The 57,671-nt window shown below is 63.8% G+C and carries 46 protein-coding genes and 2 pseudogenes (3 of these 48 cut by a window edge); 23 read left to right on the forward strand and 25 right to left on the reverse strand.

What is annotated here, in order from left to right; translation table 11 throughout:
* The 4 genes from MasN3_RS19995 to MasN3_RS20010 all read right to left on the reverse strand — a co-directional run.
* On the reverse strand, positions 1 to 1,105 hold the 5' portion of the coding sequence (locus MasN3_RS19995) for an ATP-binding protein (RefSeq protein WP_281909609.1). 284 nt of this gene lie to the left of the window's left edge; only the first 1,105 of its 1,389 coding nucleotides appear in the window; the start codon lies at positions 1,103 to 1,105; its stop codon lies beyond the left edge, outside the window.
* A complete protein-coding gene (locus MasN3_RS20000; RefSeq protein ID WP_281909610.1) occupies positions 1,102 to 1,764 on the reverse strand; it encodes a response regulator in 663 nt (220 codons plus the stop codon). The genes MasN3_RS19995 and MasN3_RS20000 overlap by 4 nt, the downstream gene beginning before the upstream one ends.
* Positions 1,765 to 1,810: 46 nt before the next feature.
* The gene (locus MasN3_RS20005; protein ID WP_281909612.1) at positions 1,811 to 3,334 is read right to left on the reverse strand and encodes a Do family serine endopeptidase; all 1,524 of its coding nucleotides are present in this window, start codon (positions 3,332 to 3,334) and stop codon (positions 1,811 to 1,813) included.
* Positions 3,335 to 3,525: 191 nt separating this feature from the next.
* Positions 3,526 to 3,984, reverse strand: coding sequence for an Hsp20 family protein (locus MasN3_RS20010; RefSeq protein WP_281909614.1), 459 nt, complete (start codon positions 3,982 to 3,984; stop codon positions 3,526 to 3,528).
* Between the two features lie 258 nt (positions 3,985 to 4,242).
* On the opposite strand from MasN3_RS20010, the gene MasN3_RS20015 reads away from it, so the two are divergent.
* Together MasN3_RS20015 and MasN3_RS20020 are read left to right on the forward strand one after the other, a co-directional pair.
* Positions 4,243 to 5,352: a metallophosphoesterase gene (locus tag MasN3_RS20015; protein WP_281909616.1), complete on the forward strand. Its 1,110-nt coding sequence runs from the start codon at positions 4,243 to 4,245 to the stop codon at positions 5,350 to 5,352.
* Between the two features lie 10 nt (positions 5,353 to 5,362).
* Positions 5,363 to 7,909 (forward strand): ATP-binding protein, encoded by a 2,547-nt coding sequence (locus MasN3_RS20020; RefSeq protein WP_281909618.1) that lies wholly within the window; start codon positions 5,363 to 5,365, stop codon positions 7,907 to 7,909.
* An 18-nt stretch (positions 7,910 to 7,927) separates the two neighbouring features.
* On the opposite strand, the gene MasN3_RS20025 is transcribed toward MasN3_RS20020, so the two are convergent.
* Entirely contained in the window at positions 7,928 to 10,312 is a 2,385-nt protein-coding gene (locus tag MasN3_RS20025; protein ID WP_281909620.1) for a sensor domain-containing protein, read from the reverse strand.
* Between the two features lie 195 nt (positions 10,313 to 10,507).
* Between MasN3_RS20025 and arfB the strand changes: the two genes are divergently transcribed.
* Positions 10,508 to 10,903, forward strand: a complete 396-nt coding sequence (gene arfB / locus MasN3_RS20030; protein WP_281909622.1) for an alternative ribosome rescue aminoacyl-tRNA hydrolase ArfB — start codon at positions 10,508 to 10,510, stop codon at positions 10,901 to 10,903.
* Between the two features lie 49 nt (positions 10,904 to 10,952).
* On the opposite strand, the gene MasN3_RS20035 is transcribed toward arfB, so the two are convergent.
* From MasN3_RS20035 to MasN3_RS20045, 3 genes and pseudogenes are all read right to left on the reverse strand, one after another.
* Positions 10,953 to 11,405 carry a response regulator gene (locus tag MasN3_RS20035; RefSeq protein ID WP_281909623.1) on the reverse strand — a complete coding sequence of 151 codons (453 nt, stop codon included), beginning with the start codon at positions 11,403 to 11,405 and terminating at the stop codon, positions 10,953 to 10,955.
* A 148-nt stretch (positions 11,406 to 11,553) separates the two neighbouring features.
* Positions 11,554 to 12,201, reverse strand: a pseudogene (locus tag MasN3_RS20040) (DNA polymerase Y family protein); the annotation flags it as partial.
* 268 nt (positions 12,202 to 12,469) lie between these two features.
* The gene (locus MasN3_RS20045) at positions 12,470 to 13,951 is read right to left on the reverse strand and encodes a Y-family DNA polymerase (RefSeq protein WP_281909626.1); all 1,482 of its coding nucleotides are present in this window, start codon (positions 13,949 to 13,951) and stop codon (positions 12,470 to 12,472) included.
* A 476-nt stretch (positions 13,952 to 14,427) separates the two neighbouring features.
* Here MasN3_RS20045 and MasN3_RS20050 point away from each other — a divergent pair, with 476 nt between their 5' ends.
* From MasN3_RS20050 to MasN3_RS20065, 4 genes are all read left to right on the forward strand, one after another.
* Positions 14,428 to 14,688, forward strand: coding sequence for a hypothetical protein (locus tag MasN3_RS20050; protein ID WP_281909627.1), 261 nt, complete (start codon positions 14,428 to 14,430; stop codon positions 14,686 to 14,688).
* Positions 14,689 to 15,354: 666 nt separating this feature from the next.
* Entirely contained in the window at positions 15,355 to 15,780 is a 426-nt protein-coding gene (locus tag MasN3_RS20055) for a hypothetical protein (protein ID WP_281909629.1), read from the forward strand.
* Positions 15,781 to 16,013: 233 nt separating this feature from the next.
* Positions 16,014 to 16,547 carry a hypothetical protein gene (locus MasN3_RS20060; protein WP_281909630.1) on the forward strand — a complete coding sequence of 178 codons (534 nt, stop codon included), beginning with the start codon at positions 16,014 to 16,016 and terminating at the stop codon, positions 16,545 to 16,547.
* Positions 16,548 to 16,564: 17 nt separating this feature from the next.
* Positions 16,565 to 16,831: a hypothetical protein gene (locus MasN3_RS20065; RefSeq protein ID WP_281909632.1), complete on the forward strand. Its 267-nt coding sequence runs from the start codon at positions 16,565 to 16,567 to the stop codon at positions 16,829 to 16,831.
* Between the two features lie 744 nt (positions 16,832 to 17,575).
* On the opposite strand, the gene MasN3_RS20070 is transcribed toward MasN3_RS20065, so the two are convergent.
* From MasN3_RS20070 to imuA, 10 genes are all read right to left on the reverse strand, one after another.
* A complete protein-coding gene (locus MasN3_RS20070) occupies positions 17,576 to 19,327 on the reverse strand; it encodes a T6SS immunity protein Tli4 family protein (RefSeq protein ID WP_281909633.1) in 1,752 nt (583 codons plus the stop codon).
* Positions 19,327 to 20,646, reverse strand: a complete 1,320-nt coding sequence (locus MasN3_RS20075) for a PGAP1-like alpha/beta domain-containing protein (protein WP_281909634.1) — start codon at positions 20,644 to 20,646, stop codon at positions 19,327 to 19,329. The genes MasN3_RS20070 and MasN3_RS20075 overlap by 1 nt, the downstream gene beginning before the upstream one ends.
* Before the next feature lie 387 nt (positions 20,647 to 21,033).
* Positions 21,034 to 23,838 (reverse strand): type VI secretion system Vgr family protein, encoded by a 2,805-nt coding sequence (locus MasN3_RS20080; protein WP_281909635.1) that lies wholly within the window; start codon positions 23,836 to 23,838, stop codon positions 21,034 to 21,036.
* Positions 23,838 to 24,122 carry a PAAR domain-containing protein gene (locus MasN3_RS20085; protein ID WP_281909636.1) on the reverse strand — a complete coding sequence of 95 codons (285 nt, stop codon included), beginning with the start codon at positions 24,120 to 24,122 and terminating at the stop codon, positions 23,838 to 23,840. Before MasN3_RS20085 ends, MasN3_RS20080 begins: the two co-directional genes overlap by 1 nt.
* A gap of 229 nt (positions 24,123 to 24,351) precedes the next feature.
* Positions 24,352 to 24,732: a hypothetical protein gene (locus MasN3_RS20090; protein ID WP_281909638.1), complete on the reverse strand. Its 381-nt coding sequence runs from the start codon at positions 24,730 to 24,732 to the stop codon at positions 24,352 to 24,354.
* Positions 24,729 to 26,738 (reverse strand): hypothetical protein, encoded by a 2,010-nt coding sequence (locus tag MasN3_RS20095; RefSeq protein WP_281909639.1) that lies wholly within the window; start codon positions 26,736 to 26,738, stop codon positions 24,729 to 24,731. The genes MasN3_RS20090 and MasN3_RS20095 overlap by 4 nt, the downstream gene beginning before the upstream one ends.
* On the reverse strand, positions 26,735 to 28,336 hold the full coding sequence (locus MasN3_RS20100) for a hypothetical protein (protein ID WP_281909642.1): 1,602 nt from the start codon (positions 28,334 to 28,336) through the stop codon (positions 26,735 to 26,737). Before MasN3_RS20100 ends, MasN3_RS20095 begins: the two co-directional genes overlap by 4 nt.
* Positions 28,337 to 28,608: 272 nt before the next feature.
* On the reverse strand, positions 28,609 to 30,078 hold the full coding sequence (locus tag MasN3_RS20105; RefSeq protein ID WP_281909644.1) for a site-specific integrase: 1,470 nt from the start codon (positions 30,076 to 30,078) through the stop codon (positions 28,609 to 28,611).
* A 152-nt stretch (positions 30,079 to 30,230) separates the two neighbouring features.
* On the reverse strand, positions 30,231 to 31,151 hold the full coding sequence (locus tag MasN3_RS20110) for a Y-family DNA polymerase (protein ID WP_307730381.1): 921 nt from the start codon (positions 31,149 to 31,151) through the stop codon (positions 30,231 to 30,233).
* Positions 31,081 to 31,839 (reverse strand): translesion DNA synthesis-associated protein ImuA, encoded by a 759-nt coding sequence (gene imuA, locus MasN3_RS20115; RefSeq protein WP_281909646.1) that lies wholly within the window; start codon positions 31,837 to 31,839, stop codon positions 31,081 to 31,083. Before imuA ends, MasN3_RS20110 begins: the two co-directional genes overlap by 71 nt.
* A 237-nt stretch (positions 31,840 to 32,076) precedes the next feature.
* Between imuA and MasN3_RS20120 the strand changes: the two genes are divergently transcribed.
* Both MasN3_RS20120 and hepT read left to right on the forward strand, forming a co-directional pair.
* Positions 32,077 to 33,315, forward strand: a complete 1,239-nt coding sequence (locus tag MasN3_RS20120; RefSeq protein WP_281909647.1) for a putative Na+/H+ antiporter — start codon at positions 32,077 to 32,079, stop codon at positions 33,313 to 33,315.
* 13 nt (positions 33,316 to 33,328) lie between these two features.
* Positions 33,329 to 33,745, forward strand: coding sequence for a type VII toxin-antitoxin system HepT family RNase toxin (gene hepT / locus MasN3_RS20125; RefSeq protein ID WP_281909648.1), 417 nt, complete (start codon positions 33,329 to 33,331; stop codon positions 33,743 to 33,745).
* Here hepT and MasN3_RS20130 read toward each other — a convergent pair whose 3' ends face one another.
* Positions 33,746 to 34,834, reverse strand: coding sequence for an endonuclease/exonuclease/phosphatase family protein (locus MasN3_RS20130; RefSeq protein WP_281909649.1), 1,089 nt, complete (start codon positions 34,832 to 34,834; stop codon positions 33,746 to 33,748).
* 223 nt (positions 34,835 to 35,057) lie between these two features.
* On the opposite strand from MasN3_RS20130, the gene MasN3_RS20135 reads away from it, so the two are divergent.
* Complete coding sequence (locus tag MasN3_RS20135) at positions 35,058 to 35,210, forward strand: hypothetical protein (protein ID WP_281909650.1); 153 nt, start codon at positions 35,058 to 35,060, stop codon at positions 35,208 to 35,210.
* Here the strand turns inward: MasN3_RS20135 and MasN3_RS20140 are convergent.
* The gene (locus MasN3_RS20140; protein ID WP_281909652.1) at positions 35,207 to 36,235 is read right to left on the reverse strand and encodes an NADP-dependent oxidoreductase; all 1,029 of its coding nucleotides are present in this window, start codon (positions 36,233 to 36,235) and stop codon (positions 35,207 to 35,209) included. The genes MasN3_RS20135 and MasN3_RS20140 overlap by 4 nt on opposite strands.
* Positions 36,236 to 36,443: 208 nt before the next feature.
* On the opposite strand from MasN3_RS20140, the gene MasN3_RS20145 reads away from it, so the two are divergent.
* Both MasN3_RS20145 and MasN3_RS20150 read left to right on the forward strand, forming a co-directional pair.
* On the forward strand, positions 36,444 to 36,908 hold the full coding sequence (locus tag MasN3_RS20145) for a hypothetical protein (RefSeq protein WP_281909656.1): 465 nt from the start codon (positions 36,444 to 36,446) through the stop codon (positions 36,906 to 36,908).
* 3 nt (positions 36,909 to 36,911) lie between these two features.
* Positions 36,912 to 37,823, forward strand: a complete 912-nt coding sequence (locus MasN3_RS20150; RefSeq protein WP_281909659.1) for a DUF2145 domain-containing protein — start codon at positions 36,912 to 36,914, stop codon at positions 37,821 to 37,823.
* Positions 37,824 to 37,998: 175 nt separating this feature from the next.
* On the opposite strand, the gene MasN3_RS20155 is transcribed toward MasN3_RS20150, so the two are convergent.
* Positions 37,999 to 38,247, reverse strand: coding sequence for a hypothetical protein (locus MasN3_RS20155; RefSeq protein ID WP_281909661.1), 249 nt, complete (start codon positions 38,245 to 38,247; stop codon positions 37,999 to 38,001).
* A 312-nt stretch (positions 38,248 to 38,559) separates the two neighbouring features.
* Here MasN3_RS20155 and MasN3_RS20160 point away from each other — a divergent pair, with 312 nt between their 5' ends.
* The 4 genes from MasN3_RS20160 (at position 38,560) to MasN3_RS20175 (ending at position 45,471) form a co-directional block, all read left to right on the forward strand.
* Complete coding sequence (locus MasN3_RS20160; RefSeq protein WP_281909664.1) at positions 38,560 to 40,077, forward strand: BCCT family transporter; 1,518 nt, start codon at positions 38,560 to 38,562, stop codon at positions 40,075 to 40,077.
* A gap of 132 nt (positions 40,078 to 40,209) precedes the next feature.
* Positions 40,210 to 40,818: a DUF2760 domain-containing protein gene (locus MasN3_RS20165; protein WP_281909667.1), complete on the forward strand. Its 609-nt coding sequence runs from the start codon at positions 40,210 to 40,212 to the stop codon at positions 40,816 to 40,818.
* Complete coding sequence (locus MasN3_RS20170) at positions 40,815 to 42,659, forward strand: Hsp70 family protein (protein WP_281909670.1); 1,845 nt, start codon at positions 40,815 to 40,817, stop codon at positions 42,657 to 42,659. Before MasN3_RS20165 ends, MasN3_RS20170 begins: the two co-directional genes overlap by 4 nt.
* Before the next feature lie 7 nt (positions 42,660 to 42,666).
* The gene (locus MasN3_RS20175) at positions 42,667 to 45,471 is read left to right on the forward strand and encodes an Hsp70 family protein (RefSeq protein WP_281909672.1); all 2,805 of its coding nucleotides are present in this window, start codon (positions 42,667 to 42,669) and stop codon (positions 45,469 to 45,471) included.
* 217 nt (positions 45,472 to 45,688) lie between these two features.
* On the opposite strand, the gene MasN3_RS20180 is transcribed toward MasN3_RS20175, so the two are convergent.
* The gene (locus MasN3_RS20180; protein ID WP_281909673.1) at positions 45,689 to 46,303 is read right to left on the reverse strand and encodes a TetR/AcrR family transcriptional regulator; all 615 of its coding nucleotides are present in this window, start codon (positions 46,301 to 46,303) and stop codon (positions 45,689 to 45,691) included.
* 161 nt (positions 46,304 to 46,464) lie between these two features.
* Between MasN3_RS20180 and MasN3_RS20185 the strand changes: the two are divergent.
* Together MasN3_RS20185 and MasN3_RS20190 are read left to right on the forward strand one after the other, a co-directional pair.
* Positions 46,465 to 47,346 (forward strand): annotated as a pseudogene (locus MasN3_RS20185) (SDR family oxidoreductase); the annotation flags it as partial.
* Positions 47,347 to 47,713: 367 nt separating this feature from the next.
* The gene (locus MasN3_RS20190) at positions 47,714 to 48,388 is read left to right on the forward strand and encodes a PRC-barrel domain-containing protein (protein WP_281909674.1); all 675 of its coding nucleotides are present in this window, start codon (positions 47,714 to 47,716) and stop codon (positions 48,386 to 48,388) included.
* Between the two features lie 128 nt (positions 48,389 to 48,516).
* Here MasN3_RS20190 and hrpA read toward each other — a convergent pair whose 3' ends face one another.
* Positions 48,517 to 52,677, reverse strand: a complete 4,161-nt coding sequence (gene hrpA, locus MasN3_RS20195) for an ATP-dependent RNA helicase HrpA (RefSeq protein WP_370662309.1) — start codon at positions 52,675 to 52,677, stop codon at positions 48,517 to 48,519.
* Between the two features lie 55 nt (positions 52,678 to 52,732).
* Here hrpA and argA point away from each other — a divergent pair, with 55 nt between their 5' ends.
* Both argA and MasN3_RS20205 read left to right on the forward strand, forming a co-directional pair.
* Positions 52,733 to 54,046 carry an amino-acid N-acetyltransferase gene (argA, locus tag MasN3_RS20200; protein WP_281909677.1) on the forward strand — a complete coding sequence of 438 codons (1,314 nt, stop codon included), beginning with the start codon at positions 52,733 to 52,735 and terminating at the stop codon, positions 54,044 to 54,046.
* Between the two features lie 51 nt (positions 54,047 to 54,097).
* Positions 54,098 to 54,373 carry an oxidative damage protection protein gene (locus MasN3_RS20205; RefSeq protein ID WP_281909678.1) on the forward strand — a complete coding sequence of 92 codons (276 nt, stop codon included), beginning with the start codon at positions 54,098 to 54,100 and terminating at the stop codon, positions 54,371 to 54,373.
* A 114-nt stretch (positions 54,374 to 54,487) separates the two neighbouring features.
* Here the strand turns inward: MasN3_RS20205 and MasN3_RS20210 are convergent, their stop codons facing one another.
* A complete protein-coding gene (locus MasN3_RS20210; protein ID WP_281909680.1) occupies positions 54,488 to 54,832 on the reverse strand; it encodes a hypothetical protein in 345 nt (114 codons plus the stop codon).
* Positions 54,833 to 54,844: 12 nt separating this feature from the next.
* On the reverse strand, positions 54,845 to 55,522 hold the full coding sequence (rpiA, locus tag MasN3_RS20215) for a ribose-5-phosphate isomerase RpiA (protein ID WP_281909682.1): 678 nt from the start codon (positions 55,520 to 55,522) through the stop codon (positions 54,845 to 54,847).
* Between the two features lie 165 nt (positions 55,523 to 55,687).
* Here rpiA and MasN3_RS20220 point away from each other — a divergent pair, with 165 nt between their 5' ends.
* Complete coding sequence (locus tag MasN3_RS20220) at positions 55,688 to 56,917, forward strand: efflux RND transporter periplasmic adaptor subunit (RefSeq protein WP_281909683.1); 1,230 nt, start codon at positions 55,688 to 55,690, stop codon at positions 56,915 to 56,917.
* A gap of 20 nt (positions 56,918 to 56,937) precedes the next feature.
* Positions 56,938 to 57,671, forward strand: the 5' portion of a protein-coding gene (locus MasN3_RS20225; RefSeq protein WP_281909684.1) for an ABC transporter ATP-binding protein. It continues 1 nt past the right edge of the window; only the first 734 of its 735 coding nucleotides appear in the window; the start codon lies at positions 56,938 to 56,940; its stop codon straddles the right edge of the window (only 2 of its three bases are visible, at positions 57,670 to 57,671).
* Positions 57,669 to 57,671 carry the 5' end (the start) of an ABC transporter permease gene (locus MasN3_RS20230; protein WP_281909685.1) on the forward strand. 1,221 nt of this gene lie beyond the right edge of the window, so 3 of the gene's 1,224 nt are visible here — the first part of the coding sequence; its start codon is at positions 57,669 to 57,671; the stop codon falls past the right edge of the window. The genes MasN3_RS20225 and MasN3_RS20230 overlap by 4 nt, the downstream gene beginning before the upstream one ends.

The following is a 57,671-nucleotide window of genomic DNA, read 5'->3' on the forward strand; positions in this document are numbered from 1 at the left end:
CGGCGGTGCCGCCGGCCGGGGTGTACTTGATGGCGTTGTCCACCAGGTTGCGCAGCAGGATGTGCAGGGCGTCCGGCTGCCCTTCCACCGTGGCCGGGTCGGCGTGGTGCACGCCCACGTCCACGCCCTTGGCGGCAGCCACGCCGGCCAGCTCGGCCACGGTGCGGCGCGCCAGGTCGGCCAGGTCCACGGGCCGCGCGACGGCGCCGGCGGCGGCGGTGGCTTCCTGGCGCGCCAGCACCAGGAGTTGCTCGACCAGGCGGGTGGCGCGGTCGATGCCGGCGGTCAGGCGCGACACCGCGAGCTTGCGCGCTTCGAGCGTGTCGGCGCGGTCCAGGCTCTGGGCCTGCAGGCGCAGCGCCGCCAGCGGCGTGCGCAGCTCGTGCGCGGCATCGGCCACGAACGACTGCTGGGCGTCGAAGGCGGTCTGCACGCGCCCGAACAGCAGGTTCAGTTCCTGCACCAGCGGCCGCACCTCGTCCGGCAGGCCGGCTTCCGACACCGGCGACAGGTCGTCGGCCTGGCGCGAGGCCACCTGGGAACGCACCCGCGCCACCGGCTCGAGCGAGCCGCTCACCACCCACCACACCACCAGCATCAGGATCGGCATCATGACGGCGATCGGCCCCAGGGTGCGCAGCGCCAGGTTGCCGGCCATGTTGCGGCGCACCGCCAGGTCCTGGGCCACCTGCACAGTCTGGTTCTCGCTCTGGATCGAGAACACGCGGTAGACGGTGCCGTTGGCCTTGACGTTGGAAAAGCCCAGCACCGCGCGCTGCGGCAGGCGGGCGCGCGAGACGCTGTGGAAGACCTGCACCCCGTCGGGCGACCACATCTGCACCACCATGTCGTCGTTGCCGGCGCCCGGGTTGGCCTCGTTCTTGGCCTGCAGCCGCTGCTGCGCCTCGCTGTTCGACAAAGGCGTGCTCGAACGCAGCGACAGCGCCATCTGCTGCATGTGGTAGTCGAAGATCTGGTCGGCGTCGTGCAGCGAGGTGCGGTAGGCGATCGAGGCTTGCGCCAGGGCCGCGATGGTGATCGCCGCCAGCAGGTACCACAACAGGCGCCCACGCAGCGAATGCGTGACCTTGGCCCCGAATTTCATGCCTTCGGCACCATGTAGCCGACGCCGCGCACGTTCTGGATCAGGTCGCTGCCCAGCTTCTTGCGCAGGCCGTGGATGTAGACTTCCACCGCGTTGCTGGAGACTTCGTCGCGCCAGCTGTACAGCTTTTCTTCGAGCTGGGCGCGCGACAGCACGGCGCCGGGGCGCGCCACCAGGGCTTCCAGCACCGCCCATTCGCGCGCCGACAGGGCCACCTGGGTGCCGTCGACCAGCACTTCGCGGGTGGCCGGATTGACGGTGATGTTCTTGTACTCGAAGATCGGTTCGGCGCGTCCGGCGGCGCGGCGCAGCAGCGCGCGGATGCGCGCCAGCAGTTCGTCGAGGTCGTAGGGCTTGAGGACGTAGTCGTCGGCGCCGGCGTCCAGGCCGGCGATGCGCTGGGCCACCGAGTCGCGCGCGGTAGCGACCAGCACCGGGGTGCGGTCCTTGCGGGTACGCATCGAGCGCAGCACGTCCAGCCCGTCCTTGCGCGGCAGGCCAAGGTCGAGCAGGACCAGGTCGTAGTTCTGGTTCTGCATCAGGGCCGTGTCGGCCATTTCGCCGTCCTTGACCCAGTCGACGGCGTAGTGCTCGGCCCGCAACAGGTCGAGCACCACTTCGCCGATCATCGTATCGTCTTCTACCAGCAGTAAGCGCATGAGTGTTCCATTGTTGATACCAGCCGGTAGAGGACGCTACGCTTCCTTACCCGATCCGCACTGGAATGAAGATTCTTTCACTTCCGCGCTGAATCAGCAAGGCCACCGACTTGCTGGCCTTCGACACCACCTCGCGGACCTGGTCGAGCGAGTTGACGGTGCGGCCGTTGACCGAGACCAGCACGTCGCCCGGCTCGATGCCGGCGATCGCCGCCGCGCCTTGCGCATCCTCGATCAGCAGGCCCGAGGCGATGCCGCTCTGGCGGCGCTCGATCGGCTCGAGCGGACGCAGGACCAGGCCCAGCTTGGCGCCCTTGTCGGGGCCACTGGATGCCAGTTCTTCCGGCAGGCCGCGCTTGCCCTTTTCGCTGGCGTCGCCCAGGGTGGCGTCGATGCGCACCAGCTTGCCGTCGCGCCAGACGTCGAGCGCCACGCGCTCGCCCGGCTTGGACAGCGAGACGGTGCTGGACAGGTCGCCCGACGAGACGATGGCCTGGCCGTTGATGCTGCGGATCACGTCGCCCGACTTCAGGCCGGCGCGTTCGGCCGGGCCGCCGCGCTCGACGCTCGAGACCAGGGCGCCGCCCGGCGTATCGAGGCGGAAGGAGTCGGCGAATTCCTGGCCGACCTCCTGCACCGCCACGCCCAGCTTGGCGTGCTGCACCTTGCCGGTGGCCAGGATCTGGTCCTTGATCTTGACCGCGACGTCGATCGGGATCGAGAAGGACAGGCCCTGGTAGCCGCCGGTCTGGCTGTAGATCTGCGAGTTGATGCCCACCACCTCGCCGCGGGTGTTGAACAGCGGGCCGCCCGAGTTGCCCGGGTTGACCGCCACGTCGGTCTGGATGAAAGGCACCTGGCCGTCCGGGAGGTTGCGGCCGGTGGCGCTCACCACGCCGGCGGTGACGGTGCTTTCCAGGCCATACGGCGAGCCGATGGCCAGCACCCATTCGCCCGGGGCGAGGTTGCGCGATTTACCGATCGGCACCACCGGCAGGTTCTTGGCGTCGATCTTCAGCACGGCCACGTCGGTGCGCGGGTCGGAGCCCACGACCTTGGCGCGGAATTCGCGGCGGTCCTGCAGCTTGACGGTGACTTCGTCGGCGCCTTGCACGACGTGGGCGTTGGTCAGGATGACGCCGTCCGGGCTTACGATGAAGCCCGATCCGGCGCCGAAAACGGGCGCTCCACGGCCGCTGCCGCGCGGGTCCTGGAACTGTCGGAAGAATTCGTAGAACGGGTGGCGCGGGTCGAGCTGGGGCACGCCGCCGCGGTTCGCGGTCTTGGTGCTGCCCACGACCTGGATGTTCACCACCGCCTTGCCGTTCTGGGCGGCGATGCGGGTGAAATCGGGCAGGGTCACGCCGGCGGCAGGCAGGGGGGCCGCGGCCGGCGCAGGGGCAGCCACGGCCGCAGGTGCCGCCGCTGCTGCGGCGGCCGCGGTTTGGGCTGCCACGTTGTTATGGTTGACGGCAAGCGCACCGACCGCTCCGCCAATGACGCCCGCGGCACCCAGGGCCAGCGTGAGGCGTTTGGCAGTGATGGCAGTGACGGCACCTTGGTTAGGCATGGTTGTGCTCCTGATGAAAAATGGTTGACCGATGATGTTGTCTTATCGATGGGCTTATCTTCCCAAAGATGGCTTAGACCATGCTTAAGCAAGCAATTTTTGGCCTTAGGCCGCTCTTAAACCGAAGCCGGGCCTCATCGTCAAAAAGGGCGCCCCGCGGGACGCCCTTCTTTCAAACGACTACCTTGTACTCAGGCGGCGCTGCGCTGTTCCAGCTGCTGCACGTTGCCGGTATTGCCGTTGGCGTCGCCGATGGCGATCTTGCGCGGCTTGAACGCTTCCGGCACTTCGCGCACCAGTTCGATGGTGAGCATGCCGTTGTCGAAGGACGCGCTGGTGACCTTCACGTGGTTCGCCAGCTGGAAGCGCTGCTCGAAATCGCGGGCGGCGATGCCGCGGTGCAGGAAGGTGCGCTGGGTCTCGTCCTTCTGCTTGCGGCCGGTGACGTGCAGGGTGTCGCGCTCGGTGACGATTTCCACTTCGTCGCGGGTGAAGCCGGCCAGGGCCATCACGATGCGGTAGTTGTCTTCGCTCACCAGTTCGATGTTGTACGGCGGGTAGCTCGGCTCGGCGCGCTGCTCGAGCAGGCTGGCCAGGCGATCGAAACCGATGGCGGAACGGTACAGGGGAGTCAGGTCGAAAGTACGCATGGTAAATATCCTCGTAAAGTTTAAGCGATATATGTTGCCGGACCTCATCGTGAGCATCCGGTGACTCCAATCTAGTGTCAGGTGCTCGCGGTTTCAAGACATACGAAATACGGATTTTAAGCCATTTTTGCAAATATTATTTGCATATGATTTTTCATGTGAAACCTTATCTCGTATACAAGACCAAGCCGCCGCGCGTGTCGGCAAGGCTGCCGGATTTGCGTTAAGGTAAGCGCCTTTGGCCACCAGCAGCTGCACATGTTTTCCATCGTTCTCAATGTCGTCGGTACCCTCCTCCACCTGTACCTCGCCGTCCGCCTGTACTCGCTCGATGCGGTCCGTTCGCGCGTGTCGCGGCGCGTCTGGTGGACCGGCGCCTTCCTGGTCTGGCTGCTGTATTTTGCCGGCGTGCGCATCGGCGACCAGGCCCTCGACTGGCGCTGGTGGCCGGGCCAGTTCGCGCTGACCTGGCTGGGTATCACCTTCGTCATGTCGCTGTGCCTGCTGGCGACGGATATCCTGGGCGGCTTCGGCCTGTGGTGGCGGGCGCATACGCAGAAGCTGCGCGTGCTGGGCGCCGCCGCCGGCGTGCTGCTGGCAAGCTTCGCCATCTTCCAGGGCATGCGCGCGCCTGTCATCGTCGACCAGGAAGTCGTGATGAAGGACTTGCCGAAGGCGCTGGACGGCACCGTCATCGTGGCCGTCAGCGACATCCACCTCGGTGCCCAGCGCCGCTCGGCATGGCTGGCGGCGCGCGTCGCGCAGATCAACGCATTGAAGCCGGCCGCGGTCCTGCTGCTGGGCGACCAGGTCGAGGACGATCCGATCGGCGAGCCGCAGCTGGCCCCTACCCTGCGCGCCTTGAGCGCGCCGTGGGGCGTGTGGGCGGTGACGGGCAACCACGAGTTCTACGGCGATCTTGACACCACCGTGCGCGAGTTCGAGGAAGGCGGCGTGCGCTGGCTGCGCGACCGCCAGGTGGAGCTGGCGCCGGGCCTGGTGTTGGCCGGGATCGAGGACATCGGCCGCGCCATGCGCAAAGAAGGAAACGTCACCGCAGGCCTGGCGCGCACCATTGCGGCGCCGACCGGCGCCGCCACCATCCTGATGTCGCACATCCCGGCCGCCGCGATCATCGAGGAAGCCAGCGCGCGCGGCGTCGGCCTGATGCTGTCCGGGCACACCCACGGCGGCCAGATCTGGCCCTTCAGCTATGCGGTAAGGAAACGCTTCGCGAAATACATCGGCGCCTACGACGTCGATGGCATGATGCTGTACGTGACCCGCGGCGCCGGCAGCTGGGGCCCGCGCATGCGCCTGTGGCAGCCGGGCGAGATCATCAAGCTGACGCTGCGCGCGCCGTCCTGAAGGAGCATCCATGCACGAATCATCCACCCTGAACGCGCGCTGGCGCGCCTTCCAGCTCCGGCTTGCAGACCAGCTCAAGGCCCTGTCCTCGCCCACCGCCATTGTCGAGACCGCGACTGGGCTGCTGGCCGGGTATCTCGGCGCCTCGCACTGCTGGTACACCGAAGTCGGCGCGAACGGCGATACCTTTTTCTCGCGCGCCGGATGGTTCGATGCCGATGTTCCGCCGATGCCCACCTCCGGACGCATCGACGACTTCGGACCGGCCCTGATCGCGACGCTGGGCACGGGAAACGATCTGGTGGTCGGCGACATGGCAGCGGATGACAGGACCGCCGCCTTCGCCGGCGCTTACCAGGCCCTCATGATCGGCACCCTGCTGGCGGTGCCGATCTTCAAGGACGGGCGCTGGGCCGCCAACCTGAACGTCGCCAAGCCGGATGCCTATGCCTGGACCGGGGACGACATCCTGGTCACGCGCGACGTGGCCGAGCGGACCTGGGCGGCGGTCGAGAATGCCCTGGCACAGGCCGCGCTGCGCCAGGAACGCGACCGCAGCCAGTACATCTTCGATACGCTGAGCGAGGGCCTGGTGCTGCTGGCGGCGGACGACACCCTGACCTATGCGAACGACGCGGCGCTGCGCTTGTGCGCGCTGCCGCGCGCGGCGATCGTCGGCAAATCCTACCGCGAGGCCTTCCCGGCGCTGGCCGGCCCCGACCTGCTGGCCCTGCTCGCGCGCGTGCGCGCCAGCCGCCGGGCCGAGTCGGCCGAACACGCCTGCCCCCTGCCGGACGGCGGCCGCGCCTGGCTCGACGTGCGCGCCAATCCCGCCCTGGAGGACGGCCTGGCCGTGTTCTTCGATGACGTCAGCGCACGCAAGCTGGCGGTGCTGGCGGCGCAGAAGGCCGAGGCGCACAAGAGCATGCTGCTCGACCTCGACGAACAGCTGCGCGGCGTCGCCGACGATCCGGCGACGATGATGGACGTGGCCACCCGCGAACTGGCGCGCATCCTCGGCGTGCCGCGGGTCGGCTACGTCAGCATGGACGAAGCGGTCGAATACGGCGTGGTCGGGCACAACTACAACGACGTGCGCCGGGTGCCGGAACTGCCGGCGCGGGTCGAGCGGCTCGACGACTATGGCCTGTCCCTGGCGGCCGACATCCGCGCGGGACGCGTCATGCGCGTCAGCGACCTGGCCAGCGATCCGCGCACCGCCGGCGCGGCTGCCGACGCCCACGCGCAGATCGGCGCCCGCGCTTCGGTGGCAGCCCCGATCCAGCGCGACGGCAAAACGGTCGCCTTCATGTTCGCCCACCACGACCAGCCGCGCGCGTGGAGCGACGAGGACGTCGAACTGATGCGCCAGACCGCGGCCCGCACCTGGGACGCGGTGGCGCGCGCACGCGCGGTGCTGGCGCTGCGCGAGGCCGACCGGCGCAAGGACGAGTTCCTTGCCATGCTGGCGCATGAATTGCGCAATCCGCTGGCCCCGATCGGTTCGGCCGCCGACCTGCTGCGCCTCGGACGGCTCGACGAAGCGCGTATCCGCCAGACCAGCGGCATCATCTCGCGCCAGGTCAGGCACATGACCGGGCTCATCGACGACCTGCTGGACGTGTCGCGCGTCACCCGCGGCCTGGTGAGCCTGGAACGCAGCGAGGTCGACGCCCGCAGCGTCGTCAGCGAAGCCGTCGAGCAGGTCAAGCCGCTGATCGAACTGCGCGGCCACCGCCTGGAAGTCCACGTGGCGCCGGGCCCGGCATACGTATGGGGCGACCTGAAACGCCTGGTCCAGTGCGTCGCCAACGTCCTGAACAACGCGGCCAAGTACACGCCCGAGGGCGGCAGCATCGTGCTGCACCTGGATAGCGAAGAAGGACAGGTCGTGATCAGGGTGGCGGACGACGGCATCGGCATGACGCCGGACATGGTGAGCCATGCCTTCGAGCTGTTCGCCCAGGCCGAGCGCACGCCGGACCGTGCCCAGGGCGGGCTGGGCATCGGCCTGGCGCTGGTCAAGAGCCTGGTCGAGCTGCATGGCGGCCGGGCCGCGCTGCACAGTGCGGGATTGGGCCAGGGCAGCAAGTTCAGCATTTACCTGCCGCGCCACCAGCGCGCGCCGGCGCCCGGCGCCGCGCCCGTGGAAGCGCATGGGGCGGCGCCGGCGGCGCGCGCGGGACAGGTGCGCGTGATGGTGGTCGACGACAACGTCGACGCCGCCGACGTGCTGGCGGCGCTGTGCGAACTGCTGGGTCACCCGGTCACGGTCGAGCATTCTTCCCTGCGCGCCATCGAGCGGGCCAGGCAGGAGCGGCCGGAAATCTGCCTGATCGACATCGGCCTGCCCGACATGGACGGCAACGAGCTGGCCAGCCGCCTGCGCCGCCTGCCCGAGACCGCGGGATCGATGCTGGTGGCGGTGACCGGCTACGGCCAGGAAAAGGACCGGGCCAGCGCCAAGGCGTCCGGTTTCGATCACTACCTGGTCAAGCCGGTCGACGCGGAGAAAATCTGGGCACTGCTGGCGACCCGGGGCGGCAGCGGCGCCTGAGGTGCCTGCGCTCGCGGCTCAGTCCGGCAGGCGCGCGTCCCTGGCGACCATCTCCTGCAGCAACTCGCGCGGCAGCCCGGGGCTGAAGTAAAAGCCCTGCATCTGGTCGCATTCGTGCTCGCGCAGGAAGGCGATCTGCTCGCGCGTCTCGACGCCTTCGGCCACCACCTTGAGCTTGAGGTTGTGGCCGAGCGCGATGATGGCGCGCGTGATCACGAGGTGGCCGTTGTTGCCGACGTCGCCCAGGAAGGAGCGGTCGATCTTGATGACGTCGACCGGGAATTTCTGCAGGTGGCTCAGGCTCGAATACCCGGTGCCGAAATCGTCGATCGACAGGCGCACCCCCAGGGCCTTGAGCTGGTTCAGCGCATCCAGCGCTTCGTCGGGCTGGTCCATCAGCTGGCTTTCGGTCACCTCGAGTTCGAGGCAGCGCGGGTCGACCCCATGGCGGCGCAGGGTCGCGCCGAGGCGCTCGGCGAACTGGCGCTGGCGCAGCTGGCGCGCCGACAGGTTGACCGCGATGACAAAGTCCTTCACGCCGAGCGCTTCCATGGCCTTGAGCGCGCCGCAGGCCTCGTCGATGACCCAATCGCCCAGCGGCACGATCAGGCCGGTTTCCTCGGCCACCGGGATGAAGCGCTCGGGCGGAATCACCCCATCGACCGGGTGGCGCCAGCGCACCAGGGCCTCGGCGCCCACCACCTTGCCGCTGCGCAGGTCGACCTTCGGCTGGTAATCGAGCACCATCTCGTTCTCGCGGATCGCGCGGCTCAGGTTCGCTTCCAGCATCAGGTGCTCGTGCACGATCTGGTTCAGGTCGGCGGAATAGAACTGGAAGTTGTTCTTGCCGAGGGTCTTGGCGTGGTACATGGCGGCGTCGGCCGCCCGCATGATCTTGTCGAGGCTGTCGCCGTCGTCGGGGAAGACGCTGACGCCGATGCTGGTGGCCGGCAGGATCTCCTGGCCCTTCACTTCCACCTTCGCCATGAGGCTGCGGCGGATCCGTTCGATCAGTTCCGCGATGTGTTCGTGGCTGTCCGGGTTGCAGATGACGAGGACGAATTCGTCGCCGCCCATGCGGGCGATGGTGTCCTCCTCGCGCACGTTCTCGCGCAGGCGCTGGGCGACTTCGCGCAGCACCGCATCGCCGGCGGCATGGCCGAAGTTGTCGTTGATGTGCTTGAAGTTGTCGAGGTCGAGGAAGGCCAGCGCCACCATGAAGCCGCCGCGCTGCGCTGCGTCGATGGCCTGGCGCAGGCGCTCCTGCAGCAGCGTGCGGTTGGCCAGGCCGGTGAGCGGGTCGTGGTGGGCCAGGTGATGCAGGCGGCGCTCGTAGTGGCGGGCCTCGGTGATGTCGTTGATGACGCCGACGAAGTGCGTGATCTCGCCGTCGCCGCCCGCCACCGGGTCGATGCGCAGGTCGTTCCAGAATACCTCGCCGTTCTTGCGCTTGTTGCGCAGCACCACGCGCACGCTTTTCTTGTGTGCGAGCGCTTCGCGGATGCGCTCGCGCTCGTCCTCGTCGCAGCCCGGAATGGCCATGAAGCGCGGATCCTGGCCGCGGATCTCGGCAAGCGGGTAGCCGGTGATGCGCTCGAAGGCCGGGTTGACGTAGTCGATGCGGTGTTCGTGCGCTTCGCAGCGGGTGATGACGATGGCGTTCAGGCTCGAGTAGATGGCGCGCTCGCGCACCCGCAGGCCGATCTCGGCCTGCTTGCGCGCCGTGATGTCCATGCCGGTGCCGAACACGACCGGCAACGTGCCCAGGTGGGCCAGGGAACAGCGGAACAGGTAGGGCGTGCGCTTGCCGTGCTTGCCGACCAGTTCCGCCTCGTGCGTGGAACCGCCGCCATCGAAGGCGGCAAGGATCTTGGCGACCACGAGGGGCCGTTCTTTTTCGTCGAAGAAGTGTTGGACGTTGGAAGTGGGCAGTTCTTCGGCATCCATCTCCAGCGCTTCTTCGAGCTGGTGGTTCCACAGCAGCAGGTGACCGCTCTGGTCGATCACGTAGAACACGCAGGGCAGCGACTCGAGGATGTCGGCCACCGGCAGGTCCTGGATCAGGGCATAGCGCGCCGGGAACTGCCCGGTGCGCGGGATGAGGATGATGCTGTAGGTACCGGATGTCGCGCTGTCGAAGGACTGCGGCGCCACCGTGATGCGCACCGGCAGGCGGCGGCCGTCGGCCGTCTTCAGCACGCCCGCGTGCTCGGCGTCGGCGCGCGCGGCCATGCACGGCGTGGGGCCAGGCGGGTCGTCGAACTCGACCATGCGGTCCAGGGGCATGCCCTGGATCTCGCCGGCGCCGTAGCCGGCCAGTTTTTCGCAAGCCTTGTTCCAGCTGGTGACGGTGCCGACCGCATCGACAACGAACACGGCAAGGGGCAGGGGCGACAGGTTCAAGACTCCTCCGGGATGGCCGCGCAGCCGTGCGCGCGCCATGCAGCGAACACGTAAATACATGATAGCGCAGCGCAGCAAGGGGTGCCCTGCCAGATCAAATGTATGTCGTGCGGCAAGATCGCCGTGGAAGCAGGCGCTCTGCCCTTACAATGTGGCGTGGCCGTTGCGGCCGCGGCAAGCTTTGACAGGTGGGAGATGGCGGTCATCGATCCGGCGGAAGTCGAATTCAGCGCGATCCGGGCCCAGGGGCCGGGCGGACAGAACGTGAACAAGGTGTCGTGTGCGGTGCACGCGCGCTTCGACGTGGCCGCTTCGTCCTTGCCGGCAGGGATCAAGGAGCGCCTGCTGGCCCTGCGCGACGCCCGCATCACGCAGGAAGGCGTGATCGTCCTCAAGGCGCAGGCCTCGCGCAGCCTGGAACAGAACAAGCTGGACGCGCTGCAGCGCCTGCAGGCCCTGGTCGACCAGGCTGCCATCGTGCCCCAGGTGCGCCGCCCGACCCGGCCGACGCACGGATCGCAGCTGCGCCGGCTCGATGCCAAGACGCGCAGCGGGCGGGTCAAGGCCTTGCGCGGCAAGGTCAGCGAGTAGGACGGTAGCCAGTTATTCCTGACACGCGCCGCGCTGGCTTGACGCGCTTTTAAGTATGCAGCAGCCGCAGCAGCTGGTCGATCCGGTAGGGTTTGGCAATGAACAGCTGCTTGACCGCCTGTCCATCGAACATGGACGGCGCCATATACCCGGACGCCAGGATGATCTTGACCGCCGGATAGCTCCTGGCGATGCGATCGGCCAGTTCGAGCCCGTTCATGCCGGGCATCATGACGTCGGAAATGACGGCGTCGATGTCGGAATGGGTCGCCAGCATCTCGAGGGCCGCGGCGCCCGAATAGGCGACCATGGCGTCCATGCCATGGGCTGACAGCAACATCTCGGCCAGGTCGGCGACGTCGGCCTCGTCATCGACCACCAGCACCCTGCGCACCGCTCCCACCTGTGCTCGCGCATCCTGTTCATCCGCCTGCATGCTGCCGGGCGGGAATCCGGGCCGCCTCTTGTCACTGCACCAGCGGCTGTTCATCAAACCGGACACTCGGTCCTCCATGGAGTGAGATTGTTGGTAACCAGCGCAGCCCCGGGGGGCCGCATGCGCCAGTATCGCGCAAGCGCGCCGAAGGAAGCGCCCGGTTAACGCTCTGCACGACCTTCAATCTGCCGGAAATTCCTCCGGCCTTCCAGGCCTATCCGAACAGCCCGTGCAGGTACCAGCGCGGCTCGGCATCCTCGCCGGCGCCGACGATGCGCTCGCGGTAGATCCAGTATAAGGTATGGTCCTGCCCTTCGGCGATGAAGTAGTCGCGGGTCTGGGTCTCGCTCCACCAGCCGGCCTCGATGCGCTCTGGCGTCGAGGCCACCTTCAGCGGCGAGCCGTAGAAGGGCCGGTGGTTGCGCATGAGCAGTGCGATCGGCTTGGCCAGCAGCCAGCTCGGGCGCGGCAGGCTGGTGACAACCGGCGGCAGCCGCGCCGCACCGAGCGCCGCGCGCTCGGTCTTTTGCTGCACCGGCACCCATTCGTTGGCCACCTCGGGCCGGTAATCGGCTTGCGGCAGCGCTTGCAGCACGTTCTCCGGCCCCAGCCGCGCCACCAGCAGCTCGAGCATGCGCATGCGGTCTTCCTCGCTGCCGCCCGGCTCGGGGAACAGCGATTCGGTGGGCGGCGCCATCGCCCTCACCTGCCGCGTTTCCAGCCCGAGCCCGATCACCGGGGCCGGCAGCTCCTGCCGGGCCAGGCGTTCCTTGAGCAGGCGCACCAGGTGCTCGTCGCGCCATGCGGGCTCGGCCAGAACGATCTCGAGCGCCGTGGGCGGCATCGCCACCCGCCCGCGCTCACCTTAAAGTGATGGAAAAATGGACGTCGTAAGGTATTGATTTCGCACGCAATTCGTTTTTCTGCGTGTCCATTAAATTTTTTGTGATGGTGGACGGATATCTAGTTGTTTGTCCATTTTTTACAGGGGTCAGCTACCGAACGCCTGGCGATGCATAGCCCGACTACAGGATGTTCTTTGGCTCACCTGCATGGCAAGATGAAGTGGCGCGGGAGGGGAGATTTCCTTGCCTACGTTGGAGCCCTCTTGCACAGTAAGGCGGGCCGCCCTAGCCGAACAGCCCATGCAAAAACCATCTTGGATCACTGCCTTCGCCGTCGCCGCTGAACCGCTCCCTGTAAACATGGTACAGGACGTGGTCTCGCCCCTCAGCGATGAAATAGTCGCGTGACGCGGTATTGCCCCACCATCCAGCTTCAACCCGCTCAGGTCCAGAGATCATCCGAAGAGGCGATGTATAAAAAGGCCTGTGATCCCGAATTAACAGCGCGATCGGCTTAGCTAGCAACCATGTCGGTCGCATGGACATATCGAGATCCGGCGACAGTTGTGCTATCACGGCGGTCTCTTTGACATTTTGCTGAATTGACACCCATGCGTTGGCTACCTCAGGGCGGTAGTCTGCGACAGGCAAAGGCTGCAGCACATTGTCAGCCCCCAAACGAGCCACCAGTAGCTCCAACATTCGGACTTGGTCTTCTTGTGTACCTCCTGGTTCTACAAAAAGAGACTCACTCGGCGGTGCCATCGGCTGCAGCTGCGCCACGTCCAGAGCCAATCCAATAACAGGAGCGACTAGCTCGACTCGCCCAAGTCGTTCTTTCATCAGACGAAGGATGTGGTCGCTCTGCCACGTGGGCTCGGCAAGTGCAATATCGATGGCGGTGTCAGGACGGGCCTCTCTCCCCCGCTCGTGCACTAATCGCAGTGTGACCCGTTCTGCTGCCAACTGTTTACCGGACAGCCAACCAGTGAGCTGCAACACCAGGCGCTGTGCACCCACCATTAGTAAGTCGACGTTCTCAATGCGATCGAACAGTTCGATCTTGGCCTCGAAGGTCGATGGTGGCGTAATCCATTCAAACAACTCGGGAGCCGAACCGAACGCACTGTCGAGGGTGTCGAGCAGATGCCGACCGCATCGACGTTGCAGGCCTGGGCGTGGAAGTTGTCGAAGTTCTGCAATGCTCGAACAACCGATACCCTCAAACCAACTAGCAAACGGCCTAGCCGCCGGCACGATCATGGCGGGTAGGCGGTCCAGATGACGTGCCATGGTCTCAGGCTTGAGTACGCGTTCACCGCGAAATCGAGCAAGCAACCATGCTCCACGCGCGGTCGGTGCACAGCTCATACGACCGGAAAAGCCCAAGGCGCGCAAGTCAGTGCGGACGAGCTTGCATAACGCACGAACACCGCCAAACAAGCGCAAACTAGCCCCGATGTCGATAAGCAGCGTTGATTCTTCAGCCAGAGTGACCAAGGGAGTGTACTTGAGCAATGCAATTGCGACTGCCTGCAGTGCAGCTTCTTCGCCGGCAGTCGAGCGCTCATAAATTCGGGCATGCGGAACGAGCATGAGTACACCGCCACGGCGCATGCCCACTTTGATTCCAGCGGCGCGTGCAGCACACGACATCCCCAGCACCTTTTCGCGCTCGAGCACTACTCCTACGCTGTCATCCGACCGGTTTGGTTCGAATATTTCAAGCGAAATCTGCGGTAGATGCAGGCCGATCCAAAGACGCATGACAGTAGGCAAGCTAAGACGCCAGCAACAGGGAGGGAGGAATTACTTGCTGCATTGAATAATTGCTGCTGGGTATGCACGCCAAAATAACTGTACATCCATACAGTACATTACGGTGCATTATTTGGCAAGTTGTCATGCGCCCAAAACATAGATGTAGCCTTTGCAAGACCCGTGTGACATTCGGCCGACCAGCGCGGCAGTGCTGTGGGTACCGCCCTTTGCGCCGTGGTCGCGACACTGGACCAGCACCCGATGGTGTAGAAGATGAAAGGCGTCACAACAAGGCCCTAGTTTTAATCGCACGGGGGCCGATGGCGGGCGAACCAAAAATCGTCACGGACGATGATGATGGTCACGGTTCATCCCAAACCTTAGAAGAAAAAGCTTTCACTAGTTGCCGAATTTTAGTTCCTTCAATGCGCTAGCTGGCATAGAATGTTGCTCACATAAAAACACTAACCAAGGGTTCTGATATGAGCGAGTTGAGCAACATCGAAGAACTGAAAAAGCGTAAAGAGCAGCTGTTGCTTGAGCAGGAAGTGGCCCGCCTTGAGCGCAAACAAAATCTTGGCAAGTCCGCCAACTGGTCGTGGAAGTGGGTCGCTCCCATGACCGCAGTAGGTGCATACGCATTCATCGGCGGCATGGCTGAAGGGAACAGCGCGGCTATCGTTATTGGGTTGGTCGCTCTGACTCCCGTGGCCATGAAGCTCTACTTCAAGCGCGCCAGCTGAAGCATTAAGGCTCAACGTTATCGTCTAACCAATATCACACACTGTCGTGCTTTCCCAACAAAATCAGCCATCTAGGATTATGGAATCTGCCTCAGAACTTATCAAAGAAGAGTCAAACCGGAACAAATGGGCAGCAAAGTTCTTCGGCAACGTTGCCGCTGCAATTGTCATCCTGGGAGGTATTTTCACAGGACAGGGCTTTATCGGCACCGTAATGCTCATTCTCCAACTAATGGCCGTGATGTTTGTACTTGTGCTTTGCGCTGCCGTTGTCCCGGGCGCACGCAATCGCAGGCGACAGGAACAGGCTTCAGCCGTAATCAGCGTAATCATGTGCTTGGCGGCAGTTCCACTGGTCCTATTCCGCTGGGCGACGACCTGAAGGAGAACGGTATAAATCATATGAAGATTGTTGCATCGATTGTATTCGCTGGCGTAGTGATAGCAATAGCCGTGTACGCCGGTCTAACCGATGACCGTAGAACTTACATGAAAGGCTGCATAGCTACCGCAGCGGAGTTCGGGCAATCGGCAGAGGAAGCGGAGAACAACTGCGCGCTCCGCTACAAAGGATAGGAAAACGCGGCGTTGGTCTCGCGGCCGCGAAACTGAACGAACTGCGCCCTGGTGGCGCCCGCAGCTGACCGGTGCCAGCGCAAGGAAACCATGAAGATTCATCACTTCCATCTTGCCCTCGGCGCGCTAGCAGTCGTCGCCAGTACGTTGGCTCAGGCGTCTTCGGCCGTTGATATCCCGAAGATTGCAGGTCAGAGCATGAAACAGGTCGGTGAGCAGCTGAAGGCCACGCCGACATGCGCGAAGAACAAGCGCGGTACGAAGTGCGACTACCAAGATGGCCGTTTCGAGATTGTCTACATCGGCGGGAAAGCAGACTGGATCACGGTCAACAGTCTGGAGCAAGTTCCTTTTACCGAGACGGCGATTACAAAGCTGGGGTTTAGCCAGAAGGCGCCTTCATTCCGCTCACCGATGGTGATACGCTGGAATGACTTGCCTGGTGTGGTTGAGGTATCGGTGTTCAAAGGTCAGACTGGATCTGACTACGCATACATCAAGGTTAAGACTCGCTAGGAAAATAATGCTAAAGACAGAGTTTCAAGCCGCACTGCGTGTCAAACTTCGGGCGATCCCACTCGCAACAAGAAAGACGTGGAACGACACAGCTTTGTACATCTGGTGGCTGGAAGCGAAGAAGGACGATCCTTATCTTACTTGGGACCGATGCCCGGGCGATTCTTGGCAATGGGTTCCTGGCATGTGCCGAGACCTTATCGGCGAAAGTGCATATTGAAGCGAAAAAGCACATGCCATTCGATTTTGAATCAGCAAAAGTTGCGTTAGGTGTGGCAACCGCCGCTCTCGGCGTCCTTGGAACGATATTCGGATGGTTTGGAAAGACATGGCGTTGGCTCACATCCCATCTCGCGCCAAAGCCCGTCAAAGGTGTCATAGATGTACCATCGAAAACGTTAATCTGTATGCCTGTCTCCCGCCCTAACGCCCTGTGGTGGCACATGGGATCAAGCGGAAGCGAACCTGCGATGCAAATAGTTGGCGACCTGAACGTAACCAACATTGCGAAGCGCGGCGTGTATGTTATGGAGGTCAAACTGCGGCGTCCGAGGGCTGTCGGCCACGCTGTAGTTCGTGCGCAAAACTCGAATCTGTACGATACAAAGCACATCATTCCACAAGGTGGTATCAGCGACCTTCGCTTCGATTTCTTTGTGCAGCCGCCAGTACGAACGGCGGGGCAAAAATTCACGGCTGATGTTGCGATCGTGGACCAGTTCGGCAACGAACATTGGTTGAAGGACTTGGAATTTCGGTACCACTGAACAGTAAGGAAAACGACATGCTGATTACCATGAGCAAGAAGTTCTACCTCCCAGCGCTTGCTATCACACTCGTTGTCCTTACTGCCTGTGGCAAGCCCAACGATTCATCCTCATCCGATACCGCAGTTGCTGCAGCTAGGAAAGCGCAAATTGATAAAGACTGCGGGACTTCGAAAGAGGAAACGGAGGCGTGGTTTGCTACACACACGACCGGGTGGGCGGAACATGTCGAGGCAGGACTGAAATGTATCCGTGAGCATCCCCTAGCTCAAGGAAAAATATGAGATTTCCATGCTAACGCGATTTCATGATTGGTGGTTGTCAAGAGGGCTGGCCGACCGGTTGCAAGCCCAGGCCAAAAATGGGACTCGTATTGATCCGCTATCGATTAATATCGGTCAGAGACCAAAAGGGCGCTTTGGGGTCCATGTTGTAGCTAACTACATTTATCCCGCTGATCGGTCTTTCACAGGCACGGACAGTCTCGTAATAGCAGACTGGGACGGATTTCGCACAGTCCAAGGTGCGGTAGGGCGAGCCTCCGAAGTGTCTTCATTTCTGGTAGCGCGCCTTCCAACCCTGAATATTCTTCTTTGGGGCTATCAGACTGAATTAAGGCGATTTAGCTCGGAGGACAAAGCGTGGCAACCGCTGCCAGAGCGAAGTTGGAAGTGCTGGAAATGTGGTGCGGCAACCGTGTGGCCGAGTTTCACTTTCACCGCCTCAACAGACGTGGCGTGGTGCGAGGGCTGCGAGGTCATCATGCGAGAGGTCCCGACCGAATAGGGTATCGCTCCGTTCAAGAAGGAAAAGTGACGGTTTTCTTTGCTCACTGACAGTTTGTCAATGCGGTGACGGTTTTATTCATTGTCCACAATTGGCGTACTATGCCTGATTGGCTTGGCGTTGGCTGGCGGCGTCGCTTTTGCCATCGCCAAGCGAAACGGTGGTTGTGACGGTGGGAAGTCCGTCGTGCCAGAACCCACAAAGCCAGCTCGGCGCAAGGCGTCATGAGGATGGGAACCGGTTCAGGCGACGCTTCCACCTGGCGCATCCGACCCAGCTTGGCCATTAATTGGGCCGCGTACGTCTGCGGCGTTCCCCGCCGGCTCGCCTGCATCGGAGAGCCTTACCAGCTGCCATATCCCACGCCGCTGCATCACATTCGGAGTGCCGGACGTCCTGCCGAAGGTACGTTCCGGTACAGTGAAGGTCGCCGCCGGCAACACGCTCCCTTGGGCAAACCAGCGGGTGCCATCTAGGGCATCCGATTCCTGGCAGTGCCACCAGCCACTCGCGGGGCACGGGTTGCCCGTCATGGCGTAGGCGCCCACCGAAGCCCGCTCGATCGCACCGGCGCCGATCGGCGCGGCGGTGGCTGCGGCCGGTATAGGCGCACCGGGCTGGGCCAGCGGTACGTCTGGTGTAATGCGTCGACGACTGCGCCTATCGACGAGTGTCCACGGCGTCCGGCTCGGGGCTTCATAGCTCGGCTGCAGGCCGCGGGCCTTCTCCCACAGAGTCTGTGCGGGCAGCAGCAGCGCCTGGGGCATGCGCTCGCCCTGCCGGATGTACTGCCGCTCCCCACCGTGAACCCTAGTGCCATTGCCGCCTTCGCTGCACTCCCACCAACCCGATTGGATGCAGGTATCGCCGGCAATTGCTTGGCTGCCGAGGCGGGGTAGTTCGCGTGCGCTGACTTTGGGCGCAACGGTCGTTCGCACACGGATGCTGGATGAAATCCTGTCCCATAAATCGAGCACCGCTGACTCGGCAAGACTTGACTGCACTGGTGCTCCGCCCGTTCTCGAGCTTAGGCCCGATTGCAACTCGAGAGAGAGGAAAGGCAGGAACACGTCGTCGCGAGTGCCATTCAACTCCCACAGGAACATGTACGATCTGGTGAAGTCCAGGCCGAGATACCTGGTCAGCACCTGCTCGCCCGCGATTCCGTTGATCGCACGCTTGCCCGCGAACAGGTCTGCTGTTCGCGCCGCCTCATCGAAAGTGTCCTTAGCGCGCACATTTTGGTTACGTGCTAATAGACTATCCTTGCTGGGCTTTGTACCAGCCATCATATTGAACACGATGGCCAGGTCGGAATGCTCGGGCAGCCCTGCGAATAGCACAACGCGCTCGCCCTGTTCGGCAACGAGCGGATCACGGAAAAACACACGATCGAGACAGAAGCCGGGTTCGGTTGGAATGTCGTTATCGGGATTCGGCACGAGCTGGGCTATCAGCTTTGTCAGGTTGCCCGTTACACGGTCAGGGTCGTAGTCCTTCGCTATGAAATTGACACTCAGTCCGTCCTTGTGGACATATCCTACGGCATCGACACCTTCGTAGTGGTAGTGTTTCCGATCTTCGCCGTATCCGGCGTAGCCATCGGTCACATTCCGCCCGAACACGAATATCTTCCCCACCAGTCCACTCTCGGTCTGGATTTCCTTGACAACTTCCATGTTCTTGTTACGCCCGAGATAGTCGGGTTCAGCGCGGATTTCTGCCTCCTCGGTCTCTACGCGCGCCGCGAAAGCTTCTTCGCTTTCATTGAAGGCTGAGATGTCGAAGCCTTGAATCCGGCCCCCACGTAACGAATACTCGGCTTTTTCCGGCAAGTCGATGAGGAAGCGCCCAACGCACACGGTCTTCATCTTTTCGGTCATTTTCGCCACCTCATATTTGTCGCGTACATTTGGTACGGCCCACGCGCCGAACGCTATCAGGGCCAACGCAGCCAACACCTGCCACTTGCGGCTTTTTACAATTTCTCGCATCACAACTCCTGAACGATCTTGACGATCAGGTACTGGGTCAGCTGCTGCATTGCGCGATCGTTATATGCCTCCTGATGTCCAAAGCCGCTGGCCCTGATTAACTGCCTGATCTTGTCGCCCGGCCCGGCTCCTGATTGCGCCGATACCGTGCCGTCGCCCGCACTGTCCTGCTGGTCGGGTTCAAAATACAGCTCGGTCTTGCCTTCGACTACGACCCGACGTCCGCCGGCCTTGGTGTGGGCGAGAAACTTCGCCTGTTTGACGTTGGCCGTCGTGAGCACGGCACCTGACTCGGCTGGCATTCGCGCGGTCCAGCGCACCTCCCCGAAGGACATATACGCTGGATCGGAACAGTAGAAGGCATATGTATTTCCGTGGTACCAGTCCCTTAGATAAAGCATGTGGAAGCGCTGGGCCGCATCTATAGCGCCCCTGAGAGCCTTCTCCACGCCGCCAGGCTTCTCTCGGTATTTTTCTGTAGGGTCGGCCAAGGCCGGATTGATAACGCGGTACCATGATGTCCAGTCCGCATACATCGCATAAGGTGTCGCGTCGGCCGGCGGCATAGACATGACTGCCTGATGGCTACTCTGGCTGCCATGCATGCGCGTAATACGCGCATGCAGCCACGGCTTGGGATACAGGTGGTTCGGCAGCAGTTCCAGCGGACCCGCCGCCATCGCCATTACGGCCGTGGTATCTTCCGTCGTCGGGCCAGCGATAGTAGCGAAACCTTCCATCCCTTTCTCGTCAAGCGTACCCATCCTGCTCGGACTGGTGGACTCGGTGCCGCACGCCATCCGGCGATAGGCGGCCGGCGCGCCCAACGCCGGCATCACGCCATGAATCACGCCGAGGATCTTGTCGGGAATTCGCTTCGCGCAGGCCCTTGCCACCAGCCCGCCCATCGAGTGCGTCACCAGGATGACCTGCTTACATGGCACCCGGCGGTCGGTGTAGAACTTGATGATGTCGAGGATGCGCCGCTCCAGCCGTTTCGACGACTCCCAGTTACTGTCGAGCCAGTTGTAGCCACACGCAAAGGTCGGATAGGAGTTGCGCGCATGCTTGGCCAGCTCGACTTCCGTGAGGGGGGGCATCCCCCGGGCACCCCATTGCGCAGGGTCGCACTGCATGATCTTCTGCCAGTGCCGCCGGACCTCTCGCGCCTTGGTGTGCTCATTGAATTCGAAGGTGCGATTCAGATGGCACTCCAGCTGTGCCAACAGTCGTCCGTATGAATCGGCATGCACCTCGCCCCATCCTTGGGCTCGGGCGGCCTTTTCCGTCAACCCATATTTTTCGGCATCGGGGGGCATGACAATCTCTCCGGTGTCGTCGACCTCCAGCGTCTCGCCATCGAGGATTTGCTGCCGTGTGCGGGCATCCCGTTTCTCCCATCGCTTGACTTCTGAATACTTGTCTGCAAGGGTATTCGGCGCACGCCACGCTGCTTCGCCTGGAGACAGTAAGTTGTTTCCTTCGTCGCGCTACCTGCTGACGACTGGACTGCGCTTCGCCCTGAGGTTCGAGCCCATGATGCCGGGGACTAGGATTACCGGGATGACAGGACCTCGCTCCAGGGTGAACAAGGCCCGTGTATTCAGGGCTTCGGGAGAAAACAGGATCGTGCCCTCCCAGTGGCCATCCGGGTTGATGGCAGGGTTAGGCATTGGCCGGGTTGGTTCACTCATGCAGTCTCCGGATTAACTGGCTCCAGACTCATCCCTGAAAAAGGTGACTTTGGCCACACGAATCAGGTCGTCTACGAACAAGGCTGAGCGGCCTTGCTCGTCCGTAGTGCCGTCGACGGTGCTGCCGTCGTCAAGCTGTACCGAGTAGCGTTGGCCCGCGATCGGCTCGCCTGTCTGCCGATGGCGTAGCACGGCACGTTCATTGGTCCTTATCTTCGATTTAGGCAGGTTCAAAGCTGCCGGCACGCCCCCACCTGGCTCCAAACGTATGTACTGTGCCGCCTTCTCGACCTGTCTGCCCGCGCACTGCAGGACCAGGCTATCGTTGCCCCAGTCGGTCTGCGCGCCTTGCGCCACCACCTTGACCTCGGGCGCCTGCAGGTCGATACCCTTGGCCGCAATCAGGCTGATACGGCCGGCCGATTTGATCTCGATGTTTCCGTTGTGGGTCTGCATGGTCACGTTGCCGCTGGCGGCCACCAGCTTGATGCCCAGCGCGTGCGCGAACGCGCTCAGGCCGCGTGCCGCGCGCACGAAGATATTCCGCCCGGCCGCCACCTCGGCGTCGCCCGCGCTGGCCACCGTGACCTTCTTTTCAGAGCCGAGAACCACGCTGTCTGGACTGGCCAGTACCATCCCCGCCGGCGCGGTCACGGCGACGATCGGCGCGCCGCCATCTGCGGCGCCGGCGGCCAGGTTCGAACCGTCGTGCCAATGCCTGAGCCGGTCGGCCACCTCCTCGACGCTCCAGGTAGTCTCGTCACCGGCGTGATGCTCCGCCTGCCGGCCCATCTCGTCCAGCACGCCCTGCAGCACGTCCGTAAGGCCCACCAGCCCGGCCCGCCCCAGTTGCGCGCCCTCGGCGTGCGAGGCCTCGGCCGTGATCAGGACACCTTTGCCGCCGCGGATCGCCACTGCCTCGTCGCTGCGTAGCTCCGCACCTTCGCCGCGTGGTTCGGCCTGGCCGTCCACCCGCGGTCGCGTGAGCCATCCCAGGTTCAGTTGGGATGTGCCATGGTCGCTGGCCAGCTGCGCGCTGATCTGGCCGTGCGTGTCGTCAAAGCGCAGCTGGCTGCCGCGCTGCCCCTGGATCTCGCGTGTGCGCGTGCCCGACTGGTAGCGGTTGCCGGGCAGGCTGCCGGCGGCGCTGAAGGCGGGGGGCAGCGCATGCTGGTTGAACACCTGCGTGAGAATCACGGGCCGGTCCGGGTCGCCCCCGAGGAAGGCCACCAGTACTTCGGTCCCTACGCGCGGCAAGGTCAGCGTGCCCGATTGCTGCTGGGCGCTATACCCGTTGCCGGCCCAGGGGGACGCCACCCGTACCCATGCGGAGTCACCCTGCATATCCGACGCGCCCGCTCCATGCGCGTGCCGATGGTCGGCCTCGCGCATGCCAGGGAAGCGGATCTTCACGCGCCCGAGTGCGTCGCAGTGCACCTCCTCTCCGGGTGGGCCGACGACGAGCGCGCTTTGCAGCTGGGGGTGCGGCAAATCGATGCGGGGATCGAAATCCGGAACGATGGGCACGCCCCGCTGTACGGCGGTGAAGCGCACATATACCAAGCCGGAACGGCCGGGCTTGCCGGGGTGCCGCCCGGCAGTCGGGCCATCGGCCAGGCCGCCGCTAAACAAGCGCTCGGCATGTGCCGTGAAGTCGTTGGGCAGGTTGTTGCGCGCTTCCAGTTCCAGCGCGGTAATGACGTATTCGCGCTCTGCTTGCGGCAGGCTGTCGACGTCCGGATGACCTTGCAGGGAAAAATACTCGCCGGCGCAAAAATCGCGCACGCAGCCCTCGCCGTGGAAACACTTCGATTCGAAATCGTGCCGGCTCATGCGCAGCTGGCCCAGACGCTGGTGGTCCGCGACGTCATCGGCGACGTGCGCAGTCTCTACGAGGAAGTCATCCAATGTGGCCGCAAGGCCGTTGCCGTAGCTGCCCTGGTCGACGCCGCTACGTGCGGTGACCGTCATCAAGGGCGCGGCCCTGGGGTTCTTGTAGTTCCAGCTGTGGCGGGTCACCTGGCCGGATTGCAACCGGCGTTGCTCGGTCCAGTGAGTAATAACGTCCCGCCCGTCCGTCGCATCTTCCCGATGGTAGCGCACCGTACCGGCGGTGTTCTGCCGCAGGCCGGACGCGTCCTGGAACAACGTCAGGGTGTGGCCGGGACCCCGGTCGTGCGCACGGTCGCCAGCCGATGTGCGGCTGCGGCCCGGCCGGAAGCTCCACGCGACGCCGCGCCGCTTGAGCAGGCGCCGCACGAAGGCGGCGTCCGACTCGTTGTACTGCATGGTCTGTTCGCGCGGCGGGAACTGTGCCATGTCGAGCATGGGATCGAGCTCGTACTCGAAGGCATCGGCCAGCGCGGCACTACCGCGGCGCCATTCGTCGAACAGGATCTGCACGATCTCGAGTTCGTTCTGGAAGCGAAAGACACGGCTGCTGATGCGCTTTTCCATGACGGCCAGCGTGTCGCGCACCACCAGGCGATACGCGCCCAGGCCGCCATCGGAGTCGCCTGCATATGCCTCGTCAACGATACCGCATACGCTGCGCAGGTGGCCGCGGTCGGTCACGAACTGGATCTCGACCGGCAATGCGAGCAGATCCTTCAGCGACAGCCCCGTGACGCCCACGCCGGTGACGTGGTACTCGAACCCGCCGCAGATCGCCTCCGACCCGGTGACGTGCAGGGGCAGCAGCACGTCCTTCAGGTCGCCCAGGGGGCCTGCGGCCGAGCGCAGGCGCAGTTGCCGGTTCTCCGTGCTCCAGGATTGGCCATGCAGCAGAAGCTGCAACAGATCACGCACGCGGTCCATCAATCGCCGCCAGCCACGCCATCGACGCCGTTCAGGGTCGAGATTAGCCGGCAGCCGCCGCTGGTCTTCTGGCCATTAAGCACCTGGGCCGCTCCGTTCGACAGGAGCGAACGGGGATAGCCTTCGGCAATCACGCAGCCCTTGGGGCACGCCATGCGCGCGCCCTGGAACGTATACCCGATGCCGCCGCTGAATTCGCAAGAAGACCCCTCAGCCACCGTGCCACCGCAATCGGCAGCATCCGACAGCCGCAACCAGCCCCGTATCGCCATGACCGTCTCCATGCCCCGCCGTATCGACAAGGATCAGCAAGGTCAAAAGTCATTATTAGACTAGGGATGCTGGCATAAGAGCATGCGGCTACGGTTGAGGCAAAGCAGATTGGGATTGCGTTTCGTCAAATTCCTACGGTCCCGCGGCATCCTATCCCGACTCCGTGATCGAGTTTATAAGCACGTCCTGCACTCGATAGCAGTAAGAGCTTCTTTGAGTACCCGTTCAGATCATATTGTTTTACGCGCCTCGAAGCGGAAGTACATTCCCTCCCGTAAGCGCAGCCAACTGTTTTTTTACAGCATACAGCTCCCACAGTAGGGACACCTCTCGGGCTAGGGCAGCATCAAGCATTTCTCGATATTGAGCCGCGGAGCCCTTCGCTTTGACGAGCTTGTCGTGAGCAGCATCCTTAGACTTCGATTGTTCTAGCGCAGCCTCGTCAATCGCAGCGATAAGTTCTTGAAAGATGGCGCGCGATTTCTTAATACTTCCTTTTCCTCTGCCTGCCTCTATCGATACCGAATCGTTCGTAATTTTCGTATTTTTGGGAACACGAATAGGTCGGTTGACGCGAAGTCGCTCAAGAGCTTCAAAATATTCGATTACAGCACTGGTCATGCGACGCTCCGTTGGGTTGAGCGGGTGCGTTCCCGCGTTTCGATTAACGTTTGTAAGTCGCGCAATTCCGTCCGATACTCAACAGAGTTCGCATCTAGTCTCTCAATCAGCTTTTGCTGAGCCGAAATTACCAAATCAAGCTTCGACATATTTCCCACTAAATTCCTGCAATTATCGATCACACAAGCAGTATGCAGCCACCTCACCGCAACTTTCTCGCACGTTCCAAGGTTAGTGCAGCCCCCAAGAATCGTTTCCTGATATGCGATTTCGCCCTTTCTAAACCGCCTCAGCGTCTCGCCACGGTCCATAAAGACGACTCCATCGGGCTTCTTCATTCTCTGGTGGATCCAGTGCGCATGGCCTCCGAACAAGACATCATCTGACATCAGGACATTGAGGATATAACTCAGTGCAGAAGACTCTGCTTGAGTGCTCTGCCACTCCAAGCCAAAGTGACGCTTGTCGTTACCAATGAAATCCTTGGCAAAGGCAGATCCTTTCGCATAGTACCGCGACATCTCATCAGTTATATGCTTCAGCTGACGCCGTAGCGATGGGAGAGATACCAGTCCTGAACGTTGTGCATATAACGCTAGGGACCGCCGAGTTTGATGCGAGGTAAACATCCAAGGTTTTCCGATCTGAAATTGATCTTCTGCTCGCCACGCGCGATGAGGATCAATCTGTTCGAGTTCGCGTAAGTCGTTCTCCTCAATGATCGATACGCAGCTTTCAGGCAACTTACGATGTGCCATGATTCCCGGCACAAAATGACCATTTTTCGGCTCACGCTTCGTAATGCCAAAACCAAAGTATGCAACGGATACAAACAGAGGATGGTCACTTATCCGGTCTAAGGCTACCTCTGGAGTGACATCATGTCCGTCATAAATGGCGTCAGCGATGTCCTTTGCTACCTGAATTGCATCATTTCCTTCCTTGTTTGTTACCCACTGTGCCCGTTTTGCGAGCCCATGTGCATATTTCGTTGTTACACCCCTCACAAGAAAATGTCGTGCGCCTCCCGATTCAGAAATGTGTTGGCAGTCGTATGGAAGTGTCTTAACTTCATCGTCGCGCATTCCACTAAAAGTTTGAATCGTGAGCTTGGCTATGTATTGTGCCTGACCGATAATAAATGGCAGGGACTGAACCTCTACGGGCTTGCCTTGCGCCTGAATATATGCAATGGTCTCTTCATCGAGTATTTCTTCAAGGGTCAAGAACTCCTTAAAAGGCAACTTATGCTTTCTACCGGCTTGGTCTTGCCCACTTAACGTTCTGCCAGCGCGGGGATCTGACGAGCAATAACGTGCAGCGTCAAGCAGGTTTTTAGAAACAGCTCGCCATTTTGACAACTCCACTTGCAGGCCCGAGATGAAGCGACTGTAGATGCGGCTCGGCATCGGCGGATGTTGCTTGAGCCCTTCCCGGTATGCCTTGTTCTGTTCATTAAGACCTTCAATAAACTGATCGCTAACGACGCCAAAACCAAGGGCAACAAGCCCTAGCTGGGCAAGGTACGGCAGTAGAGACGTAAGGGTTTCCGCCATCCACCCGCCACACCGTGAGGTCACGAAGTCTTGCAGGCGTACTTCATCTTCAAGGACTGTGCCCAAACCGATCTGCAGGCCATCAGCATAATTGGCAAGTGCAGCCAACACCGTTAAATAGTTCTTCAGCGTGCCTATACTTAGCGGAGCGCCGGCCCGACGCCATATCAAGCAAAATATGACGCGTCGCATCTCCACAGTAAGCTTTAATTGAGTGGACGTGGGCTGGCCCGCCCCCCAGAAGTTGAAGTAAAGTTTCCCTACTTTACCAGTCGAGTTATAGGCAGAGAAATCCCATGCCAAGTGACCGAAACGCGATTTCGGTTGACCTCGAAGATCCCTGCTTACAATGAAGTCATCGTTCGGAGTAGGCCCGCTGTCTGGGTAAAATACATCAGGAGCAACCACGTCCTGCGGCATGCTCAATTTCGCTTCAAATACCGAATTCAAATCAATCCTAACGTCATTAACATCTCGACCTTGCCGGCCCAATATGCGTCAAGCTCACCATCTTCGTTCACCTCTAATTTTATCCTTTCAACCATCGCCAGGTCTCTCGCCGCGATGTCCAATATCAACCCATCTATTCTTTCCAGGATAGGCCTGAAGAGCTCGTTAAATTCCTCGTCACTGTTACTCAAAGGCGAAGTCAAGTTAATAACATAACGACAGCTCAATAATTTGCGTGTATCAGTCTCATCCGCATGGATCTTGAATTTGTCGCAAAATAGGCAACCTTCCGCGCTATCGCAATCAGGTTTTATTCGGGTTTCAGCATCTATCGCGATTGGCATGCCGAAGGATGTGCAAAGACCAACCGCGCGAGGTGTAGCATTTTCAATTTTCTCGTCAGGCGCAAGTACCGCGACGGCCATTTCACTCAAAAACTTGCTCATCTCCTCATGATGTAACGTTTCAGATCCCTGTGCATAATGCTGAAGCACCGTTTCCTCGGAGTTTTGCAAGACTAGTGCTGCAGTCGACGGGTCAGTATGGCGCACCAGCCAGTCGCTTTTAGCAGCGCGCCATTCCCGTGACATTACAGGATTTAGAGCCGGGTCTATACCACTCAACATTTCGTACGTCCGGTCCAAGTTGGATCGGATTGGAGTTGGAGGATCCGATGCTTTCAAGCTACTAAAGAAGAGATGATCGCATTTCCTCCCTTGCAAAATATAAGTCCTCAGGGCTAGAAACCGTCTAAACTTTGGAAGAAACGAAATCGATAACTCGAACGAGACGACCCGGCCTCCAGCGCGCCACTTCACGGTGCGAAAGCCTTGATTGGTTGTGTCTACCTCATAGTCTTCTGACCATGATAGTTCAAGAGCGTCAGACCAGTTCATGCCGGTGGCGGCAAGGAACATAATAAGAAATGAATTTAATGCCTTGCAAGCCAGATGCCACCGAGAAGTATGATTGTAATTTTCATTTGCGTGTTTTAGTGTAGTTCTTGCAGCAAAAGTCACATCTCTCGGGGTGTTGATATTTGAATACTGCCTTTTAGCTTCAGCCAGCGTGGCTAGCCGCCCTTCGACATAATCATATCCTGCATGCCTGGGCGACGCTGCCATCATCGCGGGCGTTTTATACCAAGCCTTGGCAGGGAATAGCCAGAGTTGGTTATTAGGGAAGCCCAGATGCTTAGGCGTCCTTAAAGCGTATGGATATTGCAACCGGTCAACGACGAGTTCACATATACCGTCAAATAAGCAATTACAAAGACTTAAAACTCGCGCTTGGTCTGCCTCCGATGGGGGCACGGTCGATTCAGTGATACTTTTATCACGCTTGAGTAAGTTGAGCCCTCGTCCAAGATGCTCCACATCGAAAAAACCTTCTATCGCTCGTAGAACGTTACTCTGTATTCTCGCTCCTGTATTCAAATTAATGCTGTTGCGCATGACACGCTCACGGACGTACTCAAAATATGCACGCATTGCCGGCTTAGCTGCTTCCGCGCCAGACAAGACGTCGGGCCATTTATTTATATCGGCCCAATTAACAAAGCCGACTAATGAACTAAAGTGGTCATACAATGTGCGCATACGGGGCCCGCTAGAAGAGAGCTCCGAGATGTGATCGAGCAATTGCCGAACATTTGGGATCCTGGATTGTACCAGTGACTCCAACGAGACTTTCCTAATGGAATTACGCGAACTCTTGTCAAAGACCGTACGTCGTGCATAGCATAAAATTCCAATATCTAGTGTCTTCGACAAGCCAAATTTCACTACTGCCAGTTCCGGATGGAGGATAGTCACCCCCTCTGCTAACGGCATCGCATAGATATACGTTGGTCTCGAGACCATCTTTTCTGTCATGACGTTGCCATAAGTGCGTTAGCGGCTATCGTCTTCAGATGTTCATCATATTCAATGTTCACTCGACGAATGAACTTCAATCGACCCCGATACTGAAGGTACAGGTCGGTCGTCGCTGCGGATTCATGACCCATGCGTGTCTTTACGAATTCCCGTGCTTGATGAAGGGTAATTTCCCCGGATGAGACACGCTTGAGTTGCTCATCGGTGAGATTCATGCCAAACGTGGCTCGCATGTCATGAAAGCGATATGCGAATTTTGGATCGTGAGTGAGCTGAATATTGGGGATAATGTAATCTCTGATTAATTGCCGGACAGCTTGACCATCTTTGGTGTGACGAAGCACATTTTCATCGTTATATTCTTTTGCTTCTGCTTTGCTTACATACAGCGGAGCACCTCGTGCGCTGAGAAATAGATATTGATCAGGCGAGTCTCCGCCTTTTGCGCGTATTCGACGTTTAATGGCGCGTTCGCTTTGTGCGTATTGTGAAAGGGACTCATAAAACCAGACAGGAATATGCAGCACCATTTTCTTGTCGTCCTTTGTATCAATCCCGGTTCCTGGGCCGACTGGAATTCTGACCTCACCCGAATCGGTGGCTAACAGTCTGCGTTCCAGCACGTGACGTACGCGGAACGTCAAAATGGTTTGAATACGCGCGCCAGTGAGAATTGCAAACAGGTGAATTAGTGTTAATTCTGTGTTACCAAGGTTGGCAAGCGCATCGAGCAACCAGCGTTGCTCAACTTCTGGTAGTGGGCGGAGTTTTCCGCCGTCCTCGATTAACTCAGAGTAAGGGTCATCTGTTTTGGGAGCGGATATTCTTAGGTCAGTAGTCCGCACTTTCATAGACTGTCGTTGGCCTTGGGAGTCCGTAAACTGAATGTAACGGTCAGAGTCAACCCATGGTGGATTTTCGATGTTAAGAACACCTTCCCGCTGAAGCCATCGATAGAATGCGATGACTGTACCGATCCGGCGCTTTGCTGTGCTGGCTGCCATTTCCCCAGCCGAGACTGATAGCCGTAATTGTGCCCGGTAGCGATAGGTTGGCCGTTCGAGTTTCCTTCTGGGGAAATATGTCCAGTCGGTGCCGGATTCCTCAATGAACTGTAGGAACGAGGCTAGGTCTTTTGCTATCCCGCTGTACGTTGTCATTAGCGGATCCAGACTACCTTCGAGACGTGACAGTAGATAGACCGTTGCTTCGGCCCACGGAGCACCGTTCGAGTCAACGACTACGGGAAACAGATTGAATTGTGTACCCATCCAGCTAGGGCGGTCATCAAATCGTTTGCCGACTTTCTCGTCTAGGTAAGGCCTAACAAAATACGATTCAGGGGATGAGCCGTCCGGCAGTGCGACTTTGGAAGCAAAGGGGGTATCAGATGAGACTACGTGAGTCAGGCTAAGGCGAGGAAGAACAATCGTGCGTGCTTTGGTAGTGATGATGCGCTCCATTTATGTTCGGCAACGCCATCTACATGGCCCCGACGTGAGCGCAGCATCCAGACCCTACCTGTTATGAGAAAGCACTAGCAGATCAGACATTCTGCCGAGGTGCCATCCCGAGAATGGAGTCCATTTTAATTTCACTTAGGAATCATGTCAATCTACTGATTACTTATGGATACGCGCTCGTGCTCCATCAGCAGCGTGAAGCGCTCCACCGCGAGCTGGCGCGCACACAGCCAGCCGACCAGCTGCAGCACCAGGTGGTGGGCGCCGGCCAGCAGCAGATCGGCCTGCTCGATGCGGTCGAACAGCTCCAGCCGGGCCCGGAAATGCTCGGGCGGCGCGACCCAGTCGAACAGTTCGGGACACAGGCCGTAGGCGGCGTCGAGCATGTCGAGCAGCTCGCGCCCGCAGCGCCGCTGCAGGCCCGGACGCGGCAGGCGCCGCAGCTGGCCCAGCGCCTCGCAGCCGATGCCCTCGAACCAGGACATATAGGGCCGGGCCGGCGGCAGCAGCGCCACCGGCAGGCGTTCGAGGCGCCGTTCGAGCGTCGCCATGCGCAAGCAACGTCCGAGGATGCGCCCGCCGCCCTGCATATCGCTGCGACTGCGGCCGTGCGCCATGCCATGCGCAGCGGCGCGCGCCAGCAGCCAGGCCGCGCGCGCCGTCGGGGCGCAGCTGACCGAAGCCGTGAAGCCGAGCGCGCGCAGGCTGGCGCGCACGCGGGCGCACAGGGCGCGGATGCCGCCGAACAGGCGCAGGCTGGCGCCGATGTCGAGCAGCAGCGTCGCTTCTTCGAGCAGCGCGACCTGGGGCGTGAACTGCAGCATCGCCAGCGCCACCGCGTCGAGCGCCTCGGCTTCGCGCGCGGGATTGCGCTCGTACAGCCGGGCTTCGGGCATGAGCATGAGCACGCCCGCGCGGCGCATGCCGTGCCCGACGCCGGCCGCGCGCGCCGCCCCCGATGCGGCGAGCACGCGATCGTGCTCGAGCACGACGCTGCCCGGGTCACTGCACCAGTTGGGGCTGAAGATGTCGAGCGCCAGCTGGGGTAGGGAGAGGCCGATCCACAAACGCATGTCTTTGCAGGAGAGAAGAAGTTGGAGGGAGACCCAGGGGCAGAGAAAGTGGCAAAAGCAGCGGCGCATCGCGCTGCGGCCCCCGGCGCTTGACGAAGTCGATATGCATGCCGCCCGCCGCCGGCCGCAGCCCCAGACGCAGGGGCGCGGGAGAGGCGTCCTGCGCCGCGGCCAGCGGGCGCAGCATGAAGAACAGGGTTTCCCCGCTTTGCGCCGCCAGGTGCAGGCGGCGCAGGCTTTCGCCGCGCGCGTGGTTGGCCCAGAACAGCAGCGCGCCGCAACTGCCGCTGCGCAGCACCTGTTCGGCCGCCCACAACGCGTCGGCGCTGCGGCTGGTGCGCAGCCACAGCAACTTCGAGGGCGGCAGGCCGAGCGCGGCCAGCGCCAGGGCCTGGGGCGGATGGGGCGGCTGCAGCAGGACGATGCGGCGTTCGGCGCAGGCCTGCAAGGCCGGGCGCAGCAGACGCATCTCGCCGATGCCGGGTTGCTGTTGCAGCAGCTCGACCAGGGTGCCGGCCGGCCAGCCGCCGCCGGGCAGCTGGGACGAGAGGGCGGCGTGCCCGGTGTCGACGCAGCGCGTACTGGCGCGCGCCAGCTGCGAGGCGCGCCAGAGCGAAGGGTGCAGGGCCTCCGGCGCCATGGGAGGTTCAGCCAAAGGCGGAGCCCCTGCGGTGGATGAGCAGTTCATATGGGTTGGCAAAAAAGTACTGTATAAACATACAGTACTCGCTGAGCCCAGATTTTGCAAGATGTATTCATTTCGGCCATACCAGTCGGGTGATTGGTATTGACAGAAATTAAAGGTGTGCTCTGCCTGGAAAACCGCGCCGGCCAGGCGAATCATGAAATAATGGTAGCTTGTTTATTTACGCGTAGACAGTGCTCAGATAATCGCGCTGTCTCACGCACGCCACGGAAACCATCCTTGAATACGCTCCAGCTTACCGGCGCCATCCTGTTCGCCATCGCCCTCGTTCACACCTTTTCCACCAAGCTGTTTCATTCCCTGGCCAAGCGCCACCCGCGCCATGCCGGGCTGTTCCACCTGCTGGGCGAGGTCGAGGTGGTGTTCGGCTTCTGGGCCTTCGTGCTGATCCTCGCCATGGCCCTGCTGGCCGGCGGCAGCGAAGCAATTGCCTATGCCGAATCGCGCCAGTACACCGAACCGCTGTTCGTGTTCGTGGTGATGGTGATCGCAGCTTCGCAGCCGGTGCTCGACGCCGTGCGCGACCTGCTGGCCCTGCTGGCGCGGCTGGCGCCGGTGCGCACCGAGGTGGCCCTGTGCTGGCTCGGCCTGGCGCTGGTGCCCCTCTCCGGCTCCCTGATCACCGAGCCGGCCGCGATGACCCTGGCCGCCCTGATGCTCGCCCCGCAGGTATTCCGGCCCGGCGTCCCCGAATGGCTCAAGTACGGCGCGATCGGCGTCCTGTTCGTGAACGTCTCGATCGGCGGCACCCTCACCTCCTACGCCGCGCCGCCGGTGCTGATGGTGGCCGGCACCTGGGGCTGGGACAGCGCCTTCATGGCCTCCACCTTCGGCTGGCGCGCCGCGCTGGCGGTGATGTTCAACGCCACCGTCATTACCCTGCTGCTGCGCCGCCACCTGACGCCGGGCAACGTGGTCGAGGACGTGCAGCTGCCCTGGGTCGTCTCCATCGTCCACCTGGCCTTGCTGGCCGGGGTGGTGCTGCTGGCCCACCATCCGGTGCTGTTCGTCGGCCTGTTCCTGCTCTTCCTCGGCTATACCCAGGCCTATCCGAAGCACCAGTCGCGCCTGATCATCAAGGAAGGCCTGCTGGTCGGCTTTTTCCTGGCCGGGCTCGTCGTGCTGGGCGGCATGCAGCAGTGGTGGCTGCAGCCCCTGGTGTCGAGCCTGGAGCCGACCGCGCTGTTCTTCGGCGCGCTGGCCCTGACGGCAATCACCGATAATGCGGCACTGACCTACCTCGGTTCGCTGATCGCGGGTTTGTCCGATCACGCCAAGTACATGCTGGTGGCCGGCGCGGTCGCCGGCGGCGGCCTGACCGTCATCGCCAACGCACCGAATCCGGCCGGCGCCGCGCTGCTGCGCGACGGCTTCGAGGACGGCTCGATCGGCATGGGCGGGCTATTTCTGGGGGCGCTGGGGCCGACCTGCGTGGCGGCGGCGCTGTTCCTGATCTGATGGAGGAGAAAAGATGGACGATGACATCCTGGTTCAGAAGGCCGGCACCATCGAACGCTGCTGCCGGCGCGCGCGCGAGGAATACGAAAAGGACCCGACCACCTTCGTGAGCGACCTCACGCGCCAGGACGCGGCCACCCTCAACGTCATCCGCGCCTGGGAAGCCGCCATCGAGATGGGCGACTACGTGATCGGCAACGCCCGGCTCGGCCTGCCGCACGACGAGCGCGAAGTCATCACCCTGCTGGCCGAACACGGCTGGATCTCCCCCACCCTGGCCGAAGACCTCAAGCGCACCGGCGAATTCTGTCGTGCCGAATGGGATTATCAGGAAGCGCCGCTGCCGGCGCTGGTGACCATCCTCAAGCGCGGGCTGGACGATTTCACGGCCTATGCCCGTGCACTGGTGAGCGGCGCGTCGAGCGCCTGATCAGGCCTGCGGCTCGTGCACGTCTGACACTTCCACATCTTCCTCGGCGATCTTCTCGTCCGCCAGTTGCTGATCCTCTTCGTCCGCCACCAGGCCCTCCTGGCTGGCGCCGCGCGCGCTGTCATAGGTGAGCTCGACCAGCATCGGGAAATGGTCCGAGCCGAAAGAAGGCAGGCGCTCGATGTGCGAGAGCGTGAAATGCTCGCTGTGGAACAGGTGGTCGAGCGGCCAGCGGGCAAACCAGAAGCCGGCATGGAAGGTATTGAACATGCCGCGCCCGATGCGCGGATCGAGCAGGCCGCTGATCTTGCGGAACAGCCGGGTCGTGGTCGACCACGCCACGTCGTTCAGGTCGCCCGCGACGATCACCGGCGTCTCCAGGCCGGCTTCGGCCACGCTCTTTGCCACCACCAGCAGTTCGGCGTCGCGCTGGGTCGATTCCATGTGTTCCGTCGGGCTGGGCGGCGTCGGATGCAGGAAATGCATGCGCACCTTGTGCCCGGAAGGCAGGATGACCAGGGTATGGATCGACGGGATGTCGTCCTCGACCAGGAACTGGAGGGCACTGTCTTTCAGCAGCAGCTTCGAATAGACGTGCATGCCGTACAGGTTATCGAGCGGACACTTGATGGCATAGGGGTAGTCCTTCTCTAATACGTCCAGCCTTTCCTGCCACCACGCATCGGTTTCCAGCGTGACGAAGATGTCGGGCTGGTGCTGGCGGATCAGCGCGATCAAGCCTTCGGCATTCCGGTTCGGCATCAAGACATTGGCCGTCAGGATACGGAACTGGCGGTTCGCGCCACCCGTCACCGCGTTCTTCACCTCATGGGGATAGGCCTTGGTGTACGGCATGATCCACCATGCCTGATAGACGAGACAGGCGGCATTGGCTACCAGCAACAAATGGAAATTGCTGTCGCGCCAGTCCAGAAACACGAACTGCCCGACCAGGACGGCGAGCGACAGGATGGCCAGTTGCAGGCGTGGAAAATCCAGGTCGCGGATCCACCATCCCGTGCATCGCAACATGGGCAGCAGCGTCGCGAGGACGATCACGGCAACCAGGGTTACGAAAGTCGGCAGCATGGTCTCTCGAAGGCGGCAAGTAACTCATCACAAAACTGAGGCTTGCAGTATGCGCCTTTTCTGACACAGCCATCTGTACGTTAGCGTGCACAAGCGGCAAGATAATCGGCGTGCCGCCAGCCCTGCGCCCCATGAATGCCCGAAGTTTGCGCACAACGCTTGCAAATCCCGCCGCCGAACCTATCTTTGAGCTTGAGGGCGACATTCGGGTCGCAAGCCAGGCATGAATATCATCAGGCAAGTGCAGGAAGCGGACAAACGCGTCCGCGGCAGGAAGACGAAGTCCAGGCTCAACCTGTATCCGCTGCTGGGCATCGTGCTGGCCATCGTACTTGCCGTACTGACATACGGCAGCCTGTTCGCCTTCCTCTTCTAAAGCGGCGCGACTTCGATCACCAGCTTGCCGAAATTGCGCCCCTGCAGCAAGTCGATGAAGGCTGCCGGCGCCTGCTCCAGGCCCTCGACGATGTCTTCGCGGTAGCGCAGCCGGCCGTCGCGCACCCACTCCTGCGCCTGCTGCAGGAAGGCGGGACGCAGGTCGGCAAACTCGCGCTGGATGAAGCCGCGGATGTTCAGGCTCTTCTTCAGCACGTCGCGCATGAGCAGGGCCAGCCGGTCGGTACCTGGCCCGGCCTGCGGCAAGGCGTTGTACTGGGCGATCAGGCCGCAGACCGGCACCCGGGCAAAGTCGTTCAGCAGCGGGAACACCGCATCCCATACCTTGCCGCCGACGTTCTCGAAATACACATCGATGCCTTGCGGGCAGGCGCTCGCCAGCTGCTGTGCGAAATCGGGCGCGCGGTGGTCGACCACGGCGTCGAAACCCAGCTCGTCGCGCACGAAGGCGCATTTGTCGGGACCGCCCGCGATGCCGACCGCACGCGCACCCTGGATGCAGGCGATCTGTCCCACCGCCGAACCGACCGCGCCGCTGGCCGCGGCCACTACCACGGTCTCGCCCGGCCGGGGGCGGCCGATCTGCAGCAGGCCCGCCCAGGCGGTAAAGCCCGGCATGCCCAGCACGCCGAGCGCCGTGCTGGGCGCCGCCGCCGCCGGGTCCAGCTTGTGCAGCCCGGCCCCATCGGACAGCGCGTAGCGCTGCCAGCCCGAGTGCGACAGCACGATGTCGCCCACCGCGTAATCCGGGTGCCGCGAGACCAGCACGCGCGCGACGGTGCCGCCTTCCATGACGGCGCCGAGCGCGATCGGTTCCGCATACGATTTCGCATCGTCCATCCGGCCGCGCATGTAAGGGTCGAGCGACAGGTACAGGATTTCCAGCAGCAGCTGACCCTCGGCGGGAACGGGGCAAGGCTCCTCCACGATCCGGAAGTTGTCCGGCCGCGGCAGGCCATCGGGACGGGAAGCGAGCAGGACCCGCTGGTTGATTGCTGGTGTCATCGTCGGCATCCTCGGGAAAAATAGTGAACAGGCCATCCTACGCCGGATTAGAAAATTTTTCCGGAACGAGCCTTCAGCACAAAGCCCACATTCTCGTCGGCGATTACAAGAACTTACAGAAAACCGACGGCGGTCGCCTTCTCAAGGGTTCGCCGCACTTGTACCATAGCCGTCATTTCCGTTTCATTACTCTACATTGAACAGCCCCATGACCTCCACCACCCTGTCCCGCGCGCTGTGCCTGGCCGCCTTCGCCGCCGCCTGCGCCGCCCCCGTCCACGCCACCAGCTTCACCTCGTCCGCCTCCAGCGCGGGCTCGGCCTCGTCGGGCAGCATTTCCGATTCGATCGGCGCCTCCAGCAACAGCTCGAGCGGCGACGACCGCGTGGCGGCGGGCGCATACCGCGTGATCGACATCGCCCAGGCGCCGGGCAAGCTCGACACCACCCGCCTGACCCTGCGTGCGCTCGCCGCCGGCCCAGTGCGCGAATTCACCCTCGACGTCCCGAACCGCGCGCTGGCCGAACGCGGCGTCGGCAAGGGCGAACTGGTGCAGGTCAGCGAACGTGTGTACGGCTTCGACTTCGCCCACGCCGACACCAAACGCTCGTTCTTCCTGGCGCTGCAGGACGACTGGTACCGCGACCTGGCTTCGCGTAAGGTCACCATCTGATCCATGTTCGGTAAGTTCGCCGCCGCGCTCCTGCTGGGCGCGAGCGCGGCCGCGCAGGCCGGGCTGCCGGCCTTCTGCCAGCAATCGATCGACATCGGCGCCGCCGAGCAGGACCGCGTGCTGCGCTTCGCCGGCGCGGTCAAGAACGAGCTGGAACGTTCAGGAGCGCGCGTTGCCCTCATCGCACGCGCCGGCCTCGACCTGAGCCGCTTCGGCCAGCTGTATTCGCACGCCGGCATCGCCCTGCGCGACAATCCCGGCGGTCCCTGGGCCGTGCGCCAGCTCTATTACGCCTGCGACGAATCGCGCCCGCGCCTGTTCGACCAGGGCGTGGCCGGCTTCGCGCTGGGGGCCGACGCGCCCACGCGCGGCCATATCTCGCTGGTCTTCCCACCTGACGAAGACGCCGCCCTGCTCGAAGGCGCGGCGCTGGACAAGCGCCTCGCTCTGGCCCTGCTGGGCGGGGAATACAGCGCCAACGCCTATGCCTACGGCACCCGCTACCAGAACTGCAACGGCTGGGTGGCCGAGTTGCTTGCCAGCGCCTGGGGAGGCGCGCATGCGCGCCCCGATGGCGGCGCCGGCGCCCACCCGCGCGAACACGCGCAGGACTGGCTGCGGGCGCAGGGCTATACCGCCGGCCCGGTCCGGATTCCCTCGCACTGGCTGATGTTCGCCGGGCAGTTCGTGCCCCTGGTGCACATGAACGACCACCCGCTCGACGACATCCACGCGCTCGCGCTGCACACCAGCGTGCCGGCGTCCATCGAAGCCTTCGTGCGCCGCCGGGCGCCGGAAGCGCGCCGCGTCGAGCTGTGCCATACGCAGGACCGCATCGTGGTGCGGCGCGGCTGGGAGCCGCTGGGCGCCGCCTGCGAGCCGGCGGCGGGCGACGAGGTCATTCCACTGGACTGAGAATCCGCCTCTTCCACACTTCCACATGAGGGTCAGGTCTGACATTTAGACACGGACTCGAGCGTTACCTTGTCGTATTGCTCAGCACGTGTCCGAATGTCAGACCTGACCCCGGTGTATGCGCTCAACAAAAAGCCCTGCTCGTGGCAGGGCTCTTTGCAGAAACTGGTAGGGCTTACTTGGCGGCTTCGGCCAGCTTGCGCAGCACGGCGGGCGATACCGAATCGCGGCCGCGGCTGAGCTGGTAGAGGGACCAGAGATCGCCGCCGCTGTTGTGGGCGGTGATGGGAGCCGGGGTAAGGAAGAGGCTGCGGACGAAATTGATGATGGTGGCCATGATGATATTTCCTGAGGTCGCTTTGGGATGACTCCAGTATGCGTCCTTTAAGATAGAAATCAAATTGAGATCCATGATGATCGTCATTCACCGATCATCTATCTTCCAACACATGATTATTTGCTCACACATTTGTGCAAATGCATTGTGTGTTACACTCCAGCCCGCCGGTCGAGGCCGGCGTCAATATCCCTCTCACCAGTAGGTGCCATAGCGTAGCGACAGTCTCGCCGTGATTGGTTCATACTGAACGCCTGTCATGCAGGCGATCCGTCAAGGTCAAGGTGGCAGTGCACGCCCGGCATACCGATGCCCAGGCGGCTGCTTCGCCGACCCTGCCTGCGGCCCTGCCCGTCCCTCCCTGTGGGCGGCGCCCGCACGCATCAATAAGGAGAACTCATGCAATTGCTCTGCTCTGCGGGCTTTATTTTTCTGATCGTCCTATGGGGCATTATTGCCCCGACCAACATGGCCTCCGTCTTTTCGGAGATGCTTGCCGCACTCACCCGCAACTTCGGCTGGTTCTACCTGTGGGTCGTGCTGGCCCTGGTCCTGTTCGCCGCCTTCGTCGCCTTCAGCCGCTACGGCGACCTCAAGCTCGGCGGCGAAGACGACGAGCCGGAATTCACGGTGGGCAGCTGGTTCTCCATGCTGTTCGCCGCCGGCATGGGCATCGGCCTGGTGTTCTGGGGCGTGGCCGAACCCATCTCGCACTACATGACCGCGCCGCCCGGCGTCACGGCCGGCACGCCGGAAGCGGCCAACGCCGCCATGCGCTACGTGTTCTTCCACTGGGGTATTCACCCCTGGGCCGTGTACAGCGTGGTGGCGCTGGCGATCGCCTTCTTCCAGTACCGGCGCGGCGGCAACTCCCTGATCAGCACCGTCACCAGCTCGCTGCCCTGGCGCCCGATCCGCGCCATGTCCGGCCTGTTTAACGGCCTGGCGATCGTGGCCACCGCCTTCGGCGTCGCCGCCTCGCTCGGCGTCGGCGCGCTGCAGATCAACAGCGGCCTGAACGCGGTGTTCGGGGTCGCGATCAGCCCCACCGCGCAAGTCGTCATCATCATCGTGACCGCCGCCATGTTCATCACCTCCGCCGTGAGCGGCGTGGAAAAGGGCATCAAGCTGCTATCGAATACCAACATGATCATGGCCGCCCTGCTCGCTCTTGCCGTCTTCCTGCTCGGCCCCACGGTGGCGATCATCGACACCTTCAGCAATACCCTGGGCAGCTACGCCAGCGAGCTGGTCCGGATGAGCCTGCGCTCGACGCCTTTCCGCGACAGCAGCTGGGTCGGCAACTGGACCATCTTCTACTGGGCCTGGTGGATCTCGTGGTCGCCGTTCGTCGGCCTGTTCATCGCGCGCGTCTCGCGCGGCCGCACCATCCGCGAATTCATCCTCGGCACGGTGCTGGCGCCCTCGCTGGCGGCCTTCATCTGGTTCTCGATCTTCGGCGGCACCGCGCTCTACCTGGAGATCTGGCAGCACGTTCCGCTGGCCGAAGCCGTCAAGGCCGACCTGGCCACGGCCCTGTTCGCGCTGTTCGACGCCATGCCCTTCGGCCAGATCATGTCGGTGGTGGCCACGCTGCTGGTGGTGATCTTCTTCGTCACCTCGGGCGACTCGGCGGTGCTGGTGCTGGGCATGATGAGCCAGGACGGCAATCCCAACCCGACCACCCGCGTCAAGCTGGTCTGGGGTGCCCTGATCGCCGGCATTGCCATCAGCCTGCTGCTGGCGGGCGGCATCGACGCCGTGCAGACCGCCACCATCCTGTTCGCCCTGCCCTTTGCGCTGGTGATCGTGCTGATGGTCATTGCGCTATGGCGGGCGCTGCGCGACGACTGGGAGGAAGAAGACCGACGCGAACGCGCCCTGCGGCGCAAGATGCGCGAGATGGCGGCGCGCTAGCCGCCTGGCGAGGCGGGGACTTGAGGACGCGCGTGCCTGGGCTGTGGCCAAACTGGTATCATGCGCGTTTTCCGGACCCTGGCCCGCACTTTTTCGGCGGCGCGCCCGTCCCCACCCTACAGAACATCAAGAATGAACACTCAGCCTCCATTGCCTGGTTTCTTCGGCCGGCTTTCGATCGCCTTCGGCAGCTTCTTCAAATCGCTCGGCGATGCCGAGTTCGCCGCGCGCGTGCGCGATGACGGCGTAGGCCCTGCCGTGGTTCCCACCCCGGCGCCAACGCCTGCCCCGACGCCTGCGCCGACGCACCCACCCACCATGGCGCCCACGCCGGCGCCAACGCCTGCGCCGCTGCGCGCCCCGAGCGCCGAGTCGGCCCTGCAACTATTAAGCCTGCTCCAGCGCGAAGCCCGCCTGATCGACTTCACCCAAGAAAACCTGAGCGCCTATTCGGACGCCGACATCGGCGCCGCCGCCCGCGTCGTGCACGAAGGCTGCGCGCGCGTGCTGCGCGAGCACTTCACCATCGAGCCGGTGCGCAGCGAAGCCGAGGGCGCCCGCGTCACGCTGGAAGAAGGCTTCGACGCCGCCAGCGTGCGCCTGACCGGCAACGTGGTCGGCCAGGCGCCGTTCAAGGGCACCCTGTCGCACCGCGGCTGGCGTGCTACCAAGGTCCAGCTGCCGCAGCTGGCCGAGAAGCACGACGCGCGCGTGCTGGCCCCGGCGGAGGTGGAACTGTGAGCGATCCACGCTACGCCATCGGCATCGACCTGGGCACCACCCACAGCGCCCTCTCGTATGTCGACCTGCAGGCCAGCGACGGCGAAAAGACCGTCGACGGCGTGCTGCCCGTTCCCCAGCTGAGCGGGCCGGGCACCGTCGAGGCGCTGCCGCTGCTGCCCTCCTTCCTCTACCTGCCGCACCCGGACGAACTGGCCGCGGGCGAAACGGCGCTGCCCTGGAGCGCCGGCGGAGAAGGCTTCATCGCCGGCGAAATGGCGAGGAGCCGCGGCGCCACCACCCCGATCCGCCTGGTGTCCTCGGCCAAGAGCTGGCTGAGCCACCCGAGCGTGGACCGCCGCGCCGCCATCCTGCCGCACGACGCGCCGGAAGAAGTCACGCGCGTATCGCCGCTCGAAGCCTCCACCCGCTACCTGGCGCACCTGCGCCAGGCCTGGAACGCCGCCCACCCGGACGCGCCCTTCGACCAGCAGCAGGTCACCGTCACGATTCCCGCTTCGTTCGACCCGGGCGCGCGCGAACTCACCGCCGAAGCGGCGCGCAACGCCGGCATCAACCCGACCCTGCTGGAAGAGCCGCAGGCGGCCCTGTACAGCTGGATCCAGGGAAGCAAGGGCAGCTGGCGCAAGCAGGTCAAGGCCGGCGACATCGTGCTGGTCGTGGACGTGGGCGGCGGCACCAGCGACTTCTCGCTGATCGCCATCCTCGAACGCGACGGCAAGCTGGAGCCGCACCGCGTGGCCGTGGGCGACCACATCCTGCTGGGCGGCGACAACATGGACCTGGCCCTGGCCCACTTCGTGGCGCGCAAGCTCCAGGCGAACGGCACCCAGCTCGATGCCTGGCAGATGCGCGCCCTCACCTACGGCTGCCGCAGCGCCAAGGAACACCTGCTGGCCGACGCCGACGCCAGCGTGTGGCCGATCGTGGTGCCGAGCCGCGGCTCGAAGCTCATCGGCGGCTCGATCCGCACCGAACTCACGCGCGACGAAGTGACCGCCTTCATCACCGACGGCTTCTTCCCGCGGGTGGAAGCGTCCGCACGTCCCGCCACCCGTACCCGCGCCGGCCTGACCCAGGTCGGCCTGCCCTACGCGCAGGATGCCGCGATCACGAAGCACCTGGCGGCCTTCCTGGCGCGCCAGGTCGGCGCCACCGCCGAGCTGGAAGGCTTCGGCGGCAGCGTGAATCCGGACCATAGCTTCCTGCACCCGAGCGCGGTGCTGTTCAACGGCGGCGCGTTCAAGTCGAACATCCTGGCCCAGCGCGTGATGGACACCATCAACGACTGGCTCTACATGGAAGGCGCCGAACCGGCGCGCATGCTCGAAGGCGCCGACCTGGACCTGGCGGTGGCGCGCGGCGCGGCCTACTTCAGCTACGCGCGGCGCGGCGGCGGCGTGCGCATCCGCGGCGGCACGGCCCGTTCCTACTACGTCGGCGTGGAATCCTCGATGCCCGCCATCCCCGGCATGGAGCCGCCGATCGAGGCCCTGTGCGTGGCGCCTTTCGGCATGGAAGAAGGCAGCGAACTCGAACTGCCGGGCCAGGAATTCGGCCTGGTCGTGGGCGAGCCGGTCACCTTCCGCTTCTTCGGCTCCACCACGCGCCGCCAGGACCGCATCGGCGAGGTACTCGAGTTCTGGGGCCCGGACGAGCTGCAGGAGATGAACGAAATCCAGGCCACCCTGCCGGCGGAAGGACGCGTGGCGGGCGACGTGGTGCAGGTCAGGCTGCACGCGCTGGCAACCGATGCGGGCACCCTGGAACTGGCCGCGGTGTCGCGCGAAGGCCAGCGCTGGAAGATCGAGTTCGACGTCCGCGCCGCGAACGAGCAGTGAAGCTTCAGTGACGTCTTACCTCGTCAGCATCGACCTGGGCACCACCAACACGGTGCTCGCCTACGCCCTGCCCGGCGCGGGGCAGGTCGAGCTGCTGGCGATCGATCAACTGGTGGCGCCCGGCGAAGTGGGAAGCAGTTCCCTGCTGCCCTCGATGCGCTACCACCCCGCCGAGGGCGAACTCGCTCCCGGCGAACTCCAGCTTCCCTGGCTCCAGCAGGATCCGGCCGGCGTCGAGCGCGTCGCCCTGGGCCGCCTGGCGCGCCTGCTCGGCGCGCAAACGCCGGGGCGGCTGGTGGCCAGCGCCAAGAGCTGGCTGTCGCATGCCGGCGTGGACCGCATGGCCGCCATCCTGCCCTGGGGCGCCGAGGATGCCGACGTGGCGAAAGTGTCGCCGGTCGCCGCCAGCGCCAGCTACCTGGCGCACCTGCGCGCGGCCTGGAACGCGCGCTTCCCCGCGGCGCCGCTGGAGCGCCAGCAGATCGTCCTCACCGTGCCCGCTTCCTTCGACGAAGGCGCACGCGCGCTCACGCTCGAAGCGGCCCGCATGGCCGGCCTGCCCGCGCTGCGCCTGCTGGAAGAACCCCAGGCCGCCCTTTACGACTGGCTGTACCGCCACCGCGCCAGCCTAGCCCGGGACCTGGCGAGCACCCGCCTGGTGCTGGTGGCCGACGTCGGCGGCGGCACCACCGACTTCAGCCTGGTCAAGGTCGACGTGGACGGCGATGGCCAGCCGAGGCTGACCCGCATCGGGGTCGGCAACCATCTGATCCTGGGCGGCGACAACATGGACCTGGCGCTGGCGCACCTGGCCGAGTCGCGCCTTGGCAATACCGAGCGCCTGTCGGCCGGCCGGCTGGCCCAACTGACCGAGCGCTGCCGCGCGGCCAAGGAGCAGCTGCTGGCGCCGGACGCCCCGGAACAGGTGACGGTGACCCTGCTCGGTTCCGGTTCGCGCCTGATCGGCGCCAGCCGCTCGGCCACGCTCACGCGCGAAGACGTGCAAAGCATCGTCCTCGACGGTTTCTTCCCGTCCAACGAAGCGCAGGAGCCGGCGAAACGGGCGCGCAGCGGCATCGTTGAATTCGGCCTGCCCTATGCGAGCGACCCGGCCATCACGCGCCACCTGGCCGGCTTCCTGCGCCAGCATGCGCAGGCGGCGCGCGAAGCATTGGGCCTGGAAGACGACGGCAGCCTTCCGGTGCCCGACACCCTGCTGCTCAACGGCGGCGTATTCCGCGGCGCGGCGCTGGCCGAGCGCCTGGCCGGCGTGCTCGCGCACTGGCGCCGCGCGCCGGTCACGGTGCTGCACAACGCGGACCCGGACGTGGCCGTTGCACGCGGCGGCGTCGCCTACTCGCTGGCGCGCGCCGGCCAGGCGCCGCGCATCGAAAGCGGCTCGGCGCGCAACTACTACCTGCTGCTCGACGCCCAACAGTCGGGAGACACGCTGCGCGCGGTCTGCCTGCTGCCGCGCGGCGCGCCCGCCGGCGAAGAGGTGCGCCTGGAAGGCCGCAGCTTCGCCCTGCGCCTGGGACGGCCGGTGCGCTTCCACCTGGTGTCCATGACCGCCGACCCGGGCGGCATCCTGCCGCGGCCGGGCGACCTGCTCGACCTGCCCGTGAGCGACATCGTGCGCCTGCCCGCCATCTCGACGGTCCTGCGCAGCAGGCGCAGCACCGACATCCCGGTGCAGCTGGCCACGGTGCTGCTCGAAGTCGGCACGCTGGAAGTCTCCTGCGTCGCCGAGGAGGACGCCTCCCAGCGCTGGCGCCTCGAATTCCAGCTGCGCGGGCAAGAGGAGGAAGAAGCGCCCGAGGACGTGTCGCTGCCGCCGGAGCTGATTGACGCGGTCGCGCGCATCGACCGCATCTTCGGCAACCGTTCGCAGCAGGTCGACCCGCGCGAGGTGCGCCAGCTGCGCGCCTCGCTCGAACACCTGCTCGGTGGACGCGAACGCTGGACCACGCCGCTGCTGCGCCGCCTGTTCGACGCCCTGCTGGCGCGCGCCAAGGGCCGCCGCCGCTCCGCCGAGCACGAACGCGTGTGGCTGAACCTGGCCGGCTACTGCCTGCGTCCCGGCTTCGGCCACCCGCTCGACGAATGGCGCATCGAGCAGCTGTGGGGGATGTTCGAGACTGGGGTCCAATACCACAAGGACAGCCAGGTGCGCGCCGAATGGTGGACGCTGTGGCGGCGCGTGGCCGGCGGCCTTTCGCTCGATGCGCAACTGCGCCTGCTCGACGATTTCGCCTTCAACCTGCAGGCCGACGAAGCCGAGCGTGGCCGCCGTCCGGTGACGCTGGTGGACGGCAGCGAGGACGACATGCTGCGCGTCGGCGCCTCGCTGGAGCGCATCCCGTCCGCCTACAAGGCCGAGATCGGCGACTGGCTGATGGGGCAGATCATGCAGATGCCGGGCGGCGCCAGGATCGACGCGCGCGCCGCGGCGCGCTACGGACGCTACCTGTGGGCGCTGGGCCGCGTCGGTGCGCGCCAGTCCTTCCACGGCGCCGCCCACGAGGTGGCGCCCAGCGCCTCCGCCGAAGCCTGGCTCGGCCAGCTCCTGCAGCTCGACTGGAAAAAGATCGAGCCGGCCGGCTTTGCCGCCGCCCATATCGCCCGCATGACCGGCGACCGCTCGCGCGACATCGGCCAGGCGGTGCGCGACGAGGTGCTGCGGCGCCTGTCGTCCAGCGGGGCGCCGTCCAGCTGGTCGGCCATGGTGCGCGAGGTGGTCGAACTCGACCAGGCGGTCGAGACGCGCATGCTGGGCGATGCGCTGCCGCCGGGCCTCAAGCTGCTGCGCTGACCCGCAGCCCGTCAGCAAAACACGAAATCCTCATTCGACTTCGGCAGCGCGCACATCACACCGCGCAGGCCGACCCACGCAAAGCCCACGACGGGAACCAGCAGCAACCAGAACGCAGACATGATCGACTCCTTCAGTTCAGCCTAATTTCGCACAGGTGTGCGAAATTACTTCAAAAAAAGGGACAGGCGTCACCGGTCCCGCTCTGCACCGAGCTTCATTCCAGATCGTTGAAACTCTTGTACGTCGATATCAGGCGGTTGAAGGCGCGCTGCGCCCGCCGCGGCACGGCGTTCTCGCGCAGGAAGCGCGCGTCGTGCATCACCCCGATCGCCAGGCTGTAGATCTCGAACACCAGCTGCTCGGGTTCGGTGTCCGGCCGCAGGTGGCCGGCCTCCATCGCCTGCAGCACCGTCTTGCGCAGCGACCCGCGCCAGCGCGTCACCCCGGCCTCGATGCGGTCGCGCAGCGGCCCGGGCACGTCGTCGAACTCGAAGGCGCCGGCAGTGTACAGGCACCCGCCGCGCGCGGTCTCGTTGCCGATCTTCCTCAGCCACAGCTCGACCTGCATCGTCAGGCGCGGCAAGCCCTTGGCCACGCCCAGCGCCGGCACGAACACTTCTTCGGAAAAGCGGCGGTCGTACTCGTCCAGCACCGCCGCCTGCAAGGCTTCGAGCGAGCCGACGCGCGAGAACACGCCGCTCTTGCTGATGCCGGTGCGCTTGGACAGCTCGCCCAGCGATACCTTGCCGATCCCTTCGCTGGCCGCCATGTCGTAGGCGGCCGCGAGGATCGTCGCGTAGGTGGCTTCGCTTTTTGCGGTGGTGTTCATGCGCTCACTTTAGCACAGGTGTGCGAAACTACAAGGACTATTTGATTCTTTCCGTCGAGCTAGCGAATGCCCCGTCTTGCCGATCATGGCTACCATCGTTGCGCCAGATGAGGCGACCAGGAGTGCATTCCCATTACAGGAGCAAACATGGATTCAGACAAACAGCAAGCCGGCGAGCCCGTGGAAGCTTCGCGGCGCCGCCCTTCCCCAAGCAGGAGCAGCCCTGGCCGGGCTTGGCCAGCAAGATGACGCCGCGGCCGGACCATGGCGAAACCACCTACCGCGGCAGCGGACGCCTGGCCGGGCGCAAGGCCCTGGTCACGGGCGGCGATTCGGGCATCGGCCGCGCCGCGGTGATCGCCTTCGCGCGCGAAGGCGCGGACGTGGCCATCAACTACCTGCCGGCCGAGGAGCCGGACGCCCAGGAAGTGGTGCAGCTGATCCGGCAGGCGGGCCGCAAGGCGGTCGCCATTCCCGGCGACATCCGCGACGAAGCCTTCTGCCGCAAGCTGGTGGACGAAGCCGTGCGCCAGCTGGGCGGGCTCGACATCCTGGTCAACAATGCCTCGCGCCAGAAGTCCGCCCCATCGATCCAGGACATCTCGAGCGCCGATTTCGACTGGACCTTCAAGACCAATGTGTATGCGATGTTCTGGATCACCAAGGCGGCGCTGCCGCACCTCAAGCCCGGCAGCTGCATCATCAACACCGCCTCGCAGCAGGCCTACGACCCGTCGGAGAACCTGCTGGACTATTCCATGACGAAGGCGGCCGAGGTGGCGATGAGCAAGTCGCTGGCCAAGCAGCTGGCATCGAAAGGGATCCGGGTGAATGCGGTGGCGCCGGGACCGGTGTGGACGCCCTTGCAGGTGTCGGGCGGCCAGACGCAGGAAAACCTGAAGAACTTCGGCGGCGACACGCCGATGAAGCGGCCGGGCCAGCCGGCCGCGCTGGCGACGACCTACGTGACGCTCGCATCGGACGAATCGAGCTATACCACCGCCCAGGTCTACGGCGTGTCGGGCGGCAGCGGCAACCCGTAACAAGCCCTGAGGCTGGCGCGCGGGCCGGGGCCAGCCCGCGCGCTGCGCCCCGGTTCAGCGGCGGCCGAACCTGCTCAGGCGGGCGAAAAAGGAAGCGATGGTGTTCGTGATCGAACGGGTCGGAATGCGTTGGCTGAACAGGCCGGTGTAGTTGCAACGCGAATTGACGGTCATCTCTTTTCTCTCCGAAACATTACTTGGCACAATAACCACACTGCAAATACTCATCTGTGCGCCAGCTCGCATAGCGCGCAGGAAGGCGGCCGTCTGGCGCGCGCGCCCTCGCACGATTGCGCCATATCATGCGAGCAGCAGGGTGGCGTTCTACCCTGCTTCGTGGCCAACCAACGACCTAAGGAGGTGCGAGATGAGCTACGCAGATCGTGACAAATATGGCATGTACAAGCACACCCGCAGTACCGGCCCCGGACCAGCCCTGATGGGCGCCGACACCTTGATCGGAGACAGCGTCGTCAACGCGCAGGAAGAAGACCTCGGCGACATCAAGGAAATCATGCTCGACATGCAGACCGGCCAGGTCGCCTATGCGGTACTGGCCTTCGGCGGCTTCCTCGGCATGGGCGAAAAGCTGTTCGCCGTGCCATGGCAGGCCCTGCACCTGGACACCGTGAACAAGCGCATGGTGCTCAACGTTGACAAGGAAAGACTGAAGAATGCGCCCGGCTTCGACAAGGACGCCTGGCCCGACATGAGCGACGTGGGCTGGGCCAGCGGCATCCACAGCTTCTACGGCACCGACCCGCAGCGCTCAGGCGCGCCCAGCATGGGGCCGGCCGCGACGATGGGGGGCATGGTGGGCGGCGCCGGCAGCAGCTCCGCAATGGGCAGCGGCATGGGTTCCAGCATGGGAGCCGGTTCGGCCGGCAGCACGGGCGGCGCCGGCAGCAGCCTGGGCGCCAGCGTGGGTTCGGGGAGCCTGCATGGCGATTCCTACGGCGTCGGCGGCAGCGCCGATCCGCGGCCAAGCCATGAGGGGGACGACAAGGACTTGAGCCGTATCCGCGGCAGCAATATCGGCTGATGGCGTAGGGTGGGCGGGTCTTCCCGCCCACGCGTTCAGATCACGTATGCCGTGATGCGCATCGTCTCATCACCTTGACATTGAACGCGTGGGCAGAAAACCTGCCCACCCTACGAAAACCGACAGGCTCACCGGATCATCGACTCCCACACCTTCTGCAGGCGCTTGGCCGATACCGGCATCGGCGTGCGCAGCTCCTGCGCGAACAGCGACACCCGCAACTCCTCCAGCATCCACCTGAATTCAAGCATGCGCGGGTCGTTGTTCTTGCCCGCCTGGTTCTTGAGCGTGCGCTGGAACTGGCTGGCCGCGTTCTGCCACTCCGCCATCAACTGCGCGTCGCGCGCTGGATTGCCGCGCAGCTTCTCGATGCGCACGTTGATCGCCTTCAGGTAGCGCGGGAAGTGCGCCAGCTGGCTGTACTCGTTGTCGGCGATGAAGCGCTTGTGGATCAGGCCCAGCAGCTGCGACCCGATATCCTGCTGCACCGCCGGCGGCAGGCTCTGGATGCGCTTCGGCATGCCGTGGAACTCCGCCAGGATCGACCCCGCCAGGCGCGCGATCTCGTTGATCAGGAGACCGATGCGGCCCTTGCCTTCGTCCTTGCGCTTGTTGAACTCGCCGGAGTTGATCGGCAGCGGATCCTGCAGGCAGGCGATGTCGATCGCCTTGGCGATGATCTGGTCGCGCAGGTCTTCCTGCGTGCCCACGCTCATGAACTGCATGCCCATGCCCTGCAGGCCGGGGATGTTCTTCTCGGCGAACTTGAGCTGGTCCTTCAGCTGCAGCGCGAACAGGCGGCGCAGACCGACGCGGTGGGTGCGCGCCGCCACGTTCGGGTCGTCGAAGACTTCCAGGTCGCAGTGCGTGCCCTTGTCCACCAGCGCCGGGAAGCCGATCAGGGTCAGCTTGCCCTGGGTGATCTCCAGCAGTTCCGGCAGCTCGCCGAAGCTCCAGGTGGTCAGGCCCGTGTGCTGCACCGCGCCCGCCGCCGCAGGGGCGGCAGCCGGGGCGGCAGGCCTGGTCACCGGCGCATTGCCCTTGCCCTTGGCGGGCACGGGCGCCGGCGCGGCGGCCGCCTGCAGCCTGGCCGGCGCCGCCGCCGGGGTGGCCTCCGCCATCTTCTGGAAGCTCTGGCGCGCCTGGCCGCCCAGCTCGGCCTGCAGGGTCGCCAGGTTGCGGCCCATGTCGAGCTGGCGTCCGTGCTCGTCGATCACCTTGAAGTTCATCGACAGGTGCGCCGGCAGGGTCTCGAGCTTGAAGTCGGTGGTGAGCACGCGCGCGCTGGTGTGCGCGTGGATGTCGTCGATCAGGGCGTCGACCAGGTCGCCCTTGGCGAAGCGCAGCGGGTCCTGGTGGCGCTCGAAGAAGTTGGCCGCGTACTCCGGCAGCGGCACGCAATGGCGGCGCAGCTTCTGCGGCAGCGATTTGAGCAGCAGGTGCACCTTCTCCTTGAGCATGCCCGGCACCAGCCAGCCGGCACGCTCCTGGGGAATCTGGTTGAGCGCGAACAGCGGCACCGTCAGGGTCACGCCGTCGCGCGGGCTGCCGGGCTCGAAGTGATAGGTCAGGCCCATCTCGATGCCGGTGACGTTCATCGTCTTCGGGAACAGCTCGGTGGTGACGCCGGCCGCCTCGTGCCGCATCAGCTCTTCCCGGTTCAGGAACAGGAGCTTGGGATTGTCGCGCGCGGCATCCTTGTACCATTTCTCGAAGCCGGCGCCGTTCACCACCGTGTGCGGGATCTCCTTGTCGTAGAAGGCATGGATCAGCTGCTCGTCCACCAGCACGTCCAGGCGGCGCGACTTGTGCTCGAGGTTCTCGATCTCGCGCACCAGCTTGTGGTTGTGGGCGTAGAACGGGGCGCGGGTCTCGTAGTCGCCGGCCACCAGGGCGTCGCGGATGAAGATCTCGCGCGCTTCAACCGGGTTGTGCTGGCTGTAGTTGATGCGGCGGTTGCTGTACACGACGATGCCATACAGGGTCGCGCGCTCGAGCGCCGTCACCTGTGCCTGGCGCTTCTCCCAGCGCGGCTCGCCCCAGGACTTCTTGAGCAGGTGCGCGCCGATCTTCTCCACCCACTCCGGCTGGATCTGGGCGATGGTGCGCGCGTACAGGCGCGCGGTCTCGACCAGTTCGGCCGCCATCACCCAGCGTCCCGGCTTCTTGGCCAGGTAGGAACCCGGCCAGATGTGGAACTTGATGCCGCGCGCGCCCAGGAACACCGGCTCGTCCTCGGCCTTGAAGCCGATGTTGCCCAACAGACCGGTGAGCAGGGCCAGGTGCAGCTGGTCGTAGGTGGCGGGCGCCGCATTCAGGCGCCAGCCCTGTTCGCGCGCCACGGTAAGGAGCTGCGAATGCACGTCGCGCCACTCGCGCAGGCGCAGCTGCGACAGGAAGTTGGCGCGGCAGTTCTCCTGCAGCTGGCGGTTCGACTTCTTGTGCGCAATGGCATCCTCGAACCAGGCCCAGATCTTGAGATAGCTGAGGAATTCGGACTTCTCGTCGGCGAACTTCTTGTGCTTCTCGTCGGCCTGCTGCTGGTACTCGATCGGGCGGTCGCGCGGGTCCTGGGTGGAGAGCGCGGAAGCCACGATCAGCATCTCGGTCAGGCAGTCGTTGTCCACGGCCGCCAGGATCATGCGGCCCACGCGCGGGTCGAGCGGCAGCTTGGCGAGTTTCTTGCCGAGCGGGGTCAGCTCGTTGGTGTCGTCGACCGCCCCGACTTCCTGCAGCAGCTGGTAGCCGTCGGCGATCGCGCGGCCCTGCGGCGGCTCGATGAAGGGGAAGGTCTCGACGTCGGTCAGGTGCAGCGACTTCATGCGCAGGATGACCGAGGCCAGCGAGGAACGCAGGATTTCCGGATCGGCGAACTTCGGGCGCTTGTTGAAATCGTCTTCCTCGAACAGGCGGATGCAGACGCCGTCGGCCACGCGGCCGCAGCGGCCGGCGCGCTGGTTGGCCGAGGATTGCGCCACCGGCTCGATCTGCAGCTGCTCGACCTTGTTGCGGAAGCTGTAGCGTTTGACGCGCGCCAGGCCGGTATCGACCACGTAACGGATGCCCGGCACGGTCAGCGAGGTCTCGGCCACGTTGGTGGCCAGCACGATGCGGCGCGCATTGGTGGTGCGGAACACGCGGTCCTGTTCCTCCACCGACAGGCGCGCGAACAGGGGCAGGATCTCGACGTGCGGCGGATGGTGCTTGCGCAGCGCTTCCGCGGCGTCGCGGATCTCGCGCTCACCCGGCAGGAACACCAGCACGTCGCCCGAACCGATGCGGCACAACTCGTCGACGGCGTCGACCACCGCTTCCATCAGGTCGCGTTTTTCGCGCGCGACTTGCGCCTTCGGTGCGGGTTCGCCGGGCTTGGCATTGGCGCCGGTGACCGGATCCTTGTCGACCGGGCGGTAGCGCACTTCCACCTTGTACAGGCGGCCCGAGACTTCGATGACGGGCGCCGGTTTTTCCGGCGTGCCGAAGTGGCGCGCGAAGCGCTCGGCGTCGATGGTCGCCGAGGTGATGATCACCTTCAGGTCCGGACGGCGCGGCAGCAGCTGCTTCAGGTAGCCGAGCAGGAAGTCGATGTTCAGGCTGCGCTCGTGCGCCTCGTCGATGATGATGGTGTCGTAGGCTGCTAGCCACGGATCGGTCTGCGTCTCGGCCAGCAGGATACCGTCGGTCATCAGCTTGACCGAGGCGCCTTTTTGCAGCGTGTCGTTGAAGCGCACCTTGAAGCCCACGTGCTCGCCCAGCGGCGAGCCGAGTTCCTGCGCGATGCGCTTGGCGGTGCTCGAGGCGGCAATCCGGCGTGGCTGGGTGTGGCCGATCAGGCCCTTCTGGCCGCGCCCCAACTCCAGGCAGATCTTCGGCAGCTGGGTGGTCTTGCCGGAACCGGTCTCGCCCGAGACGATGACGACCTGGTTCTCGCTCACCGCCTTCGCGATCTCGGCGCGGCGGCCCGATACCGGCAGGTCTTCGGGGAAGGTGATCGCAGGGAGCGGATTACGGAAAGGCGGGGTCCGGCCATCCGGGCTGCGGTCATCCGCGCGCGGCGGGCGTTCGGCGCGCTCGCGCTGCGCCCTGGCGCCGCCCTGCCCGCTCGCCGGGCGCTGGCCATGGTCGCTGCGCGGCCGCTCGCGCCTGGTCTGTACGTCGCCGTCGCGCGTCTGCGTCATGGGCGCACGCGGCTCATCCTCCGGCCGCTGCTTGCGTTGGACGGTGGCGGGAGAATTCTGGGATGCGGCGCGCGCCTGCTGAGGCGAAGGCTTGTTACTCTGTTCAGACATTGATTTTTACAAGGTATTTGGTGCGCACAACGCGCAGCGAATTATAATGCGGCAAATGGAAAACCCTACCCAATTCGTCCAGTGGCTGCGCTCTGTCGCGCCATATATTCACACCTTCGGCGGCAAGACTTTCGTCGTCGCCTTCCCGGGCGAACTGGTCACCTCCGGCGCCCTGCCAGTGCTGGCCCAGGACCTGTCCCTGCTGCTCGGCCTCGGCATCCGCCTGGTCCTGGTGCACGGTTCGCGTCCGCAGGTGGCGGAGCAGCTCGCCCTGCGTAACGTCGAAGGGCGCTTTCACAACGGTGTCCGGATCACCGATACCGCCGCGCTCGAGTGCGCGAAGGAAGCCGCCGGCGAATTGCGCCTCGACATCGAAGCCGCCTTCAGCCAGGGCCTGCCGAACACCCCGATGTCGCATGCCCAGATCAGCATCGTCTCGGGCAACTTCGTGGTCGCCCGTCCGCTCGGCGTGATCGACGGCGTCGACTTCGAGCTCACCGGCGTGACCCGCAAAATCGTGGCCGAGAAGATCCAGCCGATCCTGCAGACCGAGGACAGCCTGGTGCTGCTGTCGCCGCTGGGTTTCTCGCCCACCGGCGAGATCTTCAACCTGACCATGGAAGACGTGGCCGCCTCGGCCGCGATCGCCCTGCACGCCGACAAGCTGATCTTCATCACCGAAACCGGCATGATGACCGACCTCGCCGGCACCGAGATCCGCGAACTGTCCTCGCACCAGGCCGAAGCCGTGCTGCAGGCGGGCTTCCTGCCGCCCGATGCCGCTTTTTACCTGCGCCACGCCATCAAGGCCTGCAACAGCGGCGTGGACCGCGCCCACATCGTGCCCTTCGAGATGGACGGCTCGGCCCTGCTCGAACTGTTCACCCACGACGGCGTGGGCACCATGATCAGCCACGAGAACCTGGAGAGCCTGCGCCAGGCCACAATTGAGGACGTCGGCGGGATTATCAAGCTCATCGAACCGCTGGAAGCCGACGGCACTCTGGTGTACCGCGGCCGCGAACTGATCGAGCGCGAGATCGACCAGTTCTCGGTGATCGACCACGACGGCGTGATCTTCGGCTGCGCCGCGCTCTACCCCTTCCCGGAAGCGAAGATGGGCGAGATGGCCTGCCTGACCGTGAGCCCGGACGCCCAGACCCAGGGCGACGGCGAGCGCATCCTCAAGCACATCGAGAACCGCGCCCGCGCGGCCGGCCTGACCAAGCTGTTTGTGCTGACCACCCGCACCTCGCACTGGTTCAAGAAGCGCGGCTTCGTGCCGGCCACGGTGGACGACCTGCCCAAGGACCGCCAGCACATGTACAACTGGCAGCGCCGGTCACAGGTTTTCATCAAGACTCTATAATGACGGCCTGACCCGCCTTAGCGCGTACTTAACAGATACAGGAGCAATACCATGGCCCGCACCGTCCAATGCATCAAACTGAACAAGGAAGCCGAAGGACTGGACTTCCCGCCGGTACCAGGCGAAATGGGCAAGAAGCTGTACCAGTCGGTCTCGAAAGAAGCCTGGCAGGCATGGCTGAAGCACCAGACCATGCTGATCAACGAAAACCGCCTGAACCTGGCGGACGACCGCGCGCGCAAGTACTTGGCGGCGCAGATGGAGCGTCACTTCTTCGGTGACGGCGCTGCCGACCAGGCGCAGGGCTACGTGCCGCCGACCGCTTGAAGCACTTGTAGGGTGGACGGCTTCGCCGTCCGCGCGTCCAGATTACATGTGCATCGCGACGACACATCCTTTAGTTGAACGCGCGGACGGCAGAGCCGTCCACCCTACGTAGAATCACATCTTCACGCACTGGCGCAATTCACAGCGCGCCATGAACATCTTCCCACGCATCGCGCCATCCTCGCAGCGCATCCGGTAAACCTCCACCGGTCCCGGCTCGGTCACCAGACCCGCTCCTAGCGCACTCGTGCAGCCCTGCTGCTTCGCCAGCTTCTCCACCGTCGCCGAGGACACGCCGACCCTGAACGGCACGCGCTCGATCGGCGTCCCGTTCGGATCGAGCAAACCAGGAGCCGCCGGCTTGGCGGCCACCGCCGGCGCCGGCGCCGCTTCCATCTTGCTCTTGAACAGCGTACAGCCGCCCAGCAGGACGGCCACCAGCAGCAGCGCGTGCTTCATGCGTTTCTCCGCTTAGAAAGTCAGGGTCTTGACGCCTTCGGGAGTGCCCAGCAGGCAGACGTTCGCACCGGCCTTGGCGAACAGGCCGACGGCGATCACGCCGACGATCTGGTTGATCCGCTCTTCCAGCGCCACCGGGTCGGTAATCGACAGGCCGACCACGTCGATGATCTCGCCGCCGTTGTCGGTGATGAAAGCTTCGTCCGAGCCGGCCTTGGTGCGCAGGCGCGGCTGGCCGCCCAGCGCCGCCAGTTGGCGCATCACCGAGGCGCGCGCCATCGGGATCACTTCCACCGGCAGCGGGAATTTGCCCAACGTTTCGACAAGTTTCGAACCGTCCGCGATGCACACGAATTTCTTCGACACCGAGGCCACGATCTTCTCGCGGGTCAGGGCCGCGCCGCCGCCCTTGATCATCGCGCCGGAGGCGGTGATCTCGTCGGCGCCGTCGATGTAGACCGCCATCGAGGTGACCTCGTTCAGGTCGAACACCGGGATGCCATGGCCGCGCAGGCGGCTCGCCGTCGCTTCCGACGAGGCCACGGTGCCCTTGATGCGGTCCTTGATCAAGGCCAGTTCGTCGATGAAGAAGTTGGCCGTCGAGCCGGTGCCGACGCCGATGATTTCGCCGTCCACCACGTAGTCGATCGCGGCGCGCGCCACGGCTTGCTTGAGTTCGTCCTGGGTCATGATACTGTCAGTGAGGTAAAAGGAAGCCGTCATTTTAGCGGATCGCTCCGTTCACCCCTCGAAATCGACGCTTCGTCGCACGGTTTTACCAGTCAATGCATCATGCATTGCCAAGCTGATATCTGTGGCACACACTAACTCTTTCCGTAGGCAAAGAACTGCACAATGAAACTCTTGACCAAGAAGCGCCTGGCGATCGCCGCCGGGGTGATCGTGGTGGGCGGCGCGGCCGCCGCATGGTGGATGCCCAAGGGCGAGCCGAAGGTGCCGCCCTCGAAGTACCGCACCGCGCAAGTCGACATGGGCGCCATCAACCAGACCGTCACCGCCACCGGCACCATCAACCCGGTGGCGCTGGTGAACGTCGGCTCGCAGGTGTCCGGCACCGTGGTCGAACTGAACGCGGACTTCAACGACCGCGTCAAGAAGGGCCAGGTGCTGCTCAAGCTCGACCCGACCATCTTCAATGCCCAGATCCGCCAGTACGAAGCCAGCCGCACGTCCGCCATGGCCAACCTGAAGCTGGCCGAGGCCAACTACCAGCGCAACCAGCAGCTGATGGCGCAGAACTTCGTCTCCGGCACCGTGGTCGACCAGTCGCGCCGCGAGATGGACGTGGCCCGCGCCAACGTGCAGCTGGCCCAGGCCCAGCTCGACCGCGCACGGGCGGACCTGAACAACAGCGTGATCCGCTCGCCGATCGACGGCGTGATCATCAAGCGCACCATCGACCTGGGCCAGACCGTGGCGGCCTCGTTCAACACGCCGAACCTGTTCCAGATCGCGCGCGACCTCACCAAGATGCAGATCGACACCAGCGTGTCGGAAGCCGACGTCGGCGCCCTCAAGGACGGCCTGCCGGCGCGCTTCGTGGTCGACGCCTACCCGGACCGCGAATTCCACGCCACCATGCGCCAGTTCCGCCTGGCCGCCAACGTGGTGCAGAACGTGGTCACCTACAACGTCGTGCTCGACGTCGACAACCAGGACGAGATGCTGAAACCCGGCATGACGGCGCAAGTGCGTCTGGTCGTGGCCAACCGCCCGAACGTGCTGCGCATCCCGACCACCGCCCTGCGCTTCCAGCTGCCGGAAGAGGAACAGGAAAAGCTGCGCAAGCAGGAACAGGAAAGAGCGGCCAAGGACGACAAGGTCCGGCAGGTGGCGCAAAAGCCGGCGGCGCCGAGCCAGGACGACGACCTGGCCTTCCGCACAGCGAGCGAGACCGCGCGCCAGTACAAGGTCTACCGCCTGGATGCGAAGAACCAGCCGCAGCCGGTCGACATCCGCGTCGGCCTGTCGAACTTCCGCTATACCGAAGTGGTGTCGGGCGGCCTGAAGGTGGGCGACCAGGTCGTCACGCGCGCGCTGGCGCAGTCGAAAGAGGACATGTGAGCACGCACCCGACTTCTTCGTTGATCGACATTCGCGGCGTCACCAAGACCTACGTCAGCGGCAGCGTCGAGACCCGCGTACTGCACGGGATCGACCTGCAGGTGGCGCGCGGCGACTTCGTGTCCATCATGGGCCAGTCCGGGTCCGGCAAGTCGACCCTGATGAACATCCTCGGTTGCCTCGACCAGGCCACCGGCGGCACCTACCTGCTCGACGGCGCCGACACCCGTTCGCTGTCGCGCGCCCAGCTGGCCGACATCCGCAACCGCGCGATCGGCTTCGTGTTCCAGAGCTTCAACCTGATCAAGCGGATGAGCGTGGCCGAGAACGTGGCACTGCCGCTGATCTACGCGGGCTGGGGCCGCGGCAAGGCGCGTGCGCGCGCCCTGCAGGAACTCGAGCGCGTCGGCCTGGGCGAATTGGGCAAGCGCACCCCGAGCCAGCTCTCCGGCGGCCAGCAACAGCGCGTGGCGATCGCCCGCGCCCTGGCCACCGATCCGCCGCTGCTGCTGGCGGACGAACCGACCGGCAACCTCGACACCCAGACCAGCGACGACATCATGAACAGCTTCCGCGAGCTGAACAAGGAGCGCGGCATCACCATCGTGCTCGTCACCCACGAGGCCGACGTCGCCGCCTACAGCCGCCGCCTCGTGCGCCTGAAGGACGGCCGGGTGCTGTACGACGGCCCGTCGCTCGATGGCCTGCGCCAGCTGAACGCCGTGCACATGGACAAACCCGAGGTGCCGGCATG

It is taken from the genome of Massilia varians (assembly GCF_027923905.1).
GTDB classification, from domain to species: domain Bacteria; phylum Pseudomonadota; class Gammaproteobacteria; order Burkholderiales; family Burkholderiaceae_D; genus Telluria; species Telluria varians_B.

Bases quoted from the DNA above. Each gene is read 5' to 3' on its own strand.
- imuA (WP_281909646.1), bottom strand. From the start codon at position 31,839: ATGAACTGCTCATCCACCGCAGGGGCTCCGCCTTTGGCTGAACCTCCC.
- MasN3_RS20065 (WP_281909632.1), top strand. From the start codon at position 16,565: ATGCTGATTACCATGAGCAAGAAGTTCTACCTCCCAGCGCTTGCTATC.
- MasN3_RS20150 (WP_281909659.1), top strand. From the start codon at position 36,912: ATGTTCGGTAAGTTCGCCGCCGCGCTCCTGCTGGGCGCGAGCGCGGCC.
- MasN3_RS20160 (WP_281909664.1), top strand. From the start codon at position 38,560: ATGCAATTGCTCTGCTCTGCGGGCTTTATTTTTCTGATCGTCCTATGG.
- argA (WP_281909677.1), top strand. From the start codon at position 52,733: ATGGAAAACCCTACCCAATTCGTCCAGTGGCTGCGCTCTGTCGCGCCA.
- MasN3_RS20205 (WP_281909678.1), top strand. From the start codon at position 54,098: ATGGCCCGCACCGTCCAATGCATCAAACTGAACAAGGAAGCCGAAGGA.
- MasN3_RS20110 (WP_307730381.1), bottom strand. From the start codon at position 31,151: ATGCGTTTGTGGATCGGCCTCTCCCTACCCCAGCTGGCGCTCGACATC.
- MasN3_RS20050 (WP_281909627.1), top strand. From the start codon at position 14,428: ATGAGCGAGTTGAGCAACATCGAAGAACTGAAAAAGCGTAAAGAGCAG.
- MasN3_RS20180 (WP_281909673.1), bottom strand. From the start codon at position 46,303: ATGAACACCACCGCAAAAAGCGAAGCCACCTACGCGACGATCCTCGCG.
- arfB (WP_281909622.1), top strand. From the start codon at position 10,508: ATGGCGGTCATCGATCCGGCGGAAGTCGAATTCAGCGCGATCCGGGCC.
- hrpA (WP_370662309.1), bottom strand. From the start codon at position 52,677: ATGTCTGAACAGAGTAACAAGCCTTCGCCTCAGCAGGCGCGCGCCGCA.
- MasN3_RS20220 (WP_281909683.1), top strand. From the start codon at position 55,688: ATGAAACTCTTGACCAAGAAGCGCCTGGCGATCGCCGCCGGGGTGATC.
- MasN3_RS20085 (WP_281909636.1), bottom strand. From the start codon at position 24,122: ATGGAGACGGTCATGGCGATACGGGGCTGGTTGCGGCTGTCGGATGCT.
- MasN3_RS20210 (WP_281909680.1), bottom strand. From the start codon at position 54,832: ATGAAGCACGCGCTGCTGCTGGTGGCCGTCCTGCTGGGCGGCTGTACG.
- MasN3_RS20100 (WP_281909642.1), bottom strand. From the start codon at position 28,336: ATGCGCACATTGTATGACCACTTTAGTTCATTAGTCGGCTTTGTTAAT.
- MasN3_RS20105 (WP_281909644.1), bottom strand. From the start codon at position 30,078: ATGGAGCGCATCATCACTACCAAAGCACGCACGATTGTTCTTCCTCGC.
- MasN3_RS20010 (WP_281909614.1), bottom strand. From the start codon at position 3,984: ATGCGTACTTTCGACCTGACTCCCCTGTACCGTTCCGCCATCGGTTTC.
- MasN3_RS20165 (WP_281909667.1), top strand. From the start codon at position 40,210: ATGAACACTCAGCCTCCATTGCCTGGTTTCTTCGGCCGGCTTTCGATC.
- MasN3_RS20145 (WP_281909656.1), top strand. From the start codon at position 36,444: ATGACCTCCACCACCCTGTCCCGCGCGCTGTGCCTGGCCGCCTTCGCC.
- MasN3_RS20070 (WP_281909633.1), bottom strand. From the start codon at position 19,327: ATGCGAGAAATTGTAAAAAGCCGCAAGTGGCAGGTGTTGGCTGCGTTG.
- rpiA (WP_281909682.1), bottom strand. From the start codon at position 55,522: ATGACCCAGGACGAACTCAAGCAAGCCGTGGCGCGCGCCGCGATCGAC.
- hepT (WP_281909648.1), top strand. From the start codon at position 33,329: ATGGACGATGACATCCTGGTTCAGAAGGCCGGCACCATCGAACGCTGC.
- MasN3_RS20155 (WP_281909661.1), bottom strand. From the start codon at position 38,247: ATGACGATCATCATGGATCTCAATTTGATTTCTATCTTAAAGGACGCA.
- MasN3_RS20020 (WP_281909618.1), top strand. From the start codon at position 5,363: ATGCACGAATCATCCACCCTGAACGCGCGCTGGCGCGCCTTCCAGCTC.
- MasN3_RS20015 (WP_281909616.1), top strand. From the start codon at position 4,243: ATGTTTTCCATCGTTCTCAATGTCGTCGGTACCCTCCTCCACCTGTAC.
- MasN3_RS20005 (WP_281909612.1), bottom strand. From the start codon at position 3,334: ATGCCTAACCAAGGTGCCGTCACTGCCATCACTGCCAAACGCCTCACG.
- MasN3_RS20140 (WP_281909652.1), bottom strand. From the start codon at position 36,235: ATGACACCAGCAATCAACCAGCGGGTCCTGCTCGCTTCCCGTCCCGAT.
- MasN3_RS20090 (WP_281909638.1), bottom strand. From the start codon at position 24,732: ATGACCAGTGCTGTAATCGAATATTTTGAAGCTCTTGAGCGACTTCGC.
- MasN3_RS20055 (WP_281909629.1), top strand. From the start codon at position 15,355: ATGAAGATTCATCACTTCCATCTTGCCCTCGGCGCGCTAGCAGTCGTC.
- MasN3_RS20075 (WP_281909634.1), bottom strand. From the start codon at position 20,646: ATGCCCCCCGATGCCGAAAAATATGGGTTGACGGAAAAGGCCGCCCGA.
- MasN3_RS20190 (WP_281909674.1), top strand. From the start codon at position 47,714: ATGAGCTACGCAGATCGTGACAAATATGGCATGTACAAGCACACCCGC.
- MasN3_RS20045 (WP_281909626.1), bottom strand. From the start codon at position 13,951: ATGCGTCTTTGGATCGGCCTGCATCTACCGCAGATTTCGCTTGAAATA.
- MasN3_RS20130 (WP_281909649.1), bottom strand. From the start codon at position 34,834: ATGCTGCCGACTTTCGTAACCCTGGTTGCCGTGATCGTCCTCGCGACG.
- MasN3_RS20060 (WP_281909630.1), top strand. From the start codon at position 16,014: ATGCCATTCGATTTTGAATCAGCAAAAGTTGCGTTAGGTGTGGCAACC.
- MasN3_RS20135 (WP_281909650.1), top strand. From the start codon at position 35,058: ATGAATATCATCAGGCAAGTGCAGGAAGCGGACAAACGCGTCCGCGGC.
- MasN3_RS20000 (WP_281909610.1), bottom strand. From the start codon at position 1,764: ATGCGCTTACTGCTGGTAGAAGACGATACGATGATCGGCGAAGTGGTG.
- MasN3_RS20080 (WP_281909635.1), bottom strand. From the start codon at position 23,838: ATGGACCGCGTGCGTGATCTGTTGCAGCTTCTGCTGCATGGCCAATCC.